This is a genomic window from candidate division WOR-3 bacterium, from assembly GCA_039801365.1.
Taxonomy (GTDB): domain Bacteria; phylum Hydrothermota; class Tepidihabitantia; order Tepidihabitantales; family Tepidihabitantaceae; genus JBDRUN01.
The window spans coordinates 1-42148 of record JBDRUN010000011.1 but is presented as its reverse complement, the minus strand read 5'-3'; the positions used below and the strand labels follow the sequence as shown (position 1 = coordinate 42148).

General features: G+C 58.3%; 34 protein-coding genes and 2 tRNA genes. 20 read left to right on the top strand and 16 right to left on the bottom strand.

What is annotated here, in order from left to right; all coding sequences use genetic code 11:
- Nucleotides 1-150: 150 nt before the first annotated feature.
- Both ABIL25_03045 and ABIL25_03040 read left to right on the top strand, forming a co-directional pair.
- Nucleotides 151-223, top strand: a tRNA-Thr gene (locus tag ABIL25_03045).
- Nucleotides 224-407: 184 nt separating this feature from the next.
- Nucleotides 408-2615 (top strand): PAS domain-containing protein, encoded by a 2208-nt coding sequence (locus ABIL25_03040; protein MEO0081254.1) that lies wholly within the window; start codon nt 408-410, stop codon nt 2613-2615.
- 42 nt (nt 2616-2657) lie between these two features.
- Here ABIL25_03040 and ABIL25_03035 read toward each other — a convergent pair whose 3' ends face one another.
- Nucleotides 2658-3989 carry a hypothetical protein gene (locus ABIL25_03035; protein ID MEO0081253.1) on the bottom strand — a complete coding sequence of 444 codons (1332 nt, stop codon included), beginning with the start codon at nt 3987-3989 and terminating at the stop codon, nt 2658-2660.
- Nucleotides 3990-4067: 78 nt separating this feature from the next.
- Between ABIL25_03035 and ABIL25_03030 the strand changes: the two genes are divergently transcribed.
- Nucleotides 4068-4141, top strand: a tRNA-Met gene (locus ABIL25_03030).
- A 124-nt stretch (nt 4142-4265) separates the two neighbouring features.
- On the opposite strand, the gene ABIL25_03025 is transcribed toward ABIL25_03030, so the two are convergent.
- The 5 genes from ABIL25_03025 to ABIL25_03005 all read right to left on the bottom strand — a co-directional run bounded on the left by ABIL25_03025 (nt 4266) and on the right by ABIL25_03005 (nt 11959).
- Nucleotides 4266-4631: a putative Ig domain-containing protein gene (locus ABIL25_03025; GenBank protein MEO0081252.1), complete on the bottom strand. Its 366-nt coding sequence runs from the start codon at nt 4629-4631 to the stop codon at nt 4266-4268.
- The gene (hypB, locus tag ABIL25_03020; GenBank protein MEO0081251.1) at nt 4628-5320 is read right to left on the bottom strand and encodes a hydrogenase nickel incorporation protein HypB; all 693 of its coding nucleotides are present in this window, start codon (nt 5318-5320) and stop codon (nt 4628-4630) included. The genes ABIL25_03025 and hypB overlap by 4 nt, the downstream gene beginning before the upstream one ends.
- A gap of 8 nt (nt 5321-5328) precedes the next feature.
- A complete protein-coding gene (locus tag ABIL25_03015) occupies nt 5329-6639 on the bottom strand; it encodes an adenylosuccinate synthase (protein ID MEO0081250.1) in 1311 nt (436 codons plus the stop codon).
- A gap of 174 nt (nt 6640-6813) precedes the next feature.
- Nucleotides 6814-7938 (bottom strand): PorV/PorQ family protein, encoded by a 1125-nt coding sequence (locus ABIL25_03010; GenBank protein ID MEO0081249.1) that lies wholly within the window; start codon nt 7936-7938, stop codon nt 6814-6816.
- 106 nt (nt 7939-8044) lie between these two features.
- Nucleotides 8045-11959 (bottom strand): C25 family cysteine peptidase, encoded by a 3915-nt coding sequence (locus ABIL25_03005; GenBank protein MEO0081248.1) that lies wholly within the window; start codon nt 11957-11959, stop codon nt 8045-8047.
- A 146-nt stretch (nt 11960-12105) separates the two neighbouring features.
- Between ABIL25_03005 and ABIL25_03000 the strand changes: the two genes are divergently transcribed.
- The 5 genes from ABIL25_03000 (at nt 12106) to ABIL25_02980 (ending at nt 20035) form a co-directional block, all read left to right on the top strand.
- A complete protein-coding gene (locus ABIL25_03000; protein MEO0081247.1) occupies nt 12106-12861 on the top strand; it encodes a YebC/PmpR family DNA-binding transcriptional regulator in 756 nt (251 codons plus the stop codon).
- 161 nt (nt 12862-13022) lie between these two features.
- On the top strand, nt 13023-13529 hold the full coding sequence (locus tag ABIL25_02995) for a crossover junction endodeoxyribonuclease RuvC (protein MEO0081246.1): 507 nt from the start codon (nt 13023-13025) through the stop codon (nt 13527-13529).
- Nucleotides 13526-14086, top strand: coding sequence for a Holliday junction branch migration protein RuvA (gene ruvA / locus ABIL25_02990; protein ID MEO0081245.1), 561 nt, complete (start codon nt 13526-13528; stop codon nt 14084-14086). Before ABIL25_02995 ends, ruvA begins: the two co-directional genes overlap by 4 nt.
- 5 nt (nt 14087-14091) lie before the next feature.
- The gene (gene ruvB / locus ABIL25_02985; protein MEO0081244.1) at nt 14092-15123 is read left to right on the top strand and encodes a Holliday junction branch migration DNA helicase RuvB; all 1032 of its coding nucleotides are present in this window, start codon (nt 14092-14094) and stop codon (nt 15121-15123) included.
- 31 nt (nt 15124-15154) lie between these two features.
- Nucleotides 15155-20035 (top strand): C25 family cysteine peptidase, encoded by a 4881-nt coding sequence (locus ABIL25_02980; protein MEO0081243.1) that lies wholly within the window; start codon nt 15155-15157, stop codon nt 20033-20035.
- A 121-nt stretch (nt 20036-20156) separates the two neighbouring features.
- Here ABIL25_02980 and ABIL25_02975 read toward each other — a convergent pair whose 3' ends face one another.
- From ABIL25_02975 to ABIL25_02960, 4 genes are all read right to left on the bottom strand, one after another.
- A complete protein-coding gene (locus ABIL25_02975; protein MEO0081242.1) occupies nt 20157-21290 on the bottom strand; it encodes a helix-turn-helix transcriptional regulator in 1134 nt (377 codons plus the stop codon).
- 392 nt (nt 21291-21682) lie between these two features.
- Complete coding sequence (locus ABIL25_02970) at nt 21683-22906, bottom strand: MFS transporter (protein MEO0081241.1); 1224 nt, start codon at nt 22904-22906, stop codon at nt 21683-21685.
- Between the two features lie 7 nt (nt 22907-22913).
- On the bottom strand, nt 22914-25070 hold the full coding sequence (locus ABIL25_02965) for a hypothetical protein (protein MEO0081240.1): 2157 nt from the start codon (nt 25068-25070) through the stop codon (nt 22914-22916).
- Nucleotides 25070-25747 carry a helix-turn-helix transcriptional regulator gene (locus ABIL25_02960; GenBank protein MEO0081239.1) on the bottom strand — a complete coding sequence of 226 codons (678 nt, stop codon included), beginning with the start codon at nt 25745-25747 and terminating at the stop codon, nt 25070-25072. The genes ABIL25_02965 and ABIL25_02960 overlap by 1 nt, the downstream gene beginning before the upstream one ends.
- 184 nt (nt 25748-25931) lie before the next feature.
- Here ABIL25_02960 and ABIL25_02955 point away from each other — a divergent pair, with 184 nt between their 5' ends.
- Nucleotides 25932-26117 carry a hypothetical protein gene (locus ABIL25_02955; protein MEO0081238.1) on the top strand — a complete coding sequence of 62 codons (186 nt, stop codon included), beginning with the start codon at nt 25932-25934 and terminating at the stop codon, nt 26115-26117.
- Nucleotides 26118-26120: 3 nt separating this feature from the next.
- A complete protein-coding gene (locus ABIL25_02950; GenBank protein ID MEO0081237.1) occupies nt 26121-26291 on the top strand; it encodes a hypothetical protein in 171 nt (56 codons plus the stop codon).
- 387 nt (nt 26292-26678) lie between these two features.
- Here ABIL25_02950 and ABIL25_02945 read toward each other — a convergent pair whose 3' ends face one another.
- Nucleotides 26679-28217, bottom strand: coding sequence for a hypothetical protein (locus ABIL25_02945; protein MEO0081236.1), 1539 nt, complete (start codon nt 28215-28217; stop codon nt 26679-26681).
- A gap of 2 nt (nt 28218-28219) precedes the next feature.
- Nucleotides 28220-29767 (bottom strand): NAD(P)H-hydrate dehydratase, encoded by a 1548-nt coding sequence (locus ABIL25_02940; GenBank protein ID MEO0081235.1) that lies wholly within the window; start codon nt 29765-29767, stop codon nt 28220-28222.
- Nucleotides 29768-30028: 261 nt separating this feature from the next.
- Here ABIL25_02940 and ABIL25_02935 point away from each other — a divergent pair, with 261 nt between their 5' ends.
- From ABIL25_02935 to ffh, 10 genes are all read left to right on the top strand, one after another.
- Nucleotides 30029-30619 carry a DivIVA domain-containing protein gene (locus tag ABIL25_02935; protein MEO0081234.1) on the top strand — a complete coding sequence of 197 codons (591 nt, stop codon included), beginning with the start codon at nt 30029-30031 and terminating at the stop codon, nt 30617-30619.
- Nucleotides 30616-31431 carry a purine-nucleoside phosphorylase gene (locus ABIL25_02930; protein MEO0081233.1) on the top strand — a complete coding sequence of 272 codons (816 nt, stop codon included), beginning with the start codon at nt 30616-30618 and terminating at the stop codon, nt 31429-31431. Before ABIL25_02935 ends, ABIL25_02930 begins: the two co-directional genes overlap by 4 nt.
- A gap of 6 nt (nt 31432-31437) precedes the next feature.
- Nucleotides 31438-32178 carry an outer membrane protein assembly factor BamD gene (bamD, locus tag ABIL25_02925; protein ID MEO0081232.1) on the top strand — a complete coding sequence of 247 codons (741 nt, stop codon included), beginning with the start codon at nt 31438-31440 and terminating at the stop codon, nt 32176-32178.
- A 3-nt stretch (nt 32179-32181) separates the two neighbouring features.
- Nucleotides 32182-32889, top strand: coding sequence for a nicotinate-nicotinamide nucleotide adenylyltransferase (locus ABIL25_02920; protein ID MEO0081231.1), 708 nt, complete (start codon nt 32182-32184; stop codon nt 32887-32889).
- 10 nt (nt 32890-32899) lie between these two features.
- A complete protein-coding gene (yajC, locus tag ABIL25_02915) occupies nt 32900-33226 on the top strand; it encodes a preprotein translocase subunit YajC (protein MEO0081230.1) in 327 nt (108 codons plus the stop codon).
- Nucleotides 33227-33309: 83 nt separating this feature from the next.
- The gene (def, locus tag ABIL25_02910) at nt 33310-33864 is read left to right on the top strand and encodes a peptide deformylase (GenBank protein MEO0081229.1); all 555 of its coding nucleotides are present in this window, start codon (nt 33310-33312) and stop codon (nt 33862-33864) included.
- A gap of 57 nt (nt 33865-33921) precedes the next feature.
- A complete protein-coding gene (gene fmt, locus ABIL25_02905; GenBank protein ID MEO0081228.1) occupies nt 33922-34869 on the top strand; it encodes a methionyl-tRNA formyltransferase in 948 nt (315 codons plus the stop codon).
- Nucleotides 34870-35055: 186 nt separating this feature from the next.
- Nucleotides 35056-35673 (top strand): PASTA domain-containing protein, encoded by a 618-nt coding sequence (locus tag ABIL25_02900; protein ID MEO0081227.1) that lies wholly within the window; start codon nt 35056-35058, stop codon nt 35671-35673.
- Nucleotides 35670-36317 carry a ribulose-phosphate 3-epimerase gene (gene rpe, locus ABIL25_02895; GenBank protein MEO0081226.1) on the top strand — a complete coding sequence of 216 codons (648 nt, stop codon included), beginning with the start codon at nt 35670-35672 and terminating at the stop codon, nt 36315-36317. The genes ABIL25_02900 and rpe overlap by 4 nt, the downstream gene beginning before the upstream one ends.
- 36 nt (nt 36318-36353) lie before the next feature.
- Nucleotides 36354-37643, top strand: a complete 1290-nt coding sequence (ffh, locus tag ABIL25_02890) for a signal recognition particle protein (protein ID MEO0081225.1) — start codon at nt 36354-36356, stop codon at nt 37641-37643.
- Between the two features lie 110 nt (nt 37644-37753).
- Here ffh and era read toward each other — a convergent pair whose 3' ends face one another.
- The 4 genes from era to ABIL25_02870 all read right to left on the bottom strand — a co-directional run bounded on the left by era (nt 37754) and on the right by ABIL25_02870 (nt 41965).
- The gene (gene era, locus ABIL25_02885; GenBank protein MEO0081224.1) at nt 37754-38722 is read right to left on the bottom strand and encodes a GTPase Era; all 969 of its coding nucleotides are present in this window, start codon (nt 38720-38722) and stop codon (nt 37754-37756) included.
- Nucleotides 38723-38758: 36 nt separating this feature from the next.
- Nucleotides 38759-39694: an acetyl-CoA carboxylase carboxyltransferase subunit alpha gene (locus tag ABIL25_02880; GenBank protein ID MEO0081223.1), complete on the bottom strand. Its 936-nt coding sequence runs from the start codon at nt 39692-39694 to the stop codon at nt 38759-38761.
- 14 nt (nt 39695-39708) lie between these two features.
- Nucleotides 39709-40605 (bottom strand): PorV/PorQ family protein, encoded by an 897-nt coding sequence (locus ABIL25_02875; GenBank protein MEO0081222.1) that lies wholly within the window; start codon nt 40603-40605, stop codon nt 39709-39711.
- A gap of 238 nt (nt 40606-40843) precedes the next feature.
- Nucleotides 40844-41965 (bottom strand): hypothetical protein, encoded by a 1122-nt coding sequence (locus ABIL25_02870; protein MEO0081221.1) that lies wholly within the window; start codon nt 41963-41965, stop codon nt 40844-40846.
- Nucleotides 41966-42148 lie beyond the last annotated feature (183 nt).

Below are 42148 nucleotides of genomic sequence, written 5' to 3'. Positions count from 1 at the left end.
TGTTCGGATGGGCGATTGACCGGGTTGGTCCGGTTCTGCTTGAGCGAGTCAGTCGGGCCAAATCCGGCTAGCCAGGCTCTGCCACAACGTTCATGCGGGGGCTGTCCAGGTTTCTTGACACCAACGTGCACAGAGTTAGAATCGGCTGGCGCCGGCGTGGCTCAGTTGGCAGAGCAGCGGTTTCGTAAACCGCAGGTCGTCGGTTCGATTCCGACCGCCGGCTCTATGCCAAGAACGGATGCGGGACAGACCGGGAAATCACGAAACCGCTGGATGAAATCGAACAAGAAGACCCCGCACCAGCCTTCTGCCATTGGTAGTGAGTGTCGGATGTGTTGCCGGCATCGCACTGCCCCTGTTTGCACCACTGGTCTATTTGGTCGCTACTGGCCGGGAGCAGTGTCCTGATGCTTGGCCGCGATGTCCGCCGCGAATGGGAACAACAGGCGGCATTCGAGGAGGCCGAGAGACTCCGGGCCGAGAAGCGGGCGGCAGCGGTATTCGACAGCTTCATTGATTCAAGTCCAGTCGGGATTGAGCTCTATGACGTCGGTGGCCAGCTGTTGCGCAGCAACAAGGCGGCGGAGCGGCTGCTGGGCAAGGTACCACCTCCTGGTATCTCCCTTTTCGAGGAACGTGGTCTGAAGCGGGCCGGACTCCTGGAGCCCCAGCTCAAGCGCGTGCTTGCCGGTGCTAGAGTGGAAACGCCGCCGACCTGGTACGACCCCACTGAAATCGGAATTCCCGGTATGCCGGGCAGGAAAGTGTGCTTCCGCGCCACGGTGTTTCCGTTGTTCGACGCCGAGAACACGGTGACGAGAATTGTCGTAACCTACGAGGACTTGACTGAACTTGTGAAACTTGAGGAAAGCCTGAAGGAGGCGACCCGAGTACGGGATGCAAGCGAACTGTCCCCGGTTCATGTTGGTTCCCAGCCCACCGAAGCAGCAGCCGATGTCCGCGAGGTGGAGTTCCGCCGACGTAAGGCTGAGCAGGCGCTGCGTGAGGCCGAGGAAAGGCACCGGGCATTCCTCGCCGGACAGCAGAGCTATGTCGCGTTTGAGCTGACTGAAGATGGCCGGGTGACAGAAATCAGTCCCTCGGTCGAGAGAATCTGGGGAGTGTCGGCCGATACAATTCAGGCTGACCCTTCTACCTTCCTTGCTCAAGTTCATCCTGATGACCAGGAACTCGTCCGTGACACCGAGGCCGGTATCCGCCGGTCCGGGACCTATCCTGAGCAGTACCGGTTCCGCGTGCAGAACAAGAAGACCGGCGCAGTCCACTGGGTTGAGGTGCAGGGCTCGGTCTCAAGGATTGCAGGCAAAAGGTGTTTCCACGCCATCGCCATTGACATCACGCACCTTGTCGCGGTCGAGGAGGCACTTCGACAGAAAACAGCAGCACTGGAGCGGCTTCTCGCTGGAATCCATGACGGTCTAGTCCAGCTTGACTCGGAATTGAAGGTTGTGCGCTGGTCTCCGGCCACGGAAAAGGAGACCGGTATGCCAGCCGGGGATACGGTCGGCCGCTTGATTTCCGAGGTCTACCCAGGTTTTGAGCAAGCCGGTTTCATCGCCGTGCTCAAGGAATCTTTGGCCCATAACGTCTCGCTCAGGCACGAGGCTTTTTGCAGCGATGCCCGGGAGCAGTACGCGGGCTGGTATGAGATTACCACTTATCCGTGGGACGCCGGGCTCTTGGTGCGTGTTCGGAATACGACCCGGTTTAGGAAGACTGAACAGGAACTTGCCGCCCGACAGGCCGACCTTAGGGCGCTGACGAGCAGTCAGGTAGATGGCATAGTCGTTCTTGACCAGAACATGGTTGTGACCGCCTGGAACAATGCAGCCGAGAAGGAAACGCGCATCACCGCTCAAGAGGCGCTTGGCCGGCCGATTGTCGAAGTCTATCCCGCATTTGCCAGTGCAGGATTTCTGGCCGCGGTCACTAAGGCAATGGCTAATAAAACAGCGGTTCGGCATGAAGCATTCTATTCAGATGGGCGAGAGCGGCAGGTAGGCTGGTTTTCTGTTACTGCCTATCCTCTTGGCCAAGGCGCGTTGCTGCGGATTCGTAACACCACTCAGTTCAAGAAGACCGAGCAAGCCTGGCTTTTGGCTGACGCCCGGCTCAAGGCCCTGCTCGACATGCCCGGGCTTGCCATCGCGACCAAGGACCATGAACTGCGTTACACGATGGCGAACCCTGAAGCCCTGCGGATGCTCGGGCTTGGTGCCGAATGGGCGATTCTTGGCAAGACCGATCAGGAGATTCTCAAACCTCCGGTTGCTGACCTTTTGACATCACATGACCGCCGGGCAATGCAGGAAGGCAAGGCAGTTGAACTGGAACTGGTTCTACCGCATGCCCTGAGTTCCAAAGCCGCGTGGTATCGAGTGGTCAAGGGTCCGCTTGCGGCGCTACCCGCTTCTTTCGATAGCGGCACAAGCGGACATGCCGGTACACTGACAGTGGCAATGGACATTACTAAGCGGGTCCACGCTCATCAGGAGCTCAGCCGACGCAAAGAATTCCTTGAGAAAATGATCAGGGAACAGGCCAAGGTTCTGGAGAAGACCCAGAAGGAACTTGAGCGCTGGGCCAAGACGTAGTCCGGAGCGGAATCCGACTGCGGTCTTGCCCGGTTGAGGGAACTAGAACCGAACCGTGACTAGGTCCGGCACGCCGAACCGCTGGTTCACGGCATAGTGTGCAACACCGCAGATGATTCCGGCACAGTTGAACTCCAGGCGCGGTTCGAGCCGACTCTGACTACTCTGTCCGGCTTGCAGGCTTTTCGCCAAGGCCAAGCCGCCGGCAAGACCTCCAATCGCACCAATCGAGCCCGCGACTGAGACTACTTTCGACTGATTCGTCAACACGCCCAGTCCGGCACCAAACAGGGCGCCGCCGAGGGTCATGCCGGTCACAATTAGCCCGTTGCCGTTACTGAGCTGGTGAAGTCGAATCGAACTCTGGGCCCACAATGTTCCGCCGATGCTGCCCCCGATGCCGAGCAGAAAAGCTGGGGGGCTGAAGTCTTCGGCAAGAGTGGCGTACAGCGCTAGCGGAACTGCGGCGCCGACAATGGTACCAGTACGCAGTGCCGTGACTTGGCCTTCGGTACAGTCCCACTTCGGCGCGATTATATTACCGGCCACGCTGCCTCCAGCAAGACCGGCAAGACTCCAGGCCGAAAGCGATATGTTGTACCGCTTCGGGTCATCGGTCCAGTCGCGAATTGCCGCGCCGAGCAGCGCACCATCCAGAAGACCGAGGTCGGTATAGGCAGTCACGAGCGTGGCCTGGCCCAGGCTTAGCTTGTCCGCAAGCCGGTACCCGGCGACCTGACCGCCAATGCTTGCGACCATCATTATCGCCGAGTAAGCACGGTATTCGCTGATGTGGAACATGTGGCCTACCAGATACCCGGCAAGCACGCCCCGATAGCCGTTTGCCACACAGAGATGCGCCTGGGCCTGGGTCATCTTCATGTTGCGCATCGCAAGTAGCGGAGCGAAGAAAGCCGCTGAAGAAACGACCAAAGACAGTGCTGCCTGATACTGGAGGTCGGCCTTCGGAATCAGCAGCGCGGTCGTGGCCGGACCGTACCATCCAAGTGCCAGTGGTATCTGCTGCAGAAGAAAACTGCCTCGGCCCTCCTGGTTCAGCCGCTTCGGCTGCTGCCGCAGATGGGCGTCGACCTGCTGTCGGATCAGCACAAGCTCTTCCTGCGATATGCGGCGACGCACCCTTGTTCGGTCCGGCCGGTAAACTTCCAGCACGACGCCATCCTCAGTCTGCCACAGTTCCAGATAGTTGAAGCCAGCAAGTTCAGGGAAAATGCCGGTCTGGGCCCACGCGTCCGGGCTGAGCCGATACAGCAGGCCACCGGAGTCAAAACTCTTCGGTACCTCAACCGCCTGTCCAAGAGCAAATGCGGTTACAAGGCAAAGTCCGGCGAGCACAGACTTGATGATGACCAATCTACGTTGTGCACCCTGAATGTCAAGCCTGGTACCTTTTCACAGGCACTTTGCTCAGGGTTGAATTCTTGGGCGGATTGCGGGGTGGAGCAGTCTGGAAGCTCGTGAGGCTCATAACCTCAAGGTCGCTGGTTCGAATCCAGCCCCCGCTATTCTCATCAACCGATACACAACCTGTCGGAGAACTCCGCAGTCCGGTGTCTCGGTGCCCGTCCCTCCGGTAGCTGGTGCCGACTCAATCAGTACCGGCTATTGCCGACTAAGCGCGGTCTACGTCTACAAACTGTCTACAGTGATGGCGAAGCCCTGAGTGATAATGTCCGGGTTCTGGTCCGGGCACGAATCACGGGCCTCAACCGTGAAACTGAAGTCTCCGGCCCGGGTAGGCTGTCCGTAGAGCACGCCGTCGTGGTGTGAAACTCGCAGTCCGATGCCGGGTGGCAGTTGTCCACACATCACCTTCATCGTGACCGTTCCGTGCGCTCCCGCGGTTCTTATCGTGTCCGCATACGCCTGACCGAGACTACCATTGGCAAGTTCGAAAGTGACAAACTCGAACGGCTGAACCCGGGTGCAGCCTGGAATACCCGCCAGAGCCGCGAGTAATGCGGCTTCAGTCAGGCGAACCAGAATTGCCTTCATGCTCTTCGCCGTTTCCGGTCTGCAAGCTGCTGCTCAACCCATTCAATCCATTGTCCGATGTTCTGGCCGGTCTTGGCCGAGACCTGGATAACCGGCATGCCAGGCTTGATTCTGTGTATTGCCTGGATGAGTTGTTCGGCATCGAAGTCAACGTATGGCAACAAGTCGGTCTTGTTTACGATCACGATGTCCGACTTCGAAAACATCAATGGATACTTGACCGGTTTATCACTGCCTTCCGGTGTCGATATTACAGTCACATTGTAATGGGCCGGCAGGTTGAACTCAGCCGGACACACAAGGTTCCCAACGTTCTCAATCAGCAAGAGGTCAACCAGCGAGAAGTCAATCTCTGGAAACACAGAAGACATCATCATTGCGTCCAGGTGGCACGCACCTTGAGTATTTATCTGGGTCACGGGTACGCCCCTGACCCCGACCCGCTCGGCATCAATACTACCTTGGATGTCACCCTCGATGACGTAGATGCGGTGCTTTGAGCCCAGCGCCTCGACTGTTCGCTCGACGATACTCGTCTTGCCGGCGCCTGGTCCGGACATAATGTTCAGTCCGAGAACGCCGTATCGGTCAAGGACTGCCAGTTGCGATGCGGCAAGTGCGTCATTACTCGCCAGCACCCGACGCATCACGTTGACTTGCACCGGCTGATCGGTGGTTTCGGGTCTCACGGCGGCGTCTAGCTCCGGCTTTGACTCCTGAACCACTGCAACACTCTTGGCCGAAGCTGGATCATCTCGCTGCGCTCCTTGCCTACTGAAACCAGCGCAATCGGACAGCCGACCAGCTCCTCGACCTTACGCAAGTAGCGTCTTGCCGCCAACGGTAGGTCCGAAAACTTCCGGCACTGGCTAGTCGGCTGTCGCCAGCCTGGCATCGTGATATACCTCGGTTCAAGCCGGTCAGCGTGCATTGAGTCGAATTCGCTAATGGTTCTGCCCAGAAGCGAGTACTCAGTGCATATCTGAAGCTGCTTGAGTGAGTCGAGCACATCGAGCTTGGTGATGACCAGCGCGCTAAGCCGATTATGCCGGACAGAAGTCCGCACGACCGGAACGTCGAACCATCCGCATCGACGCGGCCGACCGGTCGTTGCGCCATATTCTCCTCCCAGTCTTCGGAGTTCCTCGGCCTCGTCGGCACCGAGTTCGGTGGGGAAAGGTCCTTCACCGACCCTAGTGGTATATGCCTTGGCTACACCAATGGTTTCCTCCAGCCACAGGGGACTTATACCAAGACCTGGGGCCACACCCCAGGCACCGGTTGAGGAAGTTGTCACATACGGGTAGGTACCCAGATCGAGGTCGAGGTGAACACCCTGTGCACCCTCAAACAGTACCCTGCCTCCGCGGCTGAGTTCCTGTTCAACCACGGTGCTGCCATCATCAATCATCTTGGCAAGTATTCTGGTTGCCTTCCAATAGTCTTCCAAAAGTGATTTGGGAGACAAGGGGTCAGCCTTGAAGTGCTCCATTAGTACGAAGTTAGCCGCAGCGAGATTGCGCTTCACCTTGTCCCGGAACACTTCCTCAGAGATGACGTCTTGGACCCTGATGCCGACTCGGCCATACTTGTCTTGGTAGGCCGGGCCAATGCCGCGGCCAGTTGTGCCGATGCGCTGCCGGCCAGAGTGTTCGTCGCGCAGCCGGTCGAGCAGTCGGTGATAAGGCAGTATCAGGTGTGCCCGGAAGTCAACGGCAAGACGTCTTCCGACCGTAAGTTTGAACTTACGGAGTTCAGCGATTTCCTCCAGCAGAACATAGGGGTCAATGACGCAGCCACAGCCGATGACGCATCTGACGCCTCTAGTCAGAATTCCTGATGGTATCTGGTGTAGAACCGCTTTCCTCCCGTTGATCCAGACTGTGTGCCCGGCATTGGGTCCGCCCTGAAATCGGGCAACCATGCTTGCGGTTCGGGCAAGGAAGTCCACTACCTTGCCCTTGCCCTCGTCACCCCACTGCGCACCGACAACGACGAGGTTAGGCATGGATAAGACGACGAGCGGCGGACAACGAACGACGAACCAGTTTGGGCATGAAACACCCGGAATGTGGGTCAACCGCGGAAGTTGTGACGAGAAAGCCGAAGCGTAAGCAGAGAGCAGGGAGAAAATTGCTGCCTGTTTCCGGCTCGGATTTTAGCGTTCGCACTTCGACTTTGTTTAGAATTGGTAGGAAAGCGAGAACTTGTAGTTCTGAGTGTTGAAGTCGTAGATCATCTGGTCAACACTAAGGTCAAACTTGAACCGGGCGAACTCGATGCCGCCCCCGAAGCAGAGACCCACTGACTTGAACTTGCCGAGTCCCTTGCGGGTCAGGGCATCCCACAAGCTGATGTGTTCGGTCAAACCACCGTCGCGCTCGATCTTGATGCCGCCCCGTGCTCCGTCAAGGTCCTCAAAGTACGCTGCCCGTGCAGCCAGAGCCAGTTGCTCGGCCCGGAATGTTCCCTCCAGGGCCAGTGACTTCCAAGTGTCGCGCCACTCGGTGGCAAGTTCTTGGGCGAAGCTTTTTGTGCCGTTCGGGTCGTAGAACATGCCGACGAGCGTTTTGTTTATCTCAGGTACAACGCCGACCCGGAAGTGTTGGCTGTTCACCGGGTAGTACGCAAGCCCGAGCCTCAGCATCCTTGGCAGCGGGTCTCCTTCGCCGGTCTCGGTATAAGAAATGTCCGGGCCGAAGTTGGCCAATGACAGACCGAAGTTCAGGAAGCGCCAAGGCTTGTACAGCGCGCCGGCGTCAAGAGCCCAGGTTAGACCGGTTCCACCCCTTTCGATTCCAAGTTCCGGCATGACTTTCCACACCCAGTCAGGCACAAGAAACGAATAGATGAACTTTGCGCCCACACCGACCCCGAGATTTGGCAGTACCGGGTACCCGTATGCTACGCCAGGAGAAACGTCGAAGGTAGTGTAACGGCCAAGGTACTCGCCGCGTTCGTTGATGACCTCGGTTTCACCGGTCGTCAGATAGATAACGTTGAATCCTCCAGTACCTTTTCCCTGAAACTGATGTGCGACTGCGCCGTACTCGTAGTACATTCCCTGATACAGACCCGGCAGCCAGTTCGAATGCATCAAAGTGGCGTGGGTTCGTTCTAGGAAAGCGAGTCCGCCGGGATTGTAGTATATCGCGCTGGCGTCGTCAGCAATTGAAGTGAAAGCGCCAGCCATTGCAGTGGGCCGGGCCGCGGGCCATATCATCAAGAACACCGCGCCCGGATTCTGGCCTGCGCCCAGCGCAATTGTAGCCGCAACTAGCGCAAGCCAGGAGGCTCTTCTTACCATAGACTAGGTCTCCTTATGTTCGAAAATAGATTATAAGAGGCCGCGGGTCGAAGTCAAAGTAAGACAGGGGTCCGCAGTTAGTTCGTTCCATCGGGTTTCTTCTCGCCTAGCGTAGGACCAGAAATCGCTCCCGGACTGAAACCGCATCAGCGCCAGTCGGCCCGGCCGTTCGTGCGCTGAGCGATACAAGGTACACGCCGTTGGGAAGCATCTGACCGTCACGGTCCTTGCCATCCCAGATTACCTGGTTATAGCCGAACACACCGGTAATGTCGCCGAGGTCGCGCAGCATCCTGCCTTGGAGCGTGAATATTCTTACTCGTACTGACGCGGCCCGGTTGAGCCGAAAAGTGAAGTACGCTTCCCGTCTGACCGGGTTGGGATACACAAGCGTGGAATCCAGCACGAGGCGCTGGTCGGTCAGTACTGGCTTTACCACCATGCTTGTGATGCTGCGATTGAGAACGTTGTCGGCCGCGATTACCCATAGGGTGTCGAAAGGGCCGTCCAGTTTCACTGCCAGACGGAACCGGGCGGTCGTACTCGAACTATCATCAAATACTAGGACGTCGGTCAGGTCAGTTTCGTTCTCCCGGGAGTTTACGAAGAATAGCGGTTCGTAACCGGGAATTCGGCAGGTCATGACTCCGGAGCTGTCAGAAACCACGCCTTCGAGAACAAATCTGGCCGGCACCTGGCAGTTGTCTTCAAGTACTTTGTCTTGAAAGAACAGAGTTGCCTTGGGCCCGGTCCGGTCGGTGCTTGGCACCGGCTCTGTACCAAAGGCGAGCGTGTCCGCGAGCAACGAGACGTCGGCTGAGTCACAGCCGAGCGAGACGCTAACCCGGCACGTCTTTGGTACCGGCGTGTAGAACCCGTCGCCGACGAAAACAGTATCGAGCGGCACACCAAGTGGAAACTGTACTGTAAACCCCAGTTGGCCGGTGCGTGTTTGGCCGTTGCCCCGGCTGAGCTCCAGCCCGGGCAGATAGTATCCGGTCTCGCCCCGTTCTGACCGATAGATTCTGTACCGTCGTGGGCCGAATGCAGTCCACGAGAAAACTGCTTCTGGTAGCTCAACTATCGTCCTTGCCCTGATATGTATCCCGGGCTGCAGTGTGTCGGGCCAGACGGTTAGGTTCTGAGTTGACCGCCGAGGTCGGCGGATTCTTGTTGCCGGATCGCCGAACAGGTGATAGATTCGGTTCACCGGCCACGCCGCGTAGAACGCAGTACCAATGACCGGTTCAGGCGCGGAGTCTCGGAAAAGCGGCACGAACATGTGCCGACAGAAAACTTCGTTCACGCCCGAGGCGGTTGCCTTGGTCGCAGCGACGGTTGCAATCGCGCCACCGTCTGGCCGGCGCACAAGTTCCTCGGCAATACATTCATAGCGCGTGTCCTCGAACCGGCCGACGCTGCAACTGCCGAAGAAGCAGAATGGTAATCTTGGGCCGTTCTCGACCTTATCCACCTCCGAGACGTTGAACACGCTCTCGTGACACAGGTCAAACGCATCACCGTGGCCGAAGAATACTAGCGCCAAGCAGCCACGTACAAGTTGACGCAGAAGTTCGAGCTTGGCTTGGGCCTTGCTCTTGATGCCCGTAAACGGGTACTCGGTCAGGTACACCTTGACCGGCTCCATAAGCGAGCCGGGTAGAACCGAAATTCCTTCAGCCTGCCGGATGTGGCCGAATGAAATCGGGTCCGGACTTCCGCGGCCCTGCCATTCGTCATCGGCCAGGAGCAGAAACCGCTTGTTCCACATTCCAGCTGGCTCCTTCTCGTAGGCAACAAGTTTGTCCACGAACTTGGCCAGTTCCTGTCCAGTCCGACAGGTGACCCGGCCAAGGATCATGTCCGGGCTGCTGCCGTTGCCATCGAAGTCGGCATACCATGCATCGTAGGCCTGGGTGAGGAGCCCCTGGATTCCGCTTGGGTCTAATCCGAACCCGAATTCGTACGCCGGTACGCCTGGATTCTGCTGCCTTTTCAGGTTGTTCAGATAGTCATAGGTTGCGTCCCCGCACAGGAGTCCATAGGCCGGCCGCTTATCAGCAAGGAACCACTTGATAGCACCTGGTTCTTCCATGCCGAATCCGTATTCGTCGTAGATGTCTTCAAGGACCGCGACCCGCGTGCGGCAGCCAGGGAACCCGGCAACATTGTCGGAGCGGTACCGGGCGAGTCGCGTTGCTGCGGGCAGATACTCAGCCGGTGTGATGACCCAATAGTCGGCTTGTACCGCACCGGACCTAATTTTGCCCGGCTGGCGGAGCGACATGCTTGCCGGTGCCAGAAGCTGGTCCTCGGTCGCGATACAGAACTCAGTCGGCCGCCACACCCGGTAGCAGAAACGCACCTTGTTGTCTGTCTGTTCGAAGCCGTCGTTCATCCTTGGAGCATACCGGTCAGTCACGTCAATAATAAGCGGTCGGGCCGGGACGTCAGAGACTTCGAAACGGAACGTACCTGTATCCGGCACAATGAAATGTAGCTGCCCGCGGTAGAGCGAAAGCCGGCGGCGGTATTCCACTTCCAGATAGTCCAAGTGTACCTTCTTGGCACCGTCACCGGTTAGTACCAGCGTAAGTTTGTTGCTTGAGAAGTTGGCTGGCAGCCCGGATTGGACCGAGAAGTCCTTCGGCTCAGACGGCCCGGCAACGTCGAAACGGAACGTATCAAGGAGCCGATGGTTGAGGTAGAGGGCAAGGCAATTGGCCATGCTTTCGGAATACAGCCGGCCTGAGATGCGCTCAATCACAACCGGATTGGGAAGTTGGAGCTCGATGTCAAGTCTTGTCTCCTGGCGGTAGGAGTCTTTGGTTAGGGTGCGCCATATCCACAGCAGTCCTGACCGGGCCGGACAGTCAGTATCCTGTTCCCGGCGAACTTTTTCCAGGCCGTCGCGAAGAATCCGGGTTTCACTGGTATCCGGTCCAAATCCTTGCATGATTCTTTTTCCAGGTCGGCCGCCCCAGGAAAGCCAGTACGCGTTGTACCGGGTATAGTAGTTCGTGACAAAGTTCGAGCCGGCGCTTGTCCAGTGCCGCGCGGCCAGGCCGTAGAAGATGATTTTGTCTTGGCGGTCGAACCGACCGTCTTCATCGCCGGTCACTAGCATCGGAACCTCACACATTGTGTCTGGAAACGGTTTTTCCGGGTCATGTTCGCCCACAGAGAACAGGGCCAGAGTGTTCGGGTCAATCGTGGCGATGTTTGCTCCAGCGGCTTCGAGAGCACTGCCCAGGATGCGGTAAAGCCCGGTACTGTCAACTTTTATCTTCACCCAGTATGGTGCCCGGTCAAAGAAACAGCGCCGGTCAGTTTCATGTCCGACTTTCCAATTCAGCGCCTGTTTGCCGTTCAGGAGCATCTGGCCTATGACCGGGTCTAGTGGGTCGGTCTTGGGATGCTGGGTTTGCGATTCCCGGTTTCTGATTGCGGAATCGAACGTCAGTTCTACCTCGATCAACTCATGAATGGCAAGCGTCTTTGTGTCAGGGCGATACACCGCCGGCATGATCCGGACTTCGACAAACCTGATATCCCGCAACTGTTGAACCGGCCTGAGCTCAACCACCGGTACCTGCATCTGGTCACTTGGATTCTGACCGCTATTCCAACTCACTGCTTCCCGCCCTCCATTTCCGATGCCGACTGGTACCGCTGTTGGCACAATTATTCCTCTGTACTCGTGCACCGGTCCGGTTCTGAAACTGAGCTTTGCACCGCCGGTCTGCGGAATGCCGACGCGCACCACCTTGACGGGCAGGTCAATTTCACCCGGCCCGGCCAGGTTGTCCGCATCTGGAAAGGTGACCTTTACCTGCCGGACTCCAGGTACCCCCGAATCCGAGACTTGGAATCCAAAATCAAGAACCGGTTCGCCCGGCTCGTACCTGAAGGCGACACCCCTGGAATCCGACTTTGTTACGACGACACTGGCCGAAACGGGCAGTGACAGTAAGAACAGCAGCGCAAGCCGGCTTGCCATCCAGCTTAGTCTAGAACCCACAGTCTGAGTAGTCAATCGGAGAATCTTCGGGTTCAAGAGTCGTCCGGGCTTCCGGTTCGAGCTTAAGTTCCCGCGGATTGCCGATTGACAGCGTCCAAGCTCCACCTAGAATAATGACGTGACCTCAGTTCCCAAGGAGGAAAGTAATGTCCGGACATTCTAAATGGGCAACCATTAAGCATAAGAAGAGCAAGGCCGACGCAGCCCGGGGCAAGGCCTTTTCTAAGCTGATTCGGGAAATAACGACCGCGGCCAAGATGGGCGGTGGCGATCCGGATGGCAATCCGAGGTTGCGGACTGCGATTGAAGCGGCACGAGCAATCAACATGCCGGCAGACAACATCGAGCGGGCGATCAAGAAAGGGACGGGTGAATTGCCGGGGGTTGCCTACGAAGAAGTAATCTACGAGGGATATGGTCCGGCAGGTGTGGCTTTGTTGGTACGAGTGCTGACCGATAATAAGAACCGTACCACAGCTGAAGTAAGGCATGTGTTTGAGAAGTACGGCGGTTCGATGGGCGCGGCCGGGTGCGTGGCCTGGCAGTTCAAACCCCAGGGTCTGATTGTCATTCCGAAGGACAAGGCGGATGAGGATACGGTTCTCGCACTGGCACTCGAGGCCGGGGCCGACGATGTCCAAACCGATGACAGCGGTTATTCGGTGATTACTTCGCTTTCCAACTTTGAGGCGGTCAAGGCGAAGCTCAAGGAAGCCGGTATCGAGTGGCTGAGTGCCGAGGCCACGCAAATGGCTTCTAACACGGTGCCGGTGAGCGAGAAAGATGCACCCCGCGTGTTGAAGCTTGTCGAGATGCTCGAGGACCTTGAGGAGGTGCAACAGGTGTATGCCAATTTCGATATTCCGGATGAGGTTCTCGAACGCGTGTCAGCCTCCCAGTAAGATCAAAAGGGTGTGAACCCGAGATGAGCGCCGACCACGGTAGACAAAGTGGAAAGAGCTAACCAACTGGGATTTAGTAAGTTGCGAGCCGAATTTCGAACTTTGTCACTTGGGACTTGCTGCCTTGGCCTTGTTTCCAGGTTCGTTCGTGCCGTCCTAATGTGACTGGCAGTCCGACACGTTCGGCCGCAGCAAGAATCATTGGGATTGACCCCGGACTTTCGGCCACCGGCTACGGCGTGCTAGAAGACAGTTGCGTGCTTGATTTCGGCGTCATTGCAACCGACCGCCACCAAAGCGTAGCCGAACGGCTAGCCGGGCTTGCGGCGCGGCTTGACCGGGTGTTACGGCGCAACCAGCCGGAACACTGCGCAATTGAAAGCCTGTTTTTCAAGGGCGGCGGAGCAAGGAGCGTGTTGCTCTCGGCCGAGGCAAGGGGCGTGATTCTTGCGGTGCTTGGTCGCCGGAAGATTCCGGTCCGGGAGGTTACGCCGGCTACGGTCAAACTTGCGGTTACTGGTTCAGGCCGGGCCTCAAAGCAACAGTTGAACTATATGATCAAACATCTGCTCCGTCTTGATAATCGGGTTCCTGAGCATGCCGCGGATGCCCTGGCGGCGGCGTACTGCCTTTCGGCAAGACTGCCGACAGGACAAACTAGACGATGATTGCGCGGCTGCGCGGTACGCTCGCAGAGAAGGAGCCGACGCGGGTCGTGCTCGACTGCCAGGGTATCGGCTTCGAGCTCGGTGTGCCGCTTTCGACTTCGCGCCAACTGGGGAAGATTGGCGACGCCGCCGAACTGCTTGTTGTTACCCGATTCACCCGCGAGGGGGCTGACCTTTATGGATTTTGCGACAAAGCAGAGCGCGACGTGTTCGTGCTTATCACCTCGGTGCGGGGTGTCGGGCCGAAGGCGGGTCTGAATCTGCTCTCGCGGTTCAGACCGGACGAAATCAGGAGCGTGATTGCCCGCGGCGAGATTGACGTCATCCGAACTGTGCCCGGTATCGGGCCGAAAAAGGCGCAACGGCTGATGGAAGAACTGAAAGAGCAGACGGCACCGACCGAAGCAGCCGAGCCGCTGTTCGCCGACGCGCACAAGGCTCTGGTCGGTTTGGGCTTGACTAACCGTGAGGCCCGCGCGCGGCTGGAACGGGTGAAACCCGGACCGGGCGCGACCCTAGAATACGTGCTCAAACAGGCGCTTGCTGAACAGCCATAAGCTGCATGGCCCCAAAAGAGCGACTCGTTACCGGCCGACGACTGGACGGCGAAGCGGCAGTGGAGGAACAGATAAGACCGCTGCGGCTTTCGGAGTTTATCGGCCAGAAGAAGCTAAAGGAAAACCTGCGGGTATTTATCGAGGCGGCGAAGATGCGGGAGGAACCTTTAGAACACGTTCTGTTCTTCGGGCCGCCTGGATTGGGCAAGACCACTCTCGCCTATATTATTGCGCAGGAGATGGGTACACGCATCAGGTGCAGCTCCGGCCCGATTCTTGAACGGCCAGTGGACTTGGCCGGAATTCTCACCGGCCTGGCCGCAGGCGACATATTCTTCATTGACGAGATTCATCGGACCAATAAGGCAGTGGAGGAGTTTCTATACCCGGCGCTGGAGGAATACGCAATTGATGTGATGCTCGACCGAGGCCCGGGTGCGCGGTCAGAAAGGTTGAGCCTTGTCCGGTTTACGTTGGTTGGCGCAACGACCCGGTCCGGTCTTCTTACCGCACCATTGCGTTCGCGGTTCGGCATGTCTTTCCGGCTGGACTACTATCCGGCTGAGGACCTGGTGGAAATCGTTGAACGTTCAGCCCGGATTCTTGGCATCCCGGTTGATGATGATGGTGCAATGGAAATTGGCCGGCGCGCCCGGGGCACCCCGCGAATCGCCAATCGGCTCTTGCGTCGGGTGCGGGACTTTGCTCAGGTGCACGGCAAAGAACGAGTGGACAAAGAGATTGCCGAATTCGCCCTTGCTCAATTGGATGTGGACACCCGCGGACTGGACGAGATGGATAAGAAGATTCTGCTGACGGTGATTGACAAATTCAACGGTGGCCCGGTCGGTATATCGTCGCTTGCGGTTGCAGTGGGCGAGGACACCGGCACAATCGAAGAAGTATACGAACCTTTCCTGGTGCAGGAAGGGTTCCTGCAGAGGACTCCGCGCGGCCGGATGGCGACCAAGCTTGCATACCAACACTTCAGACGCCGGCCCGCGGCTTCGTTCCAGTCAGAACTTGAACTTGAATAGGATGCCGGGAAACCACGGCACAGGAGGTAACGTGCGTACTATCGGTCTTCTCTTGATTCCGGTGCTGGCTGCGGCCGGCCTGGTCAGCGTGGACATTGAGTTCAGGCCTGAGCAGTTCGTGTTCGACAAGGCCAACGGGTTCGACGTAGTCGCCTTGCCCGGCGAATACTGGACTTCGGTGCCGGGCGAGCCGCTCTTACCCATTGCCACATATAACGTAGCGATACCGCCAGATGCAGAAGTGGTATCGGTCGAGGTCAAGGATGCGGTCTGGGAGCCGGTGCCGGGTGAGTTCTACATTCACCCGTGCCAGCGGCCGCAAGTATTGTCACAGCCAAAGCAGGAGTTTGTTGGGCCCGACGATAAGGCCTATCGGGCAGGTCGGCCTTATCCGGCCGCAGCGGCTGGCTTCACCCGTACTGGGTGCCTTTCCGGATACCGTATCGCAGGTGTGCAGGTAGCGCCGTTGCGGTATTTCCCGGTTGAGAAGCGGCTGGAGCTGGCGACGCGCATGCGGGTCGAAGTCCGTTACGAGACCGGGGGGCACGAGGTTTTGGCATTGGATGAGTCCCAAGTCAGACTGATGGGAGAGTACGCGCGAACGCTGGTCGTAAATCCGAATGACATTGCCCGCTGGCAACCGGCTACGAAAACTACCGACGACTGGCTGTGCGACATGGCGGTGATTACCACCGGCGGCCTGGCCAGTGCATTCCAGCCTTTTGCCGACTGGAAGACCAAGCGAGGCATCAAGACCGTCATTATCAGAACGGACTCCGTCTACTCGACTTATCCGGGCCGGGACAATCAGGAGAAGATCCGCAACTGCGTGATTGATTACTGGAAGAACCACGGATTGAAGTGGCTGCTTGTGGGTGGCGATGCGGAAGTAGTTCCAGTCCGGCTGGCGCGAATTGTGTGCGAGGGCAATACCGGCGACATCGCGACTGACTTTTACTACGCAGACTTGCAGGGGTCGTGGGACTCAAACCGTAACAATCTGTTTGGTGAGATGACGGATTCGATGGACCTGTTCCACGACATATTCGTCGGCCGCACGCCGGTGGACAATGCTTCGGACGTGGCGGTGTTTTTTGCCAAGGACACGATGTTCGAGCGGTACCAGGATACGACCTGCCTTAGGAAGCTGCTTCTGGGCTCGACGATGCTGTTCTCACCGTTCCACGGCCGCGTCATCAATCGAATGATTGCCGAATTGTTCCCGACCAGTTGGCAGTTTGCGCATCTTGAAGATCCAGCGTCAGGCGTGTACCGTAACGCGATGAACCAGGGGTATCAACTGGCACACGTGGCCGCACACGGCAGCCCGACAACGTTCTCGGTGATGAGTTCATCCGAGGTACCGAGTTTGACCAACGGCTTCACCAAGCTCAATTTCGTAAACTCGATTGCGTGCGAGTCCGGGTGGTTTGATGGCCAGGAGTGCCTGGCTGAGGCACTGGTCAAGGCCGCAAACGGTGGGTGCGTCGCATGCTGTCTGAACTCGCGCTACGGGTTCGGGTATCCGCCGGCCTTCGGGCCTTCGGAGATGCTTGATTTGCAGTTCTACCGGCACCTGACCAATGCTGACGCCTCTCAGTTCGGGACCCTGAACGCATTGTCAAAAGACCATTTCCAGACTCTGACAATGGGGCAGGAGGTGTGGCGCTGGTGTGTGTATGAACTGAATCTTTTCGGTGACCCGACACTGGCGATATTCACTCAGGTACCGCGCAATCTCGCTGTCACCTGTGCTGATTCAGCTCTTGTCGGCCCGCAGGTGTTCCGAGTAGGCGTGAGAAATGGGCTTGCGCCGGTGAAAGGAGCGCTGGTCTGCCTGCGCAAGGGTGCCGAGACATATGCGCGAGGAGCCACCAACTCGCAAGGCTGGGTGGACCTGTTTGTCGCTCCGGCTACGACTGGCGCGATGGCACTATCGGTGAGTGCGCAGAACTATTTTCCATACGAGATGCTCATTCCAGTGCGCGGAACATCCAACAGGCCCGCGCTTGTGTTCGCCGGTTGCAGAATCGCTGATGGCAACGGCCGGCTGGACCCGGGTGAGACCGTGGACCTGTTCGTCTCGGTTGCAAACCTTGGTGCAACTGCGGCGACCGCGGTCACAGCCACACTGCGTACGAGCAGTCCCTATCTTACCTTGACAGACTCGACGGCAACCTACGGCACGATTGCCGCCGGTGACACGGTTGAAGGCGATGCGTTCCGCGTGAGCGCTAGTTCGGCAACTCCGCTGGGAACACTTGCCGAGCTGCTCGCCGCGTGCTCGGCCAACGAGGGTTTCTGGGAGCCGTTCTTCGAACTGCGGGTCGGCGAGGCAACGGGTGCAAGGGGGCTGTGGCTGGACCATGACACTGGAAATGTAATCTTGTCAGTTACGTGCGTAGGTTCGGTTGGTACGCTCGGGCCGTACCGCGAAGGTTCAGGGATGAAATACCCACGCGATGCGGGATATGGTTCGCTGTACTTCACAAGTCTTGCCTGCGGTAACGGGCCGTCCTATGTCGTTGACCGATGGTATGGCAACCCGAGTACCACCTACAACACTGACTGGCAGATTGCCGAGACTCTGACCGCAGTAAGGCCGCCCTTTGCCGCCGACGAGGAATACCGGGCGAGCTTCACCGATGCGGCCCACACTACACCTAAGGGACTGAGGGTGAGTCAGTGGTCTGGCGCGCTGGCCAGTTCCGGTTATCGGGACTTTGTAATCATCGAGTACGTGCTCGACAACCAGGGGGCAAGCGCAATCAATGGCCTCTACTGCGGCATCTTCTCCGACTTTGACGTGAACAACACGACTTCGAACCGGGTCGTGTCCGACACGATTCGCCGGCTCACGTACATGATGCAGTCGTCAAGCGCCGACCCTTCGGTGGGCGTCAAGCTGCTGTCGCCAACAGTCGCAGCCAATCAGTCGGCAATTGACCATGCAGTGTATGTCCAGCCTTCCGGAATGATGACCGAAGCGGTCAAGGACAGCTTCCTGCGGGGTGCGATAAGAATGCCCAACTCGAACCGGAGTGCGAACTGGTCGTGCGTTGTGTCGGCCGGGCCGTTCAATCTTGGACCGGGGCAGCGACAAAAGGTTGCCTTCGCTTTCGTCGGCGGCACCTCGGAAGCAGAAATTCGGGTCCGGGCTGACTCGGCCCAGTCGTGGTATGACAAGAAGATGCCGCGTGGTGTGACGTATCTCAAACATACCGTGGACGATGCACCGCCGGGCGGAAACGGCGACGGCATTATCAATCCGGGCGAGACTGTGAACCTGCCGCTCTGGGTTCTGAACCGGACCGACGGTCCGGCGCGTGGTATCAGGGGCATTTTACGTAAAACATCGGCCGACACGCTGGTGATGGTTCTGGACTCGCTTCGGTACTTCGGTACGGTTCAGGCCGGAGATTCGGCGTGGACCGGCCCGAGCGGGTACCGGTTCCGGGTATCAGAGGCATGTACCAACCGGTACCAGTTGCCGGTCGTACTGGTTTGCCGGGACACGTTTGATTCGAACTATATCTCGCCCCTGCCGCTTGCGGTCGGTGCTGCCCAACTTGTGCCTGCAGGCGTGAGATGCTGGGACCCAAGGCCGGGTGGAAACAACAACCGCAAACTCGACCCTGGTGAAGAGGCAGATATTGCACTTGGTCTGCAGAACATCGGGCTGGGGAGTGCGGAGAACGTTTCGGCCAGACTCCGATCGTTGGACGCCCGGCTTGTGGTGCTTGATTCATTGGGGACTTACGGTCTGGTTCGGCCGGACTCGACGGTCTTCAACTCGGCGGATCGGTTCCACGTGTCAGCACAAGGATCGATTCCCCGTGAGAGTCAGATTCCCTGCTCGCTCTTTGTATTCGGCACGAATTACGCGGCTCGGCGGCTCGTCCATCTTGGAGTTGGCGAGCTGATCAGCACCGACCCGATTCCGGACGGGCCGAGGACTCCTTCGCGCTACTATGCTTACGACGACTGCGATACGTTGTACGTATCCAGGCCTGATTACCAGTGGGTTGAAATAAGCGCGGTTGGCACAAGGATAAACTTCAGTCATAACGACGCGGTAGTGGTCGTGAATCTGCCGACCGGGTTCGGGCCTTTGCGGTATTATGGCCAGAGGTACACCCAGATATCGGTTTCGGCCGACGGCTGGATAGTACCGGGCAACTATACCACGACGAACTACACGAATACTACACTGCCAAGTTCGTCGGCGCCGCCGGGTGCAATCTGCGGTAACTGGGATGACCTGTACCCGGGATACTCAAGCCAAGGATACGTCTATTACTATCACGATGCCGCCAACCACCGGTTCGTGGTCGAATTCGACTCGGTCAAATACTATGACAGCTCGGTCCGGGACAAGTTTGAGTTTGTCTTCTATGATACGACCAGGTCCGGGCCGACCGGCGACAATTCTTTCGACGTACAGTACATGACTGCGAACGAATACACCTCGAGTACGGTTGGGCTCCAGGACCAGACCAGGGCAATCGGTATCCAGTGCCTTTTTGACGGCAGCTATCACAAGGCCGCGTCTCAGATTGTGCCGGGCCGGGCGATACGCTACACCACGGACTCGGTGCAGACCGGGATTAGAGAGCAGGGAGTAGGGGGCAAGACGGACAGGCTGGAATTGAGTGCCGGACCGAATCCCATGCACAGGCAGAGTGTCATTAGCGTTGTGCTGCCGAAGCCTGGGCAGGTGCGACTTGCAGTCTGCGACATAGCTGGCCGGGTGGTCAAGACGCTTGCGGATACTAGACTGGACCGTGGTCAATACTCGTTTGTCTGGGACTGCAGGAACGACGCCGGGAAGCCGGTCGCTGCCGGGGTGTATCTTGTTCGCCTCGCGACCGACTCCGGTATTCTGACCCGCAAGACGTTGCTGGTGCGCTAGACAGGGGCCGAAGGGAACGGGCCGCTCGCGGCTTAGAGAACAGGTCTGAACGTTTGGGCATTCAACCAGTGTGAACGGCAACGTCCGCTTGTAGAACCCCGCGTCAGATGAAATTGGGACTTCACGGCTGACGCGAACGGTCAGGTGGGAAGTCGGGAAGCAGCGGGTCGAGCCGGTCGAAGACGAAGCGGGCAAGTTCGCGCAGACGGTTCGGGCCAGTCCCTTTGGCCGCGTAGTACTCAACGCATTCGTCAGTCCGGCGGCGGCGTTCTTCGGTGCCAGGCCCGGCGGCAAGGCCGATGGTGACAAGCGCGACAATCGTGCCGAGTATACGCTTGGCTTCATGCTCGGAAAGCCCTGATTCCTGCACGTACGCCCGCTGGATTTCGGCAATGGCCTTGTTCCTAGCCGATTCGAACCGCATCTGTTTCTGCCGGTGGTCCTCAAGACACAGTTGTGCATCGTTTTTCACTCGCCTGCCCCGGGTTCGGTGCGCAAGGTGTTCTGTTTCTTCGATCGGTGGGAGCCAGTCCAGAGCACCGGTCTGTTCCATTGATTGAAATAAAGTTGAGACTGCCTTGAGGATTTGCTGCCGGCTGGGCTCGGACAAGGCCTTGCTTGTCTCAGTGTGCTGAATCTCGGTAAGCAGCTTCTCGCGGACAGTTCTGTCCTTGCCGCGCGTGTCGGTTAGCGCCTTGAACACCCGGCGGCCGAAGTCCGCGAGCCAGAACCGCTCGGCACTGCCGGGCGGCACGCCCATCCGGTTGAGCTCGAAGTGGACGCAGTCCTCGACCCGCTGGCGTCTGAGCCAGGACGCCGCCATGCGGCGCACCCGGTCGAGCCGCTTTTCTTTCGGCTCGGGCTTTTCCCGGCCGTGTCTGGTCTTCGTGTCATAGCGCAGCACTTTGCCCCGGGTCTTCGGCGGGAGGGTCTCGGCCATCTTATGGACTGCCCGGGTGCCCTGGGTCTCGGGCACGGTCGGCCTTGCTGCGTACTGGTCCAGGATGTCGGCAATCGAGGAGAAGTTCGCCCGGCACGCACGCAGATAGTCGGCAATGACCCGGAGCGACACGTCCGGCACGTGGCCTAGCTCAATCCGGCTGATGAGCGCGTGCCCGCCATTGCCCTGCCTGCCCATCAAGGTCGCAAGCTCGGCCTGTTTCAACCCGGCTCCAAGCCGTAGCGCGCGTAACCTCGCGCCAATCTCCTTCTGTCGGTCGAAGCTGTCAGGAGTTGCCGTGGGTTGCTTGCGCACATCCAATGATACTATTCAGTCACACGAGCCGCAAGCCCGGAAATCACCCTAAGTCTTTGGCAGTCAATCCGCTGCGCGGAATCATGCCTCAAACCCTCCCCGGCTCCCCCGGTGGCTCCGACAGCTACAGCGCGAGACGCCTCACGCGGTACGGCCAGAGCTGGGATTTGGGTTGCGACGCAAGATGCAGCTTCGGCCGCGACACTGGGCAGGAAACATGGTGCTACGACCGACACGGCAAGACCCGCGGCTCAAGGCAAGGTTCGTGGTATGTGCGTCGGAGCAGGCGCGGATGGAGTCCGGGGCACGACCAGAGAAGGAACGCCTGGTGCTTCGGCGGACGCGACTAGAACTGGAACGCCGGATGCGGCTCAACCTGCGGCGAGTGAAGCCTACAGGCGGCGAATCTGTGGCCGGAGCAGCGAAACGGCGACAAGACTGGCAAGAACGACGCATCCGCCGACAAGGGTCGAGGCAGGTGCGCCGAATTTCTGGGCGACTGCTCCACCGACAAGACTTCCCAAGGGAAACATGCCGTTGAAAGACAGAGTGAATACGCTCATCACCCGGCCGCGCACGTTGTCCGGGGCCAGAGTCTGAATCAGCGTGTTGGACAGGGAAGCAACAGTTGTCTGGCAGAACCCGATGAGCACGAGCACCACGGTTGCCAGGTGCATGTCACGGATGAAGGAGAAGCCGAAAATCAGTAGCGCCAGGGCCAGTGTACCATAGGTGAGAATCCAGCCCTTGTGTCGGGTGCGGCTGATAGTTGCGATTGTCAAGCCGCCGACCACCGCGCCAATGCCGACCGAGGACATCAGGATGCCATAGCCCTTGGGCCCGGACAAGAACACGTCTCGGGCGAACACCGGCATCAGGGGAAGGTAGATAATGCCAAACGAGCTGAACACCGCAACCATGATAATCAGAACCCGGATGTCGGGATGATGAGCGACAAAACCTAGACCCTGACGGATGCGCTGCCACATTGTTTCACTGTTTGGGGACCGGGCCGGCGACTCGAGGCGGACGAACAAGAGCGGGATTATGACCGCAAGGAAGCTGGCGGAGTTGATGCCGAAGCAGGCACCGGCGCCGACCGTGGTCAGGAGCACGCCGGCAATCGAAGGGCCGATGATGCGCGCGGTGTTGAACATCGTCGAGTTGAGTGCGACCGCGTTAAGGACGTCCTTGCCGTTTACGAGTTCGGGTATCATTGACTGGACAATGGGTGCGTTCATTGTTACCACAAACCCGGACAAGCAGGAGATTACGAGCAGATGGTAAATGGTGATGACACGGGTCCAAGTTAGAACCGCAAGTAGCAGGGCAAACAGTGCCAGGACTGACTGGGTGACGATCATCAGGTTGCGCTTGTTGAAGTGATCGGCCAGGGCGCCGCCGGGCAGGGACATGAACCAGGCCGGTAGCCAGGTCAGTGTTGAGTTCAGGCCGACGAAGAAGGCGGAGTTTGAAAGCTGGAGCACAAGCCAGCCGGTGGCGATGCTTTGTATCCAGGTGCCGATGAGCGAGACGAGATTGCCAAACCAGTAGAGCCGGTAGTTGCGGTGCGCAAGGGCGGCAAAGGTACGGGGAAGAGAAAGCCTCGAGGCCATACAGTACCTATGTGCCGGAACCCAGCTTCAGGCCCAGCATCCAACGGAAAGCAAATTCATGGCCGGCTTCACGAGACCAGCGCCAGAATGGGAAGTCAGCGTAGAGCGGACCGAGTTTCAAGCGAACCCCGGCGTCGAGCACAGGAGCCGGAAAAGATGATGCAGCGTGCAGGGAGTCGGTAACGTTGCCCAGGTCGAAGAAGGGAGCAAGGAATGGCAGCGGTTCAAGATAGACGTTCACGCCGTAGGCAAACCGGCCATGACGGTACTCGCCGGCAAATCCCCGACAGTTTGCGTCCGAATCGTAGTGCCAGTGTTCCTGAGCCGATGATTTTCCCTTCAGTCCCCAGCTTACTGGTTCGGACGAACTGGGTTGAAGTCCGCCGGAAAGATAGAACTGGTCCTGAGCCGGGATACTGCCCGGAATTGCGCCACAGAACAGCCGCAGTCGGATGCGGAATCGGCCGGTCAGGTTGACGGCGCAGTTCTGCTCGATGCTGGCCTTCCAGTACCGGTAGGCTGTGTCGCTGCCGAACACGGGCAGGCCGCGGCCAAAGTAGAGGTACTGACCGCCGGACAGGATGCCCGACTCCCAGGAGTGAAGAACCCTGATTCTGACCTCGCCGGTGCGGGCCGGTTCCCACGCGCGGAAGTCGCGGCCGGTCGTATCGTAGAGGTCGAAGTAACGATAGCCGAAGTCAACGAGGCCGTTCGGCTTGCCGAAGACCCGGCCCAGTTCTTGGAGCAGGCTGAGGCGGACGCCAGCGGCCATGAGCGAGTAATCGCCGAGAAAACTTGCGCGCAGCCGGTCCGAGATGAAGCTGAGCGGAGTGATGTAGCTTGCGCTGGTGTGCCAGTCGTCAATCTTGGTACTGTAGGTTTCGCTCAGGGTCCACATATGCCGGCCGCGCAAAGGGCCGGCAACTACGAACTCGCGCCCCTGCGTCCAAGCCCCAAGTTGGAATCCGTGATAGGTGTCGTACCACGCATAGGGACCGTAGAAGATTTGGTAGGCATCAAAGCTCGGCAGGGCGAACAGCGGCTTGACTTCGACCTTGCGGGGCCAGTAGTTGTTCCAGCGGTTTGGCTCGAGCAGTTTACAGTCCGGATCGAGGACGACCTGACGCAGGCTTCCGGAGACTGGAAGCCGCACTGGCTGACCTGGTACGAGCGAGTCAATCTGGTGGCGTACTGCGGTTCCGTCTTTGTACCGGACCTCGATTTCGAGTGGCATTGAAATCATGCCATGCTGGCGCAGGCTGATTTCGACCTCGTCGTTCCGGGTTCTGACCTTGGCGACCGCGTAATCGCACGTGCCAGGAGCGCGCTGCCAGCGTTCGACCATCCAGAAGACGTTCCTGCGACTGGCCAGGGACAGCGTGCGGATGAAATCGTCGAGGCCGATCCCGGCAGTGCCGTTCTTCTCGCGGTAGGAGCGCAACGCTTGGTCAAAAGTATCCGGGCCAAACTGCCGTCTGAGCATGCTTACAACCAGCCCGGCCTGAGCCAGGTACATCTCCTTGTCAAGGGGTGAGGTCGGAGCCGGACCTGTGTCGAGCCGCACAAGCAGCCGGTTAGAAGCGGCGATATGATAGAGCACGCGCTGGACATACTCTTCACCCAGTCCGGAAAGCAGAGACAGGCTAAATGGAAGGTCAAGCAGGTTCGTCGGCCCATACTTTGATGCGAGATAGCGGGATGCAGCGTGGGCTGCAAGCCCGACAGCGAACCAGGTACCACTGTCCTCGGCTGCCGGGTAGAACCACTGCCGAGCGAGAAGCCGGGTAAGTTCACGCTCCTGGACACGGACGTAAGGTAACGGGCGTCGGTTGAGAAAAACAAGACCCGGTGCGGAACTGTCCTTGACTGGAGTTCCAGACACGTCAACAATCCAGATGTCCGGCAAGGCACAAGGCCCGTACCAGCGCGTAAAGCTGTCAGTAACTGCTTTTGCTTGATATGCAAGCTCGAGCCAGTCAAGATAGTGCTGGCGCCGGGCGAGAAGGCGCAGGTGGATGGCAGGGCCTGCCAGCTCGATGAGCACACGACCAGCCGCAAGTTCGGGTCCGGGCTTTGCCGTGTCCAAACCGGTATCTTCGACTGACAGAGACACGGCCACCAAGCCGAGCAATAGCCCCAGCACAAACAACGGACTAGAGCGCATCAGTGCCCGGAACCTCCGGGCTGGCTCATGGACTCAAGACAAATGTCCCTGATGGCCAGAAGTATCTTCTCGTCCAACCCGGCTTCGCGAGCTGAACGGACCAACTTACCCAGTTGCTGGTCCAGGAGCCCAGGTTTCAGCCCTGAGTAGGAATCTATGGTCAAACAGCAGGAGCGTAGAAATGCAAAATAGTGGCGCTGCTGATTGGACACCACGCCGCGTTTGTGCAGGACTTCCGCGATCTGTTGTTCGACCCGCTCAAACCTGGCCCAGAACGCCTGAGCGCGCTCTTGGCGTTTGGTCAGGAGCTCAGTCCTGATTCGCAGACGCTGCGGTCGAGTGTCGCGCGGCCGGGCCGGCGGTGGTTCAGGATGAACTTCTGCGTGCTTGGCCGGCTGCTGTATCGGCTGCTTTTGGGTCGCAGATGCGGGCAATAGGTCGGCAATTTCCTGCCAGCCGGCCCCACATGCCTCAAGGTAGGCGGCAATGGTGCGAAGGGTTGGATTCGGTACCTGGCCTTTTTCGAGGCGGAATATGTACTTGTAGCCGTGTGTTGGCGCAAAGCCCATCTTGGCCGCAAGCCTCATCTGGGACAGACCGGCCTTCTCACGCAACTGTCTTAGCTTCGCACCAAGCGCAGGCAGTCCAGTAAGCTTATCGTGACGCTTTCTGCCCATAGCTCAACATCTACTTGGAGATAGATAACAGACAGAGGTCTTGGTGTCAAGAAACGCACGCTAGCCCTAGTGCCGATATAGAACTACAACAAAGAAGGCTGCACCTCTTGTATTTCCTGTCAGCCTTTTGCGTCTAACAGGTATGAACAACTTTCACCCATTGGGTGGAGAGAGGAGCAGCCTTATGGACAACCATAGTATCGGTCAGGAATTCCTTCCTTTCAAGCTCGGCGTGTCTGAAGAAACCATCACCAGCCTGAGCGGCCTGGCCGTGTTCCAGGCGGCCGCACTGACCACCGGTGTCGTCGCGTGCGTCCGCAACTGGCTGCCAGCTCCTGGTTCCAACCGCGGTATCCAGCCGGAAGAGTAGGTCATGCCGGTCGTGCTGATGCTCTGTGGTGGTGGCCGGACACTGGAAGACATCCGCAAGATTCAACAGGATGTGGGGCTGCGCCGACCTAGACCGCTGCCTGACTGCCGGCAGATTCCCCGAGTCTTTACTGGCGTCATGCCGAATTTCCACCCAGGTCATTTCTGGTACTGAACCAGTCTGCCGGAGGCTAACGCAAAGTCACGCCAAAGCAGCGCAAGCATTCCATCGCATCACAACCGCTGTGCCGAACGCCTTCGACCGCAGACTTCAGCTTCTACATCGGGATTTGGGCAACCGCAGATGCGACCTGCCCCGTGCTCTGGCTGCTGGCCCATCTGCCGTGATTCCTCCTTTCTATCTTGACCTAGCTGGGCTTCAGTCGAGCGAAAAACTGGCGAACCCGACGAGAGGCGACGGGAACGGAACCAACACAAGAAGAAGAGAAGTGCTACTCTGTCATGTTTGTTTGTCCCTGTGGTTCTATCCCGGTCGCAGACTTGAGTCTCAGGACGCAACCGACAGTTCTGCTATCATGCACTGAAATCTGCGGCCTGTGAATCAGCGCAACGCAAGACGATAGTCAAACCGGGAGATAGTACCTGGGGTAGCTATCCAGAGGTAACGTTCGTCAGCGTACATTGCAGTAATATCATTGTGTGGCAGGCCAGAGCTGCGGTCAATGGTCAGATAGGTTCTATCTCGCATTCCAGGCGCATCGGCCATATCCGAGAGAGTCAGTGCGGTGATGCCCGAACCATTGTCGTAAAACACCGTGTTCGCGTACGCCGCAAGACCACGCACTGGCCTGGACAGGTCAAAGCCAGGCGGAATGACCTGCTGCCAAATCTCGGTCTCGCAGGGTCCCGAGTCCGGGACAAACCCGGAGACACGGTCCGTAGCAGAATCGCAATAGGCTTTGGGCGGCAAAGCTAACGAGTCCCGGCGCGCCGCACAGACCCGTTCTATAACAACCAGCCCGCCGAGCGTTCCAATCCACAGCCAACGTTCGGTCTGGACCATTGAGTATACGCCGAACCCGGTACGGCCGAACGGGTCCAGAACCTCGTTCAAGCTGTCCTTGTACCAGACGTATAGCCCGGCATCGGTGCCAATCAGCAGAGAATCGCCGAGTTGGGCGAGACCGTTTACCGCCAGTCCCAAGTTCAGTACTCTTGTCAGTTTCCCCTTCGGTCCAATCGAGTAGAGTGCTCGGTGTGTTCCAACCCACGCAGTCCGCGATTCAGGAACAGGAAGGAAAGCAGTCAGTGATTCGCGGCGGGCAAGATCAAGCAGACTAGCGAAGAGCAAAGTGGTCCTGAATGCCGGTAGGTCGCCAAGCCGAGTACGAAAATAGCTCCACTTACCATGCTGGTCAAGTGAAACAGTCCAGTCGCGTCCCTGGAACCACAGTCGATCGTCAACGAATACGACACGACTGATTGGGTCCTGGGTTGGCCCCATGCGAATATGTCGCTCTGATAAACCCAGGTTGGTCGAGTAAACCATGAGGCCGTAGTCTTTAGCGGCGACATAAAGACGTCGTGCCTTCGGGTCCCGATAGACGAGGGTCATACGATGATTGTTTAGCTGGTTATCGGTGAAATAGTAAGGGACAAGAAACACATAGTCCTCTGGTTTCGATGTATCGCGACTACCGTACCAGACGATGTTCGTCGGAAGGCTTTCCGTCTTCTCGTAACGGTCCAGCAACCGTTCCTTGCGGAAGAAGCCTTGCTCGGTATCGAAGTACGCGGCGTCCACACTGATGCCGATCGAGTTCACGTGTTTGAACGGTGGAAAGAGCTCAAAAACCTCATCCGGGGTGTCGAGGTACTGGTATAGTTTATCGCCGGCCAGAATGAAGAGGTCACCGCGCACTGGATTGAACGCACAGAGCCGTACGCTGCCTTTAACGCCGTCGGCAGCGGTAAGGGTACGGATTAACCGGTAGTCGGAGCGGTCGAGGATGTAAACGCCCGAAGGTACAGCAATGTACAAGCGGTCTGACCCTGCACTCACACTTCGAATCTCGTCCATTGCCGGAAAGTGCAGCCAAAGGTCCGGATTGTAAAGACCTACGAGCAGAACAAACACCATAGTCATTGCCGGGCCAAGACCGCGCGAAAGGCACGGGGCAGCCAGCTGATAAGGTCGGTGGCATCGAGACAGTACTCGGTGAGTTCGGACACAGCGAGGTCCGCAGCAAATCCGTGCAAGAATGCGGCTGCGACGGAGGCATCGGCTGGTCTTACACCTTGAGCAAGCAATCCGGCAAGGAGCCCGGTCAAGACATCGCCAGTTCCACCTGTGCCAAGGCCGGAGTTGCCGGTGGAATTGACATACACCATGCCGTCCGGGGTAGCCGTCACCGTCGGCGCGCCCTTGAGCACCAAAACGACGTTCCATTCCTTGGCCAGCTTGCGGGACAGGCTGATACGCTGGGCGTTTATCCGACCGGCCTCAAGCCCGGTGAGTCGGCCCAGTTCGCCCGGATGGGGCGTAAGCACAGCCGGTGCCTTGAGCCTTGCGAGGATGCCTAGCTGCCCTGCAAGAACATTGATAGCATCGGCATCGATGACCAAAGGACAGGTGACATCGCGTAGGACACGCAATACCGCATCGCGCGTCGCGGCACTGGTTGTCAGGCCCGGGCCGATGGCGAGAGCCTGGACTTCCTCCGCCAGCCTGACAATGCTGGAGCTGGCTTCTGCCGCAAGCGTTCCGCGCCTAGTTTCGGGCAAAGGTACCTTTACCGCTTCGACTACCTGGGACCCGACCACGTCCGAGATGGAACGAGGATACGCAAGTCTGACCAATCCGCAACCCGAGCGTACCGCTGCCCGACCGGCCAGACAGGCCGCACCAGAGAAACCGCGGCTCCCGCACACTAGCAGCACCGTACCGAAAGTACCCTTGTGTCCGTCCTTCGCTCGGCACGGCATGACCGAACGCACGTATTCCCGGTCAACAAGAAAAGTGTCACCGCCCCGGGCAAGGACCTCGGCCGGAATGCCTATATCAGCGACCCTGAGCTTGCCAGTACAGGCTGCGGCGGGAAAAAGCACGAGTCCATACTTGGGCAGGCCCATCGTGACCGTCAAGCTGGCCCGGACCGTTGGCTCGTGGACCTCGCCAGTCTCGGCATCTATACCCGAAGGGACGTCAATACTCACAACGTACTTGCCGGCACGGTTGATCGCCGTTATTGCGTCCGCGAACAAGCCCTGGGCTGGTCTGGAAAGCCCGGTGCCAAAGATAGCGTCGATAATGACATCAGACTGTTCAAGAAATGGAAGTCGCTGGTCAGCAGCGCTGACCTCCAGGATTCTCGCGCCCAAGTCAAGCAGTCTGCGTGCGTTGACCAGGGCATCACCTCTGAGACCTGGTACTGAACCGAGCAAAACACAGACCGGCCTGGCCCCGCGGTCGGCAAGATATCGGCAGGCAACAAAGCCATCCCCCCCGTTGTTTCCGGGACCGCATACGACAGCTACCTGCTTTCCCCGTAAGCTGCCAAGCTCTGCTTCCAGCCAATCGACAACCCCGCGGCCCGCATTCTCCATCAGCTTTACACCCGGGATTCCAAGTTCCTCAACGGCATACCGGTCCAGTTCCTTCATCTGTCGCGCGGTGACAAGCCGGTACATTGACGACAAAATGATTATAGGAGCAAGGTACGAGCAGTCAATCGCAAGCCGCTGACCTGACGTCCGATGTCGAGAATCAGCAACTTTGCATCTGAAACACATTACGAGCCTTGTCCGGTCCCACCTAACGCCGACCAGGGTGACTCGGGTTTCGTATGCCGGACTTCAGCTCCACGGTCCAAACACTGTGCGTGACGTACCGATACGTTGCGACCCCAGCCGTTTCCTTGACAGTTTGGGAACGCGGTATAGAATGCCCCGATGCCGATAACACCGATGGACATCAAGAACAAGACGTTCGCCACGCAGCTACGAGGGCTTTCACCAAAGGAAGTCAGGAGTTTTCTGGAGCTCGTGGCGCGCGAAGTAGAAGAACTGCGTCGGGAGCGCGCCATGTTGGCCGAAAGAGTGGATGAATTGTCAGCGCGACTTGATACCTACGAGCGCACTGAGTCTCTGCTCAAGGATACCTTGGTCACCGCCCAGCGCGCGCACAACGAACTGCGACAGTCAGCCGAAGAACACAGTCGTGTCATACTCGCCGAGGCCGAGCATCAAGCAAAAGCCATCATCCTCAGGGCAGAGCAGCAAGCCGAACAGCTCCGCACGAAACTGCAGCAGCTTGAGGCCAGACAACTAAGTCTCCTCGACCAGATTCGCGGCCTGGCTCATGCGTGCCTGCAGATGGCCGACACGTGGGAATCGGGCATCTGCAGTGATAGATCCGAAACTGACCGTGGCGTCACAGGTCCGGGGCCAGTAGCCAACGCACCACAGCCAACGGAAGGCAAGAACTTGCAACACGAGTCCTCTGATTCCCGGCGAGAAGCGCCGCGCCGTAGACCAGGATGACAAGAAAACATGTCCTTGAGAGCGTCAGCGCAATTCGCGCAAGAACCGAACACCGGCCAGAAATCGGCATCGTTCTTGGAACCGGGCTCACCGAACTTGCCGACTTAGTTCGCGACAAGGTAGCGGTAGCGTATGAGGACATCCCCCACTTCGCCCGGCCGACGGTTGAAAGCCACCCTGGCCGCCTTGTGCTCGGAACCCTGGGTGAGAAACGGGTGGCCGTGATGCAAGGCAGGATCCATTTCTACGAGGGGTATGACCTGGCCCAGGTCACGCATCCGATCCGGGTGATGAAGGAACTCGGGGTCAGGACTGTCGTGCTCTCCAACGCCTGCGGTGGACTGAATCCAAATCTGCGCACCGGTGACATTGTCGTCATTACCGACCACATTAATCTGTCTGGCCACAGCCCACTGCGGGGACCGAATGATGATGAGTTGGGGCCTCGCTTTCCTGACATGGCCGCATGTTACGACCCCATGCTTGTCGAACTCGCCCGCAAGACCGCGTTGGACATAGGCATCCAGCTTGCGCAGGGTGTGTATGCTTGGGTGACTGGACCAAACCTCGAGACTGCGGCAGAGTGCCGGTTCCTGCGGCTCATCGGCGCAGACCTGGTCGGCATGTCAACCGTACCCGAAGTGATCGTAGCTCGGCACGGAGGGATGAAGTGTCTTGGTTTCTCAGTCGTAACCGACATGGCCGTGGCCGAAACACTCAAACCGGTAAGTCTGCCTGACGTGCTGGCCGCGGCCCGGGCCGCAGAACCTAAACTCACGAAACTCCTCGTCGAAATCCTGAAACGGATGTAGCACTTCGTGAAACGGCTATCCCAGTTCGTTCTTGTAGTCCTTCTTGTGGCCGGCTGTCCGAAACGGTCGCAGCTTGCCCCGCCACCCGACCCGGGAACCGGGCTTCGACTAGCTCTGGTAGCGTTGGATTCAGGGAAGTTCCGCGAGGCCGAAGAACGACTCACGTTCCTCATCTTCAACTTTCCTGGGTCTCGGGAGGCGGCTGATGCCCAGTACTACCTGGGCGAGACCTACTTTCGCAAACACCGGTATGAGCAGGCGCAGACTGAATTCGACTTTTACCTCAAGAGTTTCCCCAACGGCCGGTTCCAAGAGGAGGCTACCTACAGACTCGGACTTTCCTACTTCCTATCTGCACCTTCTACGCCTCGTGACCAGACCTTGACTTTCAAAGCCAAGGAAGTTCTCGAAGAGTTTCTCGCACTCTACCCTGACTCCGGCCTGCGGTCCCAGGTAGAAGCCGCACTCAGCGACATCATGCGTCGCCTAGCCAGCCGCGACTTCGACATTGCGCTGCTGTACTTCCGGTCTGGGGAATTCCGGTCTGCACTCACTTACTACGAATACATCCTCACCGGGCTGCCAATTGAGAAATGGACCGGCCCCGACCGGCTGCGCTTCGCCATCTGTTGCCGCGAAACAGGTCAGTCGGAGCGGGCACGGGCCGAGTTCGAAGCACTCCAAGCAGGTGACTTCCCAAAGGAGATCAGACAGGCAGCACGCGCTGAACTTAGACGATTCAACTAGACTATGCCTAGTTACAATCCCAGGACCGGTGTCTTCGGCGGCAGTTTCAACCCGGTTCATCCCGGACACGTGCTTGTTGCTGATGATGTTCGAACCCAGCTCGGACTTGACCGGGTGTTGTTCATCCCCTCGCCCCGGCCACCCCACAAGCCAGAGGATGCAGGCTCGGAATCCGTGCCAACCCCGAGAAGTGCGACTGAGTCCAGTCCAACTCCAAGACGGGAAATCAGAAGCGCAGCTCCTGGTTTGCGACGGAGAGCGACGGAACGACTCGCACCGTTCCGTGACCGCCTTGCCATGCTGCGCTTGGCCCTGCGCGGCTGGCCCGGACTTGAGGTTTCTGATATCGAAGCCCAACGGCCCGGCCCCTCATACACTATTGACACACTTCGGGCGCTCGCTGGAACACCAGGTATCGGTTCGCTCTATCTCGTTCTCGGCTTTGACCAGTACCAAGAAATAGCCCATTGGCATGAGCCAACTGCGCTGGCACGACTTGCCCGACTCGTCGTAGTCAGCCGTCCCGGGGCCAGGAAACCGAGGTTGTTCCCTGGCCACAGTCCTTTTCGAGTTCGGTTTCTTTCCTGTATCGGAGTGGACATTTCCGCGGCCGCGATACGGTCGCGGCTTGCGAGTGGCCAATCGGTCCGCTATCTCCTATCTACGGCCGTGTACAACTACATTACAAGACACCGACTCTATTTTAGCTAAGGAGGCATGCATGTTTTCTGTCGCTCTTGCCCAGGAACCAGCCGCCAAACCATCACCGACCGGTGGTGGTGTGAACTCTCTGCTTGGATTCCTACCCATCGTTCTTATATTCGTCGTGCTGTACTTCCTGATGATTCTGCCTCAGCAGCGCCGGCAGAAAAAACACCAGGAGATGCTTTCGGCACTAAAACGCGGGGACCGGGTAGTGACCTCTTGTGGCATTCACGGCATCATCACCAACGTCAAAGACGCGACCTTCACGGTCAAGATCGCTGAGAATACGGAAATCGAATTGGACAAAGGCTCGATTTCCTACAAACTCGGCGCTCAGCAATAGACGATGGAATCGATCACCGGTGGCGCCAGCATTCAGAAAGGTTAGCGTTTGCCCAGTCCGCTGACCCCAGTCCACTAGATACCATGGACCAAGAAACCGCCAGTTCGCGGCGTGTCGTCTGTTACGGCAACCCGGTGCTGCGCACCAAGGGTGGTTTGGTCACCGAACTCACCGATGACGTCCGCCAGCTTATGGCTATACTCAAGGCTACGGTGGTCAAGGAAGACGGTATCGGACTTGCTGCTAATCAGATTGGCGAACCAGTCCAAGTGTTTGCGGTCAACCCTGCTGGAGCTGATGTTGATGCTAGACCCTATTGCGTGATCAACCCCACTGTCATTGCAACCGAGGGCGCAGTTGAACGCGAGGAAGGCTGCCTGTCAATACCCGGTGTTTACGACGTGGTGTCTAGGCCAGAACTTGTCCGCGTCAGATGCCTAGACGAGAATGGCCGTCCGGTCGAGCTTGAGGCAACCGGCCTTATGGCCAGGACCTTCCTCCACGAAATAGACCATCTAAACGGCATCCTGTTCGTTGACCTGCTGGGTAAAACCAGACGCCGGCTCTTGGCTGACCGACTGAAACAGCTAGAGCTCCAGGAAGCAATGGCCAGCACTTCAGAGAAGAGTCACAGGTGACAACCAGGGGCGACGTTCCTCGGCTTCCATCAGCGGTTTTCCATCCATAGGGCCCCGTTGCGGATAGTCTTCTTCGGCACTTCCGAATTCGGTGTTCCCCTTCTCAAGCTGCTTATCGCGGGTCCGCATGAACTGGCAGCGGTGGTGACTCAACCAAACCGCCCAAGAGGGAGAGGACGCAGGCTGGAACCCGGGCCGATCTGGAGTGCGGCCGAGGCCGCGGGGTTACGGCTGCTCGCACCACCCGACCCAAATAACACACGGTTTGTTGCTGAACTGTCCCAACTCAGACCAGATCTAGGGGTCCTTACCGCGTATGGCCGCATTCTTGGCCCGGCCCTGCTCAAACTGCCTGCCCGAGGCTTCATTAACCTTCACCCTTCGCTGCTACCGGCCTATCGCGGAGCCGCACCGATCCAACGCGCACTCATGGCTGGCTGCACCACCACCGGTGTGACTGTCATCCGCATGACAGAAGAAGTCGACGCCGGCGATATCCTGAATCAAGAACCGGTCACGGTCGGCCCTGATGAGACCGCAGGCGAACTCAGCCTGCGGCTGGCCAATGTCGGCGCGCGGCTCGTTACCAAGACTATTGGCGAACTTCTGGAAGGAACCGCCCAGGCCCGGCCGCAGACACAGTGCTGCGCCACCCATGCGCCTAAAGTGACCGACTCAGAGCGGTACCTCCAATGGAAAAGGCCGGCTTCAGAGCTTCACAATCTGGTGCGAGCCCTCTCGCCCAAGCCATGTGCTTGCACCTTCTTTCGCTCCCGGCGAGTGCTGGTGCTACGTTCTGGACTCGCACAAGGGACAACGACAGCGCAACCCGGAACCATTCTCCTTGATCGTCCAGGACTTGAAGTTGCCACCGGTTTCGGTATTCTGTCCTTGCTTGAGGTACGACCTGAGGCCGGCAAGACACAGGCTGGCGCGAGTTTCCGCAACGGGTTGCGCCCGGTACCAGGCGAACGTTTCGAAAGCCGGGACGTAGAGTGCAAATGAATCCTGATGGCCTTGGCACGCACTAGACAGACCACGCACTGAACAATGAGCAGTCGGAGAAAGCGGCGCCGATGGCCTACTCTACTTCTCTGGCTTCTTGTAGGCGTTCCAGTTACTGCTGTCGGTCTCCTCCTTCTTGTCAACTATGTCGTGATGCCAATTGTCACCAGATATCATCAGGAGGCCATGGTCCCGAACGTAGTCGGTATGGACAGGGCGGCCGCAATCCAGACAATCACACAATCTGGCTTCCGGCTCGGCGAAGTCCGAACCGTGTCAGATCCCGCAGTACCCACAGACCGGGTCGTTGCCCAGTACCCGCCTGGAGGCCGGTTTTCCAAGCCCGGCCGAGCAATCCAACTTGATGTAAGTCGTGGGCCAGATCGAGTAACGGTCCCGGATGTTGTTGGTATGAGTCTTGACCAAGCGCAGGCGGAACTCAGTACAGCCGGGCTGTTAGTCGGCGAAGTCGAATCCCTGCGTACGCCGAGCCTGCCATTGGGGCGGGTAGTCGCCATACGGCCTTCAGCCGGGACCGAAGCAGAACGTCTTACCCCGGTCGTCATCGCGGTGTCCGCACCAGTCGGCAGTTTTCCGATGCCAAACCTGCTCGGTGTAAACCTTGAGACTGCGTCCGGCATCCTTGCCTCACAAGGACTCATACTTGGTGAGGTCCGACATGCACCGAGCGGGGAACCAGCTGGCATTGTCCTTGTTCAGTACCCGGAAGAAGGTATGCCGGTCCGCGACGGCGACACCGCTCGGCTCATCGTCGCAGCACCAGCCCAAGATTCGACACCGTGAAACTTTCGGTATCAATACTCGACAGCAACCTGCTGGAATTAGGCAGTGAGCTAAATGCCGTTGTCCGAGCCGGAGCTGATGCGATTCACCTTGACGTGATGGACGGCCATTTCGTACCCAATCTGAGTTTTGGCGTTCCGCTTGCTGCTGCTGTCCGTCAGGCGGTGCGCATCCCGGTCCACACTCACCTAATGGTACGTGAACCTGGAAGAATGATTCCGTGGTTTCTTGCGTATTCGGATATGGTCGGCTTTCACATCGAGACCTCAGCACACGTCAGTGAGGACCTTGCTCTAATTCACCAGGCAGGCAAGAAAGCAAGTATCTCACTGAATCCCGACACTCCGCTCGAAGCACTCAGACCATTTCTCAACCAAGTCGAGGACATTCTCGTAATGAGCGTATTCCCTGGTCGGGGCGGCCAGGAATTTATCCCGACCGCCCTCGACCGCGTCCGGACCCTCAGGTCGCTTCTCAGCGCCACCGGATCCCAGGCCCTCATCTCGGTTGATGGCGGGGTGAATCCCTCAAACTGTCGGCAGGTGGCAAAAGCCGGCGCAGACTGGCTCATCGCAGGCAGTGCAATCTTCCGTTCAGACGACTACGAAACCGTGGTGCAGTCGTTGAAGTGCTACTCACCCTAGCACGGGGATCATCGATTTCTTGATTCCACCTCTGCCATGTTCGAAGTTCTAAGCGACCGCTTCACCAAGCTCCAGCGCAGACTCCTAGGCTACGGTCGCCTCAGCTCCAAGGAAATCACGGATGCGCTGCGCGAAGTCCGCACCGTGCTACTTGAAGCCGACGTGAACTATCGGGTCGTCGGCGCCTTCATCCGCTCGGTAGAAACCGCTCTAAGGGAGAGGAACATCGAAAGGGTACTAAAACCCGGCGAAGTCATCAATTACACCCTCCACACCGAGCTCACACGACTACTCGGCAGTCGACCCACGAGACTTGATCTTTCCGCTTCGCCTTCGGTAATCTGCTTAGTCGGTCTGCAAGGCACGGGTAAGACTACCCTGGCTGGAAAGCTCGCCCGTCGGTTCGCAAGTCACCGCCCGCTGCTCGTCGCCTGCGACCCTAAACGCCCGGCAGCTGCCGAACAGCTACGACTCGTATCAGAACAAGCGGGATGCGATTTTCTCCCGGTCAATAATGACGTGATCGCGACCTGCCTGGCCGGCCTCGACCAGGCAAAAAGCCGGGGCAACAACCTGGTCATATTCGACACCGCGGGCAGACTTCACATCGACGACGAACTGATGACCGAACTTTCCGCCATACAGGATCGGGCAAGACCGCACGTTACCCTGCTTGTACTTGATGGCATGACCGGCCAGGATGCGGTCAATCAAGCCGAGGCCTTCCATCAGAGATTGCGTTTGACCGGCTGTTGCATCACCAAACTTGACGGCGATACGCGCGGGGGGGCAGTTGTCTCAGTCCGCCACACAACAGGACTGCCGGTGCTCTTCATCGGTACGGGCGAGAAACTCACCGACCTTGAAGAATTCCACCCTGACCGCATCGCCTCCCGCATTCTGGGGCTCGGCGACATCAAGACTCTGGTCGAGAAAATGCAGACCACGAGTTCACCGCCGGATCAGGCCAAGACTGCAGAAAAATTTCTCAAAGGCAAATTCGACTTGGACGATTTTCTCAATCAGCTTCGTAACATGAGGAAAATGGGTAGCATGTCAAAGCTGATTGCAATGATCCCCGGTGCCGGCAGCCTGAACGTGGACGAGAGCGAACTCGTGAAAGTCGAGGCAATGATTCAGTCCATGACTCCGGCCGAACGCCAGAATCCGGACATAATAGACGGCTCGCGCCGACGTCGCATTGCCGAAGGCAGCGGCACCACGGTCGCTGAAGTAAACCGCCTGCTCAAAGAATTCGAGGCTTCCCGTCTCCTCGCCCGCCGGCTTTCATCCGGCCGCATGCCGGGGCTGCGCCACCGAAGATAGCCTGGCCAGTTTTCTTCGACATCAGACATCGAGCAGCGCCGTTTCGCACTCCAGCAGTCTTTGTCACAAAGTTGGTTTCGCGCGCACGAATTCTGTACCGCGCCGAAGGCTCAACGCGGGTAAATGTTCCGCCGGATGAAGGTCTCATTCCGGCGCCAAGCCTCGGCGACCTTGACCCACAGCTCGAGGTATACCGCCCGGCCTAGGAACTGCTCAATTCTGCGCCGAGCGGACGAACCAACCTGCCTGAGTGCCGCACCGTCTCGGCCGATAACAATCGCCTTCTGAGTGTCGCGCTCGACATAGATCGTCGCCCTGATGTAATCCTTACGACCCGGCCGCTCTGTGAACTCGTCCACAACTACGGTCGTAGCGTACGGCACCTCCGCCCCATACCGATTGAAAATGGACTCGCGTATGAACTCAGCGACGAAGAACCGTTCTGGTCGCTCCGAGACCATATCCGGCGGATAGAAAGGTTCCCCTTCTGGTAGGGCTGCGACCAGTGCCTGCTTCAGTTCTTCTATCCCGTCACCTCTTAGTGCCGATACCATGAACACATTGCCAAGTCCACGCGCCTTGAGTCTGGCGGCCAACGCAAGCAGGCCAGCTTTGTCGGCCTTGTCTACCTTGTTAAACGCAACGACGACCGACGGCCTCGACCCCCGAAGCGCACCGGACTCATTCGCAGGTTCGGCAGAAGTCGTCAGGTCTCCGACAGCCGCAACCGGAACGAGCTGTGCGAGCTGTGGGTTGCGCCAGACCTCGTGTTCGAGTTCCGGGTTGGTGGCGTCCAGAAGCAGAAGCACAACGTCTGCATCCTCAAACGCCCGCTCGATTTCTTTCTCCATCAACTCCTGGAGTTTGTAGGCCGGCTTCAGAAGCCCAGGGGTATCAAGGAGCAGTAATTGGAATCCGTCCCCGTTGAGGATACCCAGAACCCGATGTCTTGTTGTCTGCGGTCTTGGAGCAACGATTGATACGTACTGCCCAACCAACCGGTTCAACAGCGTTGACTTGCCGACATTGGGCAGTCCGATTAGTGCAACGTAACCAGCCCTGAACTTTGTGCCGGTCACAGGTCCGATCGGTCCTGCCGGCTCATATCGGTTGCGTCACGCGTACACGCCAATCGCCGCAAGCCGCCCGATGCGACGCTTGACCAACCTGTCGGTCGGCTCCTGGCTCAGACTACGATAGGCCCGCATGACCGCCTTTTTCAGAAGTGCCGCGGCCTCGTCCCAGTCCTGGTGCGCACCGCCAAGAGGCTCGGGTATGACCTCGTCAATGATGCCAAGCTTCAGTATCTCGGCTGCAGTAATCCGCATAACTTCGGCCGCCTGCTCGGTCTTCGAGTTGTCGCGCCACAGAATAGACGCGCACCCCTCTGGTGTAATCACAGAATAGATTGCGTTCTCCTGCATCATCAGTCGGTCGCCGACTGATATCGCGAGTGCCCCGCCCGACCCGCCTTCACCTGTCACCACCACAATTATCGGTACCGGCAACACTGCCATCTCGCGCAGGTTCCTAGCGATTGCCTCAGCCTGTCCCCTTTCCTCTGCTCCGACTCCCGGATATGCACCCGGCGTGTCCACCAAGGCAAGAATCGGCAATCCGAACCTTGCTGCCAGCTTCATCATGCGCAGCGCCTTGCGATACCCCTCTGGATGCGGCATCGCAAAGTTACGGGCCAGCTTTTCCTTGGTATCTCGGCCCTTCTGGTGTCCAACAATGGCGAACCCGACGCCGTCAATTCGACCGAGCCCGACCACAATTGCCGGGTCGTCAGCAAAACCTCGGTCACCGTGCAATTCAAGGAAGTCGGTCACTATCCGATCAACATAATCAAGGGTGTAGGGACGTCGCGGATGCCGGGCTAGAAGCACACGTTGCCAGGGCGTAAGATCTGCGTAGATTTTCTCCTTGAGCTTGACTGCCTCTTCCCGGAGCCGTTTGACCTCGTCCTTGGCCCCGATTGCCGCCAGCTCGTCAATTCGTTCAGTCAACTCTGCTAACGGCTGTTCGAACTCAAGCCATTCCTGAGGCATAGACCTAACCCGCGCTAGCCGCTTAGACTCAGACCTATCCTGTGTGCTGCGCCGAGGTTATCATTCAGAGCGCTAAGCGAGTAGTCGAGCCGGAAAAGGCCATGCCGCAACCCGAGCCCACAACCCACCCGACCCAGCTCCTCGAGTCGCTCGTACCCAGCCCGCAGAGCAATCGCCTCGCGCCACACGAGCTCGACTCCGGAATGGACGTTCAGGTCCCGCGTGTACACGTGCAGCACGCCTTCGCCAGTCAGATTCAGCCCGAGATTCTCGCCAAGTCCAAACCTGTAGGTAACGCCCAGTCTGGCCCTTGTCGGCAGCCTGAACCGCTCGCGGTAGTACGAGAGATTCCAGCCAAAATCAACGAGCGAAGCCCCGAGTACGAGCTGGTCCCAAGGAGCGGCCCGAACTCCGAGATCAAATCCGAACCCTGACGCCGCCTGGTCCAGTACCTTGGAGTAGTAATACCGGGCCGCAATTCCGCCGTCTACCACGCCGCTCACCCGGCGCGAGAAATTGAGGTGCAGAGTGAACTCGCCCGGTACAAACAGGCCGAGCGGGTCCTCGGTCGGCACCTCGGTCCGGTACTCGAACTTGCCAGCCGTAAAGCTCGTCGCGCCGACGCCAAACACGCCAAGCCTGATGTCACGGGTAAGGTAGACCGACTGTTGGTGCAGGTCTGCAAACCACTTCGCATAGGAAACACACGCCGCGAACCCCGATACGGCCGCCGAAGCCGCAGGATTCCAGGCAATCGCCTGGGGGCCGAACGCAGACGCGACTCCGGCATTACCCATCCCTGCCTCGCGCACTCCCGGCATTATCTTGAGCGACGACATCCCGGCAAAAGCAGTTACGAACGTCCCAACGAGAGCAAGCATAACCAGGGCCACACAGAAACGCGAAAACACGCTGGCCGTCTTAGAGCGTCCGGTGAATCTTAGGTCATTGAACCTAAGGTATTGATTGGCCACCGGAAAATGACAGTTCGTCGTTGAACGACTGCTGAATGACCCGTTCCTTGTTCTCCTCAATAGAGCAAATAGGGTAGTGGAGAATTTTCTTCCGAGTCTCCTGGAATCGATACGTGGCAGACTCCTTACTGCATTAAGCAGGACAAGAGCCGGTCCTTTGGACAGCCCCATTCAGCTAGCTTTCTATTATTTCGACGTTCGCCCGAGGCAAAAGCACGTGCTTGCCATCTTCAAGCTCAACCTCAAGCACCCTTACCTTGGCCTCAGTCTCGATTGTCTCAAGCTCTACCGGCAGCTTGGCCACCTTGCCGATAGCGCCGAACCCGGGCTGGCGGATTATGCGTACCGGTGTTCCGAGCGCGAGTCCGCCTTCGGCTACGCTCTGTTTCACCGCTCCGGTGCCGGCCGGCTGCGGTACGATGACCTCGGGCCGAATTACGCCGGCGCGAATCTGAGTTGCACCATTCACCGATGCCATCTTCCCCTCAAGCGACCGGAGCAGCTCAAACGAACGCAGTGCCATCCGCATCCGACCAAAACCCTCGGTCACGACCAACGTCAACCCCTTTTTCTCCGACCCGGTGATTGCCACGCCGATGTCATATCCCAAGAAGTGGCGCAGGGTCGCATCTTCAACTCCACCGGCAACGACCGCCTTTACGCCGTTCCGTAGCGCACTTTCGATCGCTTCGTAGGTTATAAGCGAACCGCCGACGACAACTTTGCCGCGGCAGTTCTCCCCAATGTCTTCACCACCGAGCGGTCGGTCCGGCGAATCTACGACGACGTGAATTACACCGCGCACCTCGCCGCCCACGCCGAATATCCCCTGCACCAAGCTTGCCTCGGTCTCAATGACCACGCCCTCTCTTGGTATGACGTCAGTCACCAAACCCTCGATGTAGGCATCAACTTGAACCGGCTGCGGTGGCTCGCGCAGGATTACTTGGCCGGTTACCGATGACACACTTTCAACCACGCCCTTGACCGGTGAGCGGACGTCGGTCTTAAAGAGGCCAAACAGTCCCTTGGACCGGGCAATCACCTCATCCTTCTCGACTCTGTCTCCGGGTTTCTTGAGCATCAGAGCAGGTAGGTCTTCAGGTGGCACGCCCAAAAGTCCACCGGCATTTACCGTGGTGACATCGCCGGGCAACTCGGTCCGGGCAACAATGTCGTCGCCCCTAACCTGCTGCCCTTTCTCGACCAGGGTTTCGCCAGGAAGTGGAAGCCGGCGTTCCTTTCTTACTACTGTCCGGGACGTGACCTTCAAACCAGGGGTATACGCATGTGCCATATCTGCTAAGGATATTCTAACCATCGGACGGTGTCAAATATGCCTGCCAACTCAAAGGGCCGGCCAAGGCACATCGTGACCCCCTGCCTGACGCTTGCGCGTTTCATATGATACCCGTAGCGCCAGCAACTCGTCAAGGTCGAGCGCAGGCAACAGGAGAACACCCTGGTCTACCTGCGGCGC

Excerpts from the sequence above, each read along its gene's own strand:
- ABIL25_02955 (MEO0081238.1), top strand. The coding sequence starts at position 25,932 with ATGGACAACCATAGTATCGGTCAGGAATTCCTTCCTTTCAAGCTCGGC.
- ABIL25_03015 (MEO0081250.1), bottom strand. The coding sequence starts at position 6,639 with ATGCCTAACCTCGTCGTTGTCGGTGCGCAGTGGGGTGACGAGGGCAAG.
- ABIL25_02965 (MEO0081240.1), bottom strand. The coding sequence starts at position 25,070 with ATGCGCTCTAGTCCGTTGTTTGTGCTGGGGCTATTGCTCGGCTTGGTG.
- ABIL25_02970 (MEO0081241.1), bottom strand. The coding sequence starts at position 22,906 with ATGGCCTCGAGGCTTTCTCTTCCCCGTACCTTTGCCGCCCTTGCGCAC.
- ABIL25_02935 (MEO0081234.1), top strand. The coding sequence starts at position 30,029 with ATGCCGATAACACCGATGGACATCAAGAACAAGACGTTCGCCACGCAG.
- ruvB (MEO0081244.1), top strand. The coding sequence starts at position 14,092 with ATGGCCCCAAAAGAGCGACTCGTTACCGGCCGACGACTGGACGGCGAA.
- yajC (MEO0081230.1), top strand. The coding sequence starts at position 32,900 with ATGTTTTCTGTCGCTCTTGCCCAGGAACCAGCCGCCAAACCATCACCG.
- ABIL25_02945 (MEO0081236.1), bottom strand. The coding sequence starts at position 28,217 with ATGGTGTTTGTTCTGCTCGTAGGTCTTTACAATCCGGACCTTTGGCTG.
- ABIL25_02940 (MEO0081235.1), bottom strand. The coding sequence starts at position 29,767 with ATGTACCGGCTTGTCACCGCGCGACAGATGAAGGAACTGGACCGGTAT.
- ABIL25_02920 (MEO0081231.1), top strand. The coding sequence starts at position 32,182 with ATGCCTAGTTACAATCCCAGGACCGGTGTCTTCGGCGGCAGTTTCAAC.
- ABIL25_03000 (MEO0081247.1), top strand. The coding sequence starts at position 12,106 with ATGTCCGGACATTCTAAATGGGCAACCATTAAGCATAAGAAGAGCAAG.
- ABIL25_02960 (MEO0081239.1), bottom strand. The coding sequence starts at position 25,747 with ATGGGCAGAAAGCGTCACGATAAGCTTACTGGACTGCCTGCGCTTGGT.
- ABIL25_02880 (MEO0081223.1), bottom strand. The coding sequence starts at position 39,694 with ATGCCTCAGGAATGGCTTGAGTTCGAACAGCCGTTAGCAGAGTTGACT.
- ABIL25_02930 (MEO0081233.1), top strand. The coding sequence starts at position 30,616 with ATGACAAGAAAACATGTCCTTGAGAGCGTCAGCGCAATTCGCGCAAGA.
- ABIL25_02900 (MEO0081227.1), top strand. The coding sequence starts at position 35,056 with ATGGTCCCGAACGTAGTCGGTATGGACAGGGCGGCCGCAATCCAGACA.
- ABIL25_02870 (MEO0081221.1), bottom strand. The coding sequence starts at position 41,965 with ATGGCACATGCGTATACCCCTGGTTTGAAGGTCACGTCCCGGACAGTA.
- ABIL25_03025 (MEO0081252.1), bottom strand. The coding sequence starts at position 4,631 with ATGAAGGCAATTCTGGTTCGCCTGACTGAAGCCGCATTACTCGCGGCT.
- ABIL25_02950 (MEO0081237.1), top strand. The coding sequence starts at position 26,121 with ATGCCGGTCGTGCTGATGCTCTGTGGTGGTGGCCGGACACTGGAAGAC.
- ffh (MEO0081225.1), top strand. The coding sequence starts at position 36,354 with ATGTTCGAAGTTCTAAGCGACCGCTTCACCAAGCTCCAGCGCAGACTC.
- ABIL25_03040 (MEO0081254.1), top strand. The coding sequence starts at position 408 with ATGCTTGGCCGCGATGTCCGCCGCGAATGGGAACAACAGGCGGCATTC.
- ruvA (MEO0081245.1), top strand. The coding sequence starts at position 13,526 with ATGATTGCGCGGCTGCGCGGTACGCTCGCAGAGAAGGAGCCGACGCGG.
- ABIL25_03010 (MEO0081249.1), bottom strand. The coding sequence starts at position 7,938 with ATGGTAAGAAGAGCCTCCTGGCTTGCGCTAGTTGCGGCTACAATTGCG.
- def (MEO0081229.1), top strand. The coding sequence starts at position 33,310 with ATGGACCAAGAAACCGCCAGTTCGCGGCGTGTCGTCTGTTACGGCAAC.